This is a genomic window from Armatimonadia bacterium, from assembly GCA_039679385.1.
Lineage (GTDB): Bacteria > Armatimonadota > Zipacnadia > Zipacnadales > JABUFB01 > JAJFTQ01.
In genome coordinates this window covers 1-57,671 of record JBDKVB010000168.1, presented here as the reverse complement: position 1 = coordinate 57,671, position 57,671 = coordinate 1, and the positions used below count along the sequence as shown (strand labels likewise).

The window sequence follows — 57,671 nt, the reverse complement described above, 5'->3', positions numbered from 1 at the left end:
GGCCGCGGCTTCCACGGTCGGCAGGCAGTTGTACTCGCCCATGCTCACGCGGCCGCTCACAGCCTGCTTCTTCTCCAGGGCCCAGGCGTACCGGGGATCGCGGTAGTACCACGCCGCACCCATCAGGAAGGGCATCTCACTCCACCAACCGACATAGGCCCCTGTGTCGCCGTAGGTCACCGAGTACCCCAGGTTGTCCATGCACAGGATGCCGAAGTCGGCGCTGCGTCGCGCATTCCCGTTCTCAAAAAGCGTGAAGTCGGGTTTTGCCAGCGCGTAGGTCATCATGTGGTACAGCGTCAGCCACTGGTAGCCGTTGCAGTCCTCATTAGGCTTGCTCGCCTTGGCCTGGAACTGGAAGCAGCCATCGGCCAAGTCAAGCCAAGTCCGTGCCTCGGCCGCATCGTAGTAGCGCGTGAAGTACTGGCCGGCAAACAGACACCCGAGCGCGGGGTGGGTCCCGTGGTTGAAACGCACATTCTCGTTCTTGGCCGAGGGCGTCTCGACCGGACACACGTCCGAGATCCACCGGAACAGCACCTTGGTGACCTCAAGCCGGTCCTCGTCGCTCAGGGCCGGACTCTGCTCCGTCACTGCCCACAGCGGAATCACCTTGCTGGACGGGAAGTCCGAGTCCATACCCCAAGGTCCGCCATAGGTGCCCGGGTTCGTGTCGTGGTACTCAGCAGCACGCTTGGCCAGCCAGGCGAACAGCGTGGCATAGCCGTCCTTGTGGGTCTGCGCATACAGGCTGCCCACCGAGGCAATCTGGCTGAACAGCCCCGTGTGCCCACCTTCAGCCAGCGCCTTCTCCGCCGCCGCCTGCTGGCTCTTGATGTACGCCGCATCCGGCTCGCGCGTCAGGACACTCCCGAAGCGCTCCTTGGCGATGCCAGTCAGCTTGACTTTGAACACCGGGCCAACGGTCCCCGTGGTCGGGATCGCCGCCAGCAACTCGGTCATCCCTTCGCGAGCTCCGGCCGGGGTACTCGCGCCGATCAGAAGAACATTGTTGCGGGTGCCCCAGGGATCATGAATCGACTGCACCACGTAGCCCTCCGGCCCGGGGTACAGGTCGTCGGCATAGGTCTGCAGGTGCGAGTACAGCGGCAGAACCCGCCGGTTGTTGACAACCGTCCCAAGGAGGATTGCGTTGGTCTTCGTGAGGTCCTCGTCAGACAGTTCCTCCGCACTCTTCACAGCGAAGGACACACCGAGCTTCTTGGTCAGCGCCGACTGCAACTCCCCGGCGACGGTGCGCCAGGCGGGTTCACTCGGACAGACGATTGCGGCGGAGGCTTGGCCGTCGCGGACCAGCGCCGTCTCAGGGCAGCGCGGTCGCGCCTTGTTGACATCCATAAAAGACTTCACCTCGCACGGGATGACCCGCACGTTGTCCAGATACGCGCCATACGGCACGCTACGGTCCGACACGCCAAAGATGATCTCGATCCGGCTGATGGTCTCCCGGTCCGGGCTTACTGCCATGGACGGCTCCCACATGTAGCCGCCCAGCGACATACCCGGGATGAGCTGCACCTCCGTCTTCTTCCCAACCGCGCCGCCCCAGTTCCACGTTTGCCAGCTCAGTGCGCATTTGTTCGCGGCATCAAAGCCTCGCACGTAGAGAGCCTTCATCTTCCCGGGCTCTGCAGTCCACACGTCGAGAACCAGCGCCCGCCCCTTGAGGCTCACCGCTTTGTTCAGCTTGAAGGTCACACCAACATAGGAGTTCCCGGTGGCGTCCTTCGGCGACGCGCTCTGCATCAGCAGGCTGCTCTTACCCTCGGACACGTACGCCGGGTCCACGTTCAGGCTCAGTTTGCTGTCGGGCAACTTTGCATCGAAGGTCATGGACAGCCCGGCAGTAGTCTCAAAGCCGTTCAGTAGCATGGGAGGCTCTTCCGCCCATGCCACGCCCAGGCTCATAGCCGCCAGTACCACAAGGCTCACGACACGCATCGTCATCATCCTTTGCGATCACCTGCGTCTGGAGACGCCCGGTTCACGAAGTACCCATGGACCTCCGCACCCACTCACCTGCGCCATCGGCCCCACGGGGAACGACCAGCTTTTCCGCCCACTCCCACCAAAGACCTCCCACCTGTTCCGCAACCGTGGTAACACTATCAGAACCCGACCCGCACTAACTCCTCGGGCTCCTCAGCGAAGGGCTTCACCTTCCCGGCAGCCACCTCATATAGCCGCTCGTGAGTCTCTCGGGCTGCAGCAACCATCGCCTCGTAGGGCCGCCAGCAGATGTCCACCAGGCCAATCTGGAAGTTCTCTCCATCAAACCGCCCCAGGACTGGCTGGTCGTTCATCTGGAAGTAGTGCGCACCGACCAGCTCCGGAATCGCGGCGCCCTGCTCCACATAATACCGGTAGGCCTTCCCGCGGTCCGCCTGACTCGCGACGGCCCGCAGACCCGTGGAGGGTAGTCCCACATCCCGGGCGCCCCAGTGGTACTCGCCGATCATTACCGGCTTGCCCGAGGCCTTCGAGGCCCGCTCAATCATCGCTCGGTCCGGCGCCATCTGGTACATGTTCAGCGAGAACACATCGAACACGTCCGACCCGGCGAGCAGGTCTTCCGAGGCGATCCAGGCCCAGCGCATGCCCAGGTTCAGGTGCTGCGGGTCGACCAGCCGGCACGCTTCACTGGGCACTCGGACGTACCGCTCAACCATCCTGCGCGAGAACTCGCTCAGGTCACGCCGTGCCCGGTCCGTGAGCCAGTCTGCCGAGGGGAACACCACCTGCTCGAGCTCATCGAAGGTCGCGACGGCTCCACCCCACTCCCGGCAGAACCGCTCGGCGCTGCCGCGGTACTTCAAGGCCAGCGTCTGCGCAAGCACCTGACGACAGCCTGGTGCGCGGTGAGCCTCATGACACAGCAGCTCCTCCGCGATCCGGAACTGCCCGAAGCCCCACAGTGGTTCGTTGCGCAGGAAGTACCCGATCAGATAGGGGTCCTCTCGGTACGCTACAAGCTGGTCCGCGAACTGCTGAGCGGCGCGGGTGTAGGCGGGCGAGAAGACATCGGGGAAATCGCGGAACACCGTGTGCTCCGTCCTCGGGAAGTTGGGCAAGGGCAGCACATAGGGCAAGCGACTGCGCCGCGCGAAGCTCTCCTCCGACCAGTTCGCCACCGTGTTGAAGCCCCAGTTCACCAGCGACTTGCGTGCCAGGTCCTCCCAGGCCTCGCGCCATCCCCGGCCAAACACACGGATCAGGTTCGCGATGGACCAGTTGAACCGGCTCTCGCCACCCCAGGCGTCAGCGAACTCTCCCTCCCGCGGTGGCAGGAAGGCACACAGGTTCTCGTTGCCTTCGACGAAGCACTCCATCTCGGGCCGCACGCAGTCCACCCCGGCGCTCCAGAACGCCCCACCTTCCGGATCCACAAGCCACCAGCGCTTTCCGTCATGCTGCGTCCGGAAGAACCCCGTCGCCTCAAACCGGATCTCCGAGCTGCCACCGTAAGTCGTCCGTCCCGGCACGGGTGTCTCAGGCGCTGCCTTCGCCGCAAGCAGGCGCTCCCGCAGTTCGTCCTCACTGGGCGTCTTCCCCGGCCACGTCTTGGCGGTCCACTGCCCGAGTTCATCGACCACTGGCTCGCCCTCAGGGGCAACTACCTCAAGGTCGTCGAGAAGCTGCAGGTCCGCGAACTCGACCCAGCCACCTTCCCCGATGGCACCGATTCCCACACCGACCCAGACAATCGCGTCGGGATGCGAAGGCCTCCCACCGACCACCATCTTCAGCCGCCCCGGAGTCCGCGGCACGAACACCGTCTCGCCCTTCAGCGCCGACAGCGGGAACATCACCCGTGTCCTGACCTGGGGCAGAACTCCTGCGGTGGCCTGGATGACCGCCGGTTCGTCCTCCCGCTCTCCGAAAGCGAACCGAACCGGCAGCGTCAGGGGCATCTCGTGATACACCTCCACCGAGACCATGCCCTTGGTCGGCCAGTACTCCTTGGTCACTACCGGCCCGGCAAAGCGCAGCATCCCGCCTGAGGGGCCTACCCGGATCCGAGCCGTCCCCTCACCGCTCTCCTCGATTCGCACCCCTTCGCCCTGAAGAGCTGCCCCGGCTAGGTCGAACCGCCTGATGGTCGCCATGGTGACCCTCCTCCGATTCCCGGCCTTCGGTCAACCTCTTGCCCGCTCACCCTCTACTGCCACAGCGCCTTGTCCTCATAGCACTGACGGTGGTTCCGCAACTCGTACCCACACTCGCGGGCCGTCTCCGCAAGCCGCACGACATGCCCCAGTTCCTTGTCCGGCCCATGCAGCCATGCCACCCAGTCGTGCAGGATCGGTGCGAAGTTGCGTCCCGTCGCCGCTGCTTCCTTCGTCAGGCCGCAGATGAGGGCTACAGGGTCTTCGACCGGCTTCCCGCCATACTCGCGCCGGTACATCCAGCCCGTGTCACCAGGCCCGCTCGCAAAGCCCATGACTTCCGGGTGCCCGATCGCTGCGTAGCTGGTGAACTCGCTGGCGCCGTCGTGCCCTGTCAGCTTCGTGTTGATGAACCGCACGCCCAGGTCGCACACCATATCCAGCTCAGCCCGCGACTTCTCCGTCGCGTCGAAGGGGATCGACTCGCCGTCTCTGCCACTGGTGCCGCACACCGAGATACCAATCGGGCGGACCCCGAACACCCGCTCATGGGAGGCGAAGGACCGCTCATAGTCGGCTCGCAGGACCGAGACCTCCTGGCCCCGGTTGTAGCCCAGGCCGATGTGCGTGTAGCTGTGGTCCTCGATGTCAAACAGCGGGTCGTCCCGCACTTCTGCATAGAAGTCGCGGAAGGCCTGTTCTCTCGCGTCGAGGGCTCCACCGGTGCAGAACAGCGTCACCGGGATCTGGTGCTGCCGATGGACGCGAACCACCGTCGCCAGAAACCCTTCCATCGATGCCGCGTCGTTTCGCTCAGTATCGTAACGAATAAGGCATAGCGGAGCGCGTGCTCCGGACTGGGAGTTGCCGCAGGCCATACTCAGAAAACACCTCAGTTCCTGGGCCGTCCTTCGCCCCTACCTCAAGACGGAGGGCGGCCACATCGATCGATAATGCTGGCTGCCGTAGTGGCGGAAGTCCTCGCGCAGCATGAACATGCCGCCACTGCGCAAGGGTCGCCCGGCCGCCAGATGGTCAAGCAGCGCACGCCGCAGGCTCGTATCCCGTGGCGCCGTCGCCACCTCAATCTCGTCCTGGCCAAACACGAAGTACAGGCCGTCTCGCCCGTTGGAGTACACCGGGAACAGATACAGCTCCCGCTGCCACTGCACCATGTTCCACGAGGGACCGCAGATGGTCTCCAGCTCCGGGTTCAGAATCCACGACGCGCAGCCAAAGGCCACAAAGGGGCGCTCTGGGAAGAACCGCGGGAAGAAGTACAACGCCCGCTGCATGCTCTCCCGGCAGCGCTCCGGCGTCATGTTCCCTCCGGCGGGAATGTGCGTCTCCAGGATCGGGTCGCCCGGCTGCAGCATGCACCGCCACGACGACCTTGGGAGCTTCACTTCGGCCTTGACCGCCGTCCCGGTCGGCGCAATCGGGAACCCTCGAACCACCTCCGGCTCCTCGATCAGGTGCGCCTTCCACGACGCCGGCTCCTCAGAGCTCACCGCGAAGCCCTGGGCATCGTAGTGGATTCCGTCGCAAGACAGCGCCAGAATCTCCCCCGTCTCGTCGTTCTGGAAGGCCTTCACTCGACCCCAGAAGGGTCGCACCATGTACTCAAACCGGCCCAGGCAGTAGAGTTCGCCGCCCGTATGGTTGCGCAGCCAATACAGCACCCGTGGCAGCACTCCCCAGCGGTCCCCGTGGTGCTCCTGGTAGATCCGCGTCGACTCCGTGAAGTGCGTGGTCGTCGCCCGCGTAACGTCATCCGGCACTCCGTGGGCGATGTGGTACGCCCTCATCCGTGGGACCGCCTCAAGGGCCACGATCAGGTAGAACAGGCCCGCCTGGTCCCCGAAGGTAGCCTCCAGGGTCGGCCAGCACCGTATCTGGGCCGGTGGATAGCTCCTATGTACATAAAGCAGCCGCGCACAGTGCCAGGCCAGTTGCGCCAGCGCCGGTGTCTCCCGCACCTGTCGGGCACACTCCAGCAGCCCCTCATCGACCTCCGCCGGCAGGCCTGCGTACTCGCGGTTGCGTGTGATCTCAAGGGGCTGCAGAAACCTCGGTCCCTGCTCAGGGATTGTCCGTTCCGAATCCTCCCAGTACGGCTCAAACAGCGCGGTGCTTCCCTCAAGCTGCAAGGCTTTCAGAGCTTCTTCGAGTCTCATGCGATCATCTCCTCAAACCGGTGTTGCCTCGCACGGTTACTGCAACTCCTGGGATGGTCCTTGCGGGCTGCTGTCTTCTACCTCCCTGGGCCCCTGCTGCACCTTCCCCCTGCTCGCTATTCTCCCTTTCGACCCTCGCGACCTTGGAGGCCCTTCGCCCACGGAGCGGGAAATGTCTGCCTGTACGGTGCCCCAGAGAGACTGCTGCCAATCCCTGGTCTCGGGGCACCCTTGCCAAAGGAGGAATCGTCTTGCTGCCACTCGGAGCCGATCTGCAGTACGTCTTTCCCTTCAGGGATCTCGCCGCTTGTACCGCCGTGCGCGAGCTCCCCAGAGACCAGATCACGCGTCGCGAGCCCCACCACCATCCCGACTTCCATATCAAGGTCATCGCAACAGCCGCAGAGCTGTACCAGTCCTTCGCGGAGGACATGCTTCAGTCTATCCAGGCGGCCGCTGCGGCAGGTCGGCCCTATGTCGGCATCTTTCCCGTCGGACCGGTCGCTCAGTATCCCCTGCTGGCCCGGCGCATCCTTGAGACCGGCACTCCCCTCGACCACTGCCGCCTCTTCTTCCTTGACGAGTATGCCTTCGAGGACGGTCGCACCATCGACAAGTCCTCGCCCTGGAGCTTCGAGTTCACGGTGCGCGGGCGTCTCTTCGATCCTCTGGAGGAGGCCGGCGTGAAGCCGGAGCAACTCCACTTCCCCGGTCCCGACAACATCGAGCGCTACGACGAGATGATCCTTGAGGCTTCCGACGGACGAGGTGCCGATGTTGTCTACGGTGGCGTCGGCTGGGCCGGCCACTTCGCCTTCTGGGATCCGCACCTGGCGGAGGAGTTTGCGACGGAGGAGGACTGGCGGAAGGGGCACTCCGCCCTGGTCCGGCTGCATCCCATGACGGTGCTGCAGAATTGCCTCCGTGGCGGCGGCGATTGGTCGCTCCTGCCCTCCTGTGCCTACACCGTTGGGCCAGCCGTCATCCTCGGCGCTCAGCGACGCTGCTTCTACCTCGACGCCCTCCTCGGACCGGGCATCAGTTGGCAGCGCTTCGTCGGACGCCTCGCAACCCACGGACCGGTGACGCCGCACATCCCGGCTTCCTATCTCCAGACCGCACCAGGCACCGTCACCTTCCTTGAGGACCTCACCGAGGAGATCGGCGCTCCCAGGTACGTCGACAAGCAGCCCGCAGGAGGTGCGCGACCCAATGCATCTTAGGCCTTCCCAGATCAGGAGCCACAGCGTCACGGTTCCCTGGCACATCTACCGGCACTACCCGGCCGACTTCTCCCGTTGGCGCGAGGCCGCTGCAGGGTTCCGTGGCTGGGACAGCGAGCTCCGTGAGCTGGACCTCGACCGCACCTGCCTCGCCCTGATGCACCTTCCGGCAACAGGTCTCACACCGCAGACCGAGTGGGGACCCGACTGCCCGAACCCGAATCACCTGGGCACCGTCGAGTGGGTACCGCGCACCATGGAGGTCGTCGCCTTCCGCATGCCCAGACTCGTCGAGGCGGCGCGAGAATCCGGCCTCCAGATCGTACACATCGACGGCGTCGACGGTACCGGCCCAGTCTGGGAGAAGTGCCTCAGCGAGGTCGGCGATCCGCCTCCGGCCGATCCTGACGTGCTTCCTGACAATCCCGAGCTCTTCGCTCGCCATCGCCGTGACGTCTTCGACCTGCCCCGCGACAACACGGCGCCGATGGCCCTTGAGCCGCCGGATCCGGGCTTCTCCCTGTCCGACAGCCTCCTGACCCCGGCGCCGGAAGACCTGGTCGTATCGCAGGCCTGGCAGCTCGCACGGCTGCTCAAGAACCGCGGCATCAACCACCTCCTCTACTGCGGCTGGGCGCTGAACTGGTGTCTGTGGTTCTCTACGGCGGGGATGTCCGACATGCAGCGGAAGGGGTTTCTGTGCTCGGCGGTTCGAGGTGGCTGCGTCGCCATTGAGAACCGCGAGTCGGCTGTCGGGGAGCTGAACCTGGAGTACGCCTATTGGAAGACCAGCACGATGTTCGGCTACATCTTCGACCTGCACGAGCTAACGACGGCCCTGCGGAAGGCAGCAGCGCCCGGATAACCTCCCCGGGCGCTCAGAACTCCATCTTCACCAGCACGGTCTCGAGCACCGACTGACAGTACCCGCAGCGATGGCAGCGCCGGTCGCAGGTCGAGGTCCGCTCGAACCAGTCCGCGGGGAAGGCCTCGTTGTCGATCACATAGGGCGCGAAGGCCGGGGCATAGCCGGGCTCACACAGGTCGAGCAGATTGCCCCGGTGACGCCCTTCCACGTAAGCCCGCACGACCGCCCGCGGCCGTGCATGCATCCTCGTCGCCAGCTTCACATAGGGGAACAGGTCCTCGTAGTGGTGGATATCCTCGGGGCGAATCCACGTGTTTTGCAGCACCGAGACCCAGTGCTCCGGGTTCTTCAGGTACGCCCAGCACACATGGGGCGTCCAGCCCTCGATGTTGTGGGTCTCGTCGATCTCCTGCTCATGGGCCACCATGTTGTCGTGGAAGCTCTGGCCCGAGCAGAAGCTCATGCAGCCGCTGTTTGCCAGCATGTAGAGCCGCTTGCCGGCGCCGTCGGCCCATTCCTTGAGTTCTCGCAGGTAAGCCAGGTCCCGGTTGTAGTCCCGCTGCACATGGTAGCCGTCGAAGAGCTCCGCCAGGTACTCCATCCCCTTGACGGTCCCGATCCGCATGTTCACCGAGGCCCGCACCTCGACCTCAGGGAAGTGCTTCTTCACCGTCCGCGCGACCGCCGGTGACGTCGTCGTGACCGTTTCCACTCCACCGACGATCTCTCCCAGGTGTTCCAGCACCGAGCCCACCTGGCACTCCAGGTACTCACTGACCGCGTACCGGCCGTAGCAGTTCGCGTTGAACAGCACGTCGAGGCGCACACCCATCCGGCGCAGCTCCCGCAGTTCCTCCTCCTGGCGTGCCTGTGCCGTCCAGTCGGTGTAGCCCCGCTGCTTGTTAAGCGCCGCTCGTCCCGAGGGCTGGTCGGCCCAGGGGAAGTACACCTCCGCGATATGGTCCCGGTAGTCCCGAACCAGGTTCACAAAGGGCTCTTCGTCCTCGCCTGCAAGCTGGTAACCGACAGCGAAACGCACGATGGCCGGCGTCCTTCCTCTGGCGACCCAAACGAACCCTGGGAGACCGGTCTCGGCCTCCCAGGGCGTGAGTGCGCTTAGTCCGCTTCCTTGACTTTGCCTTCCTTGAAGCCCTCTGCCGCATCGTCGGACCAGTCTACGAGCCAGGGCTTCTGTCGCCGGAAGGGCTTCTCGAACTTGTTCTGCAGCACGTCCCGGTTCTCGAGGCTGACCATGCAGGCCCGCAGGCATCCGCGGCCGCCACACACAGCCTGACCCGTGTTGTACAGATTCCGCGGCTTGCGGTAGAAGGGTGTGTAGGGGCTACGCGTGATGCGGTGCCCGTACATGTCCTCCGTGTACTGCGCCTCGTCGTCGCCCTCAGCGATCTGGCCGCCGCGGAAGGCGATGTCGCAAGCCGCACAGTCCAGTTCGCCCCACTCGACCTCATGCCCGGCCAGGGTCACCTTCACCGTCTTCTCGCCGCTGATCGCCTTCCCCGGGCACTCCTTCACGCAGGCCATGCAGCGGTTGCACAGCTTCGGACCCTCATAGATCGGATCGGGTTCGAGTTCGGCCTCGGTGAGCACGATACCGATTCGCTGACGCGGACCGAACTGAGGGGTCAGGAGCACCTTGCTGTACCCGATCTCGCCCAGACCCGCCAGGTACGCGGCGATCCGCAGATGCGTCATGACGTCCGGGCACGCACGACCGGGAGCTACCGGCCGACTGACGTTGCCGCGCAGGTTCCCTTCACCGTCAACCGCCCGCCACTCGTGCTGATGGCCAATCGGGATGGCCTCGTATCCTCTGTCCTCAATGTACTTTGACAAGTTCATGACCGTCAGCGGGATGTACAGGTAGGTCAGACCACCGTAGCCCATCGCCGCATAGTTGCTGAAGAACGTTCCTTCCTCAATCCCGCGCAGGCTCCCGCGCATCACCCGGAAGGCCATCGCAATCAGCGACTTGGCTTCCGGCATGATCTGGCGCGGATCCATCTGCAGCGGCGCACCTTCCCAGCGGTCCATCGAGGCGATCCCCACAACATCGGCACCCAGCGAGCGAGCGACCTGCTTCACTTCCGCAGCAGTAATCACGGATTCTCGTCTCCCAGGGCTCCTCGGCGAACCCCACCGACAGCCCTCAAGATGCCTGCCCACGCCGCACACCACGCGGAGCCCTTGGACTCCGGCGCCTATGGTAACTGCCCCGGTGGCCGGAGTCAAACCTCCAGCCCGCACACTACGAACTCCTGCTTTGCCGCCCGAGCGGTCACGAATCGCCATCCAGGAAGGTTTCTGTTCCTCGCTGGAGAACCTATCCCACCATGGGGAGATCACTGTTGCGTAGCGCCGCTGTGATGCTGGTGGGACTGATGGCTGCCACTGTCGCTTCGTGTCAGCCGCGTGAGGAGGGTACCCCGATGTTGGACCAGTTCGTACTCGTCCGCGCCAAGACCAAAGTCGACCAGCCCTGGAAGGAGTACCAGACACTCCCCCTGCAGGGCGTCGCCGGGCTCATTCCGGGCGCTGCCAAGATCCCTCTCAGCGAGTATGGCGGGCGGCTCGACCTGCGGCAGGAGGCGCGCGGCTTCACCTATGTGACGAAGCTCGGCGACCGCTGGTGGCTGGTTGACCCGGCAGGCTGCCCGCTGCTCCATATCGCAGTCGTTTCGGTGAGCCCCGGCCGGTCACGCGCGAACACCCTCGCCCTGCGCGAGCGTTTCGGCGATGAGACCAAATGGGCCGCAGCAACCACTCAGATGCTGCGCTCCCACGCCTTCAACGGAGCCGGGGCCTGGAGCAGCGCCGACCTGATCCGCAAGTCCCCAACTCCCGTGCTGTACACCTGCATCTGGAACTTCATGAGCGCCTTCGCGAAGTCCCGCAAGCTCACCCATGTCCAGCCCGGACACACGGGCTATGTGGACGACTGCATCCCGGTGTTCCATCCCCAGTTCGAGGCTTTCTGCAACGACCTCGCCCGTGGCCTGGCGGCCTACAAAGACGATCCCTGGTGCCTGGGGCACTTCTCCGACAACGAGATGCCCTTCCCCAGGGACCTCCTCGACCGCAACCTGAAGCTCGACCCCCGCAACCGTGACATGGCGCCGAACTGCCAGGCCGCGCGGGAGTGGCTTGCAAAGCGCAAGGGCTCCGACGACCCGACGATGCCCCTCACGGACGAGGACCGCGATGCCTTCCGGGGCTACGTGGCCGACCGCTACTTCGATATCACGACCCGTGCCATCCGCAGGTACGACCCCAATCACCTGTGCCTGGGATCGCGCTTCCATGGCGCCGAGAAGACAAGCCCCGCGGTATTCCAGGCGGCCGGCAAGTACCTCAACGTCGTCTCCGTCAACTACTACGGAGTCTGGACGCCTCTCGAGAAGGACCTCACGAACTGGGTGAACTGGTCCGGCAGGCCCGTGATCATCACCGAGTGGTACACCAAGGGTAACGACGTGCCCGGCCTCAAGAACACTACCGGCGCCGGCTGGATCGTGCCGACGCAGGAGGACCGCGGTCTCTTCTACCAAAACTACACGCTGGCTCTCCTGAGGTCGCGTGTCTGCGTAGGCTGGCACTGGTTCAAGTACATGGACAACGATCCCGAAGACCTCTCCACCGACCCCTCCAACCGGGACTCGAACAAAGGGATCGTGAATCTCCGCTACGAGGGCTATCCACCCTTGCTGGACTGCATGAAGGCGCTGAACACCAACGCCTATGCCCTTGCCGACCACTTCGACAGCCAGTCTGGACAGTAGCACCGCAGGGCCGCCGGCGGCGTGCTTCGCCGCTTGACCGGCAGCCTATAATCACCACGTACACTATGAACTGCATGGCGTCGTGCAGCGCACACGCCCGGATGGGTGATCCAATGACGCTACAAGAGCTTGTCAAGCATGGCCCGGTTATCGGTACCATCGTCGAGGGCACGGGCTGGCAACTGGAGGAGAAGATCGAGGCGGTTGTGGCTGAGGGGGACTCGGATCTGCTTTCGCGTCTCCTAGTATCGGCCGCGGAGATCTCCGCCCGCCAACTGGCCAAGCAGCTTGTCCAGAAGGAGATGTACGAGCCCCTGGCTGTGGCCGCCTGTCTGCGCCGCCAGCCTCGACGGCCCGGAGAGGGCGCAACCGGCGGCGGCGGCGTGTCGCGACGTATCTTCCGCGATGTGGACTCCGAGGAAGGCGCCAGAGGTGTGCCCGACTACATCCTCTCCGACATCGAGGAAATGTCCAAGTCGGCCGACATGACCCGCGCCAGCGCAATGGGTCGTGAGGCCGCCATGGACCGCGACCCCATCCGTCAGTACATCGTCGACAACATCGCCGCGAAGATGCCGACCTCTGAGGCAGCCGCCAATGCCATGGTCGCCATCGCCCGCTCCTCAGCTTGGGAAGAGACGCGTCGCACAGCAGCCCTCAAGGTAGCCAACGAGCCCATCACCGTCGCGCGACTCGTTCGGGCCTTGCGCACCGAGGACATCATCGAAGTCTGTCACATGGCGCTGCTTACCCAGGTCGCCGAGACCTTCGCCCGCGAGATGGGACGCAACTTCCAGGCCTTCGCCGACGCCAGGGATGTCAAGGCCATCCAGTTCATGGCCGACAAGCATCCTGACGAACGCTTCCGCGACACGGCCGCCCAGTGGGTCACGGCACTCAAGGCTCAGGCCGAATAGCAGCAACGGCCCGACACAGCGCGCGATTCCCCCTCCGCGCGAAGGCTGTCGGGCCGCTGTCGTTCTCCCTGACCTATAAGTCGTAGGCTAGGTCTATGACGACCTCGTTGATGCCGCGAATGAGACGCACAGAGTCCGCCACCTTGCGCACCTCTTCCTTCACGTTGACGCCCCTCGCAATCGCGCCGCGAAGCGGGGAGACGCGCCCGCTGAAGGTGCACACTCCGTTGATGACGCTCACCACCAACAGGCTGTAGTCAATAGGATGCTTCGAGATCTCGCGCTCCACCAACCGACGGGTTGCTTTGTCCTCCAGCGGCATACAGATCACCTCTGTTGGCGTTGTACGGCCCGCACGTTGTTGAAACAGGCTGTTCCCTGAGACCCTCCCGTCCTATGCTCCGACTACGAGGCGCGCCGACATCATCGCCGGCAGACCCGCTCTGATGATCTCCTCCTGTGCTGCTCGGATGTTGTACGGCACGCGATGTAGTCTGATCGTCGCCGCTTCCGTGTCCCAGACCGCATAGGCAGCCATCGAGTTCCCGTCTCTCGGCTGCCCCACTGCCCCCGGGTTCACGACATACCCTTTCCCCGGTTCCATGACCAGGGTCCCGCCCGACGACGCCGGGAAAAGCACCGGACGCGTGCCCCCAGCGCCAGCCGTGTACCACTCAGCACAATGCGTATGCCCGACGAACACCAGGCGCCTCTCACTTGCCTCAAGCGCCATCTCGGCATCCGCCTCCGTCAGTACGTAGTAGTCCGGATCAAAGGGCGCGCCATGACAAAGCTGTGCCCCGTCAGCCTCAAGAGTGTCCGGCAGCCCGCTCAGATAGTCGTGTACCTGTGGCTGTAACTGCTCCCTTGTCCACAGGATACACCGACGTGCCCCCTCAGTAAACCACTGCTCCTTGCCGCTCTCCACCGCTGCCACATCGTGATTCCCGCGGACAGCGATAGCCTGATGCTCGATCAGCAGCGCCACGCATTCATTTGGTTGCGCGCCATACCCCACGCAATCTCCAAGGCACAGGAGCCCGTCGGGCCTTTCAGCCTCCAGGCGTGCCAGCACCGCCTCCAGCGCCGGCAGGTTCGCATGAACATCCGAGAGCACTGCGTATCTCACAGTCGGTCTCGATCTGTCCGCAGGATTCCCTTGCCCAGACCCTCACGCAGCCCCTCTCCCTTTTGGCACTGACCCCTCGGTAGCGGCCTCGCCCTCAGCGACCCCGCAACATGGCTTCGTCGCGCCGGCGCTCATGGCCTCTCGACCGGCGACTGCTATACCCCTCCGGTCTGCTAGCCTGTCCCTCTGCCTTCCTCAACGCCCGAGCCAACCTGCTCTGGTGCCTCCTCCCGCACACTCGCTGCGATCGGGCACTCTGAACAGACCCCCCGGCCGTTGCGGCATACTCGCTCCAAGACCTCCCAGCACTCCAGGCGACGCTCCCGCGCCGCCGTGCAGGACTGATAGACCTCCCGTGGGCACCCCCGCAGCTCCCAGCAAGGCACGAATTCGAGCAGCTTGGGGATCGCATTCAGGCTGTACCCGTCCTCGTGAAGCAGTTGCCGCAGGCAGTTGAGCCAGACCACGTCATTTCGGCTGTACTGCCGCTGCCCGCGCTTCCGAGCCGGCGCCACTAGCCCGCGCTCCTCATAGAGCCGAAGCGTCCGAGCATGCACGTGCAGTATCTCCGCAACGGCGCCGATGCGCAGTATGGGCCGATCGCTCTCAAGCAGAATCTCGGGCACTGTCCACCTCTGTTGTGCCCCCCGGGGAAACAGACGGCTCTCTCCTCAAAGACCCGACTGGAGCTCCTTCCCCACGCGGGTGCTGAGCTGGCCGTCGGCGGCCACACACTCCGACGCCGCCAGGGCCTCAAGAACGGTGCGTCACGGACTGATCGTGTGCGTGCTTCGTGCGGCGGCCATCCGTTCCAGGTTGACCAGTTGCGACAACTCAATCCCCGCCTCACGCATCAGCGTCCTACAGTAGTGGAGGCATCCCACAGCTCCCGCCGAATGCGCGTCACTGCCCACCATGAACTTGACGCCCTCTCGCGCGAAGAGCCGCAGCAACCGGGCGTACTCACGGGTGAACTCCGCCACCGTCATCTGCGGGTACCACCAGTACGCCTGGTTCATGATCTCAAAGGCCACATTGCTCTCGGCCATCACCCGGGCGACCTCTCGCAGACCCTCACGAGACAGTTGATCCGGCGTCAGCACCGCATCGAACCGCCCCAGGTTGAAGGGGTGCGCGATCGCGTCCACCACCGGGTTCAGCGCCGCGTTCGTCACTGCTGCCAGAACCTGCTGCTCGTAGCGTCGCGAGTTCGCCGGTGGGTCATAGCCAATGCCCCGAGTGTGGCGACTCAGGTCGACCAGCACCAGCTTCACCAGTGTGGCCTCCCGCGCGTCCACGCTCACAGTTCCCTCGGTATCGAGAATCGTCCCCTCGACGCCGGGCACCACCATGATCGAGCTCTCACCATCCAGCCGGCACGCCTCCGCCGCCCAAACTTCGAGGCGCTCATGGTTCGAGTCCGGCATCAGGTGATCGGTCACAGCCACGCAACGCAGCCCGGCCGCCTCCGCAGCGCGCACGTTCTCCTCGACCGTGTTCACTCCGTCCGAAAAGACCGTATGGGTGTGGGCGTCGTAGGGAAACTGTTCCACCGTTGTCAACCAAGCAGCCGGCGAAGCGCCTCGAGGCTACGTCGTGCGGCCCCCTCGGGGTCGTCCGCGATGTCAAACAGATCCACCGTGTAGTAGCCCGTGTAGCCGATCTCCTCCAGCGCCTTGTGCACTGCCACCAGGTCGAGGTCGCCCTCCCCCGGAACGAGATGTCGATGCACTCCTGCCGGCATCCCCTCCAGGTGTGTGTGAACGATCGAGCTGCCCAGCGACCGGATGCTCTCGGTCACTTCCTCGTCCGTCACAAAGGCGTGGCCCACGTCAAGGTTCACGCCCAGATTCGGATGCGACACCTCGGCCAGAAGCCTCCCCATGTCAGCCGACGAGTTGAGGAAGTGGCCAGGCTCAGGCTCCAGCGCCACGGTCACACCTTCCACCTCTGCCCGGGGTAGCAGCCCCTCCAGCGTCCGACGCAACCCATCCCACTGCGCCTGCTCCTCGCCGGGACGAGCCTTCCGCGCATTGAGAATGAGGACCTCCGCGCCCAGAGGACGAGTCAGACCGACAGCGCGAAGCTGGTTCTCCGAACGCGGCTCGTCTGGCTCCGCATCAGCATGGTAGCTGACGCTGGCAGTCTCAAGCCCCGCCTCCCGCGCAAGGCCCGCGAGAGCCTCGGCCGAAGCGACCGTCATCTTCTCCGGCCTGGCCTCGGGATGCTCCAGGCAGATCTCAACCCCACGATAGCCCACCCCAGCCAGGGACTCAAAGGCCTCCTGTAACGAACGGTTCCGGTACCCGGCGGTCCGGAACCCATACCGTGGCGCAGGTGCTGAAGACATAGGCGCTACCAACCTTCTCGACGCATTCTGGCTTCTGGCATGTCCAAGTACCTGGAAAAGGGCGGCCCTCGGAGGCAGCCCAACTAACTCAACAGGCCGCCCGCCAGCCCTTCTCGCCCACCAGCGGCACGAACACACAACCGATGCCGCGCTCTACCACCAACTCGCCCTCTCGCTTGACACCGACCATGCAGGTCTGAAGACCGCGGTCCCCGAGCGGGATCACCAGCCGGCCGCCTTCTACAAGCTGGCTGACCAGGGGCTCGGGTATGGCTGGCGCACCCGCCGCGACAACGATCCGATCGTAGGGCGCCTGCGCTGCGTATCCCAATGAACCGTCGCCCTGCACAATGTAGACGTTCGCGTAGCCCAGACGACTCACCGTCGCCTCGGCACGCAAGGCCAACTCACCCACGATCTCGATCGAATACACCTCGGAGGCAATCTGTCCGAGCAGCGCTGCCTGGTAACCTGAGCCCGCACCGACCTCCAGAACCTGATGGTGCGGCTCAACCGCCAGCATCTCCAGCATGTACGCAACCATGAAGGGCTGCGAGATCGTCTGGCCCCATCCGATCGGCAGCGCTCGGTCCTGATAGGCCACCGGCTCATCGCCGGGGACGACGAACTCATGCCGGGGTACGCTCCGAAACGCCGCCAAGACCTTCGGAGCTCGGATGCCCCGAGACTCAAGTTGCATCTCAACCATCGCCTGACGTTGGCGACGGTACACCAGAGGGTCCGACATTGTCAGCACCCCCGGTGACACAGGCTTGTTAACATGGCCCGAGAAAGGGTTCCGACGCTCGCGCGACGAAAGGACGTATGGACCCGCAGCACACCCGTCGCTCTCTTCGGACACTTTACAGAAGACCGAGACAGAGGGCGGTTCAACACGGACACCCGCGAATCCTTTCTGAACGGGAGGTGACCTTCTTGCGACAGCTCCGCTCCCAACGACCGACCGGCCTGCTTGACTGGGACGCAACCGACGAATCCGACATCGCGGTCGCTCTCGTCCGCACCGCCTTCATTCTCGCCTTCGCTCTCACGCCCTACGCACTTCGAGTGCCGCTCCAGGAGGCCACCTTCGTCCAGTTGATGCTGGTCGTAGCCGCCACCTTCAACCTTGCCCTGTTCGCCTTCTACCTGCGTGGCCGCCGTCTGCCCCTGAGACGTCAACTCGCCCTTCTTGTGGATCTGTCGCTAACGACCTCCGCCATCTCTTCCTTCGAGGACATACCCTACCAGCGCGACTGGATGGTGGCGATGTACTACCTGATCATCGTCGTGGCCGCCATCTGGTTCCGCCGCACCGGCGCCTTGATCACCGCCGTCATCGCCGCCGTCATGTACGGAGTCATCTGCGAGCACCTCACGTTTGGCCTCGAGCTGCTGATCGGCGGCCAGACCCCGGTGCTCATCCTGATGGCGGTCACAGCCTCCTACGTGGTCCTCGCCCGTGACCGCGAGCGCGCTTACTCTACCCGGCTTTCCCACGAAATGGCCCTGGCGCGCCATCTTCAGCAGTCCATGCTACCCGCCACGGTCCCAAGTCCTGACGGCTTCGAGATCGGCATCAGCTTCCATCCAGCCCGTGTGGTCGGCGGAGACCTCTATGATGTCGCCACCCTCCACAAGGACGCCGTGCTCGTGTGCATCGGCGACATGGCCGGCAAAAGCGTCTACGGGCTCTTCCACCTCTCCCTGGTCCACTCACATCTGCATGCCGCAAGTCGTACGGCCGCCGAGCCGGCCGAGATCGCTGAGCTCATCAACAGCAACGTCTACGACGCCCTGCAACCCGACGCCTACGCAGCCCTCTTCATCGGCGTCATCAACACGGCCGCACAGACCCTGACCTTCACCAACTGCGGCCACCTTCCGCCCTATCTCCTGCGCGCTGACGGCGAGACCATTGAGCTCTCCACCAAAGGCATTGTCATCGGCGCGAAGCGGCAGCCCCGCTACCAGCAGCGCATCGTCTCCTTCACCCCTGGCGATGTGCTCCTCTGCTACACCGACGGCATCGCTGAGGCTCGCGACCGTTCCGGCGAGGAGTTCGGCCCTGACCGCGTCGTCACTTGCACTCGCACCAAAGCCGCCAACTCCGCCCAGAGCATCGCCGACGACCTCATGGAGGCTTCCGCACGCTTCAGCCTGACCGCCGACGATGATGACCGCACCGTGCTCGTCGTCAAGCCCCTCGGTGAGGACCTGCCTGCTCCGGCCGACCTCCCTGGCTCCTAGATCCTGCGAATCACGCCCCGTACCCTACCAAGCAGCGCTACACGTTGAGCGAAGATCGGCTCCATCGTCGAGTTCGCCGGCCGCAACTCGATCTCGCCGTCGTGGCGGTAGAACCGCTTGACGGTCGCCTCATCGTCCAGCAGCGCGACCACGATCTCGCCATTCTGCGCCGTCTCCTGTCGTTGCACCACGACCAGGTCTCCGCTGAGGATGCCGTCCTCAATCATGCTTGTCCCCTTCACCTCAAGCACGAACAGTTCGCCATCCGGGAACAGCTCCGCCGGCAAGGTGAAGGTGTCCTCGATGTTCTCTGCAGCGAAGATCGGTTCCCCCGCTGCCACTCGACCAACCAGTGGAGCATAGCGAACCCCACGGGCCGGAAGCGTGGGCTGATCCGAGGACGTGTCTCGTGCCCGAATCGCCCTCGTCAGCGACCCGTCACGCTCGATGAGCCCCATCTTCTGCAATACGTTGAGGTGGAAATGCACCGTGGAGCTCGACTTGAGCCCAACCGCTTCGCCAATCTCACGCACCGTCGGCGGGTATCCTCGCTGTCGTGTCGTGGCAACGATGAAATCCAGAATCTCCCTGCGACGGCTGGACAGCTGCTTCTCGGCCATAGTTGGCACGGCCTCCCAGATCGGCTACTCGAGTCACTCTTGAGTTGCACCAGACTTTACCACATCTTGCCGCAACAGTCAAACGAAAGTTCGATAGCTTATCTGCGCGTCGACCTCGCTTCTCCCTCTCGCCTCACTTCCTGATACGGCCGCTTTGCGGCCTGATCTTGCGACTTCGCCCCGACTAGCCTATTCTTAGGGTCCGTGTGTATCCAGTCCGGCTCCCGAAGCCAGAGGTCCCACTCACTGAATGCGCAAATCAGAACTCGACAAGATGTACCAGTTGGAGGATACCTACTGGTGGTTCATCGGGCGCCGGCGGCTGGTCAAGGCACTTGTCCAGCGCTTCGGTCCTCCTGACCCGCAGATCGTCGACGTCGGCTGCGGTACCGGCGGCACCCTGGATGCCCTCCAGGACACCGGCCTCCTCACCGGTGCCGACATCTCGACGGACGCCCTGCAGCTCTGCCGCCAGCGCGGACATCAGCGACTCACCCAGTGTGTCGCCGAGGCGCTGCCCTTCCACGACGAAGCCTTCGACGTCGCCATCTGCTGCGACGTCTTTGAGCACCTTGAGGAAGACAGTGTGGGGTTCGCCGAGGTGGTGCGGGTCCTCAAGCCCGGGGGCATCGCGGTCATCTCCGTCCCCGCTCTCCAGTGGCTCTGGAGTGAGCACGATGTTGCCCTGTCGCATTTCCGCCGCTACGAGAAGCACCAGATTCGCGACCTGATGAAGGTGCATGGCCTTGAGATCACGAAACTCACCTATGGTGTCGGTCTCTTGTTCCCGGTAGTGGTTGCCTCGCGTCTGATGGGCCGGCTGGTGCCGCACCGACCGCGTGCACCTCACACCCAGGTCTCCAGGCTGCCGTGCATGCTCAACCAGCCGCTCCTGTGGATCCAGGACCTTGAGACCTTCCTTCTCCCACGCTGGGGCCTGCCGATCGGTGCCAGTCTGATCGCCGTCGGGCGCAAGCCCCTGCAGGCCGCTTCGGTCGCCCAGCCGGACGCGTAGTGACTCGGTTCGTACGCCTCGGCCCCTGAGGCCAACAGACCGTTCCAGGGAAGGGCATCCCATGAACGTCGGCATCTCCGTCACAGGCGGCGTCGGCGCTCTCAAGACCGTAGACACCGGACTGCTCAACCGTCTGGGCTTCGGCGCGGTCTTCGTTGCCTGCTATGAGGACGAGCTCCGCTGGCAGGTCGATGACGTAGCCGCCTTCATGCGACGAGCCCGCAATGACGGCCTGGTCACCTATGCCATGCCCTGGGGCTATGGCCGCTTCCTCGACCCCGATCCCTCTGTCGACAGTCTCTTCGTGCACACCCATCCGGACACTTGCCAGATCGACTCGCGGGGGCGGCGCCTGCGCAAGGCTTGCCCCAATCACCCACGCTTCCTCGAGTGGTTCTCCTCGAGCATGCGCACTCTTGCCTGGCTGCTGGAGTGCCGGGGCTTCGTCTGGGATGAGCCCGCCTTCTATCACACCCGTGGCGTCTGGGGCTGTCGCTGCCAGTACTGCACTCGGCTCTTCCGCGCCAGCTATGGCCGCGAGATGCCTCACGAACTCACTGACGAGGTCCTCGAGTTCCGCCGCAATGCCGTCCTGATCTTCCTGCTGGCCGCCGCTGCCGCCGTGCAGTCTGTGGATCGCAAGCTGCAGTCGCTGGTCATGCCCACTCTGCATACCTCTCGCGAACAGCGCTACACCGGCACTGAGGACGCCGCTCCTCTCACCGCTTGCTCCGGCGTGGATGGACTCTGTGTCGCCATCCCCTGGCAGGAGATGGGCTGGGATATGGAGTTCGGTGTCCGCGAGGCCAACCGTTCCCTGGGCGGGATCGCACGCAACTACGGCAAGCAGTGCGCCCTGTGGCTCAACACCTCCCCAAACGCCAGGGACCGTGCCGTCGATACCGTCCACTTCGCAGCTCGGGCCGGCGCCGATGCTCTGGTCCTCTCCGACTACTCCACCCTCATCGACGATCCGGCCTTCTCGGACCTCATGCACCCCTTGCGCGACGCTGTCTGCAACGTCGCACTGGTCTAGACTCCCGCTGACTGTTCTGTGCAGAGCGAAACTGGGGCAGGTCTCCTCTACAGGTCCGTCGAACCAGCCCTGTTCATTCTGCTACGCACCCAAGGGAGGAGAACGATGGGAGACTTCCCCGTTCTTGACGGACAGTTGTTCTTGTTTCAGGGCGATAGCATCACCGACTGTGGCCGCCGTGCCGCTTCTGCACCCTTCGGCGGCGGCTACCCGTCGATCTTCATCGAGCGCATGACCGCAGCCTTCCCCGAGCGCAAGGTCCGCTACCTCAACAAGGGCATCAGCGGCGACCGCGTCACCGGTCTGCGCGACCGCTGGGAAGACGACGTGATCCGCCATCAGCCAGACTGGGTCTCGATCCTCATCGGCATCAACGACCTCCACGGGTTCCTACGTGATCCGGCCAATGGCGTATCCGTCGAGACCTACCGCGAGCGCTACGATTCCATCCTCGCGACCACCCGCGAGAAGACCGGCGCCAACCTGCTCCTGCTGGACCCCTTCTACATCAGCCTCGACCGCGAGACCGGTCAGAGCTTCCGCAGCACGGTGCTGGACCTCATCCCCCAGTACATCGCCGTGGTCCATGAGATGGCAGCCAAGTACAACGCCTACCACCTCAAGACCCAGGAGCTGTTCCAGCAGCACCTTCAGTACCGCGAGGCCGAGGCTTTCTGCCCGGAGCCGGTTCACCCGAATCACACCGGACACATGGTCATCGCCGACGCCATGATGAGGGCTCTCACCGGCTAGCAGCCAGAGCCCCCTGGTCCACGAGTCGTTCCTGACGATCTGCAGGAGAGCACTCACGAGGTGAGCTGCGATGAAGCATGTGGTGCTTGGTGATGGCAAAGCATGGCTGGAGGACGCACCGGACCCGACCCCCGAAGGCGAGTGGGTGGTCGTCAAGGTCACTGCCTCGCCAATCTGCGGCAGTGACATGCACTCCTACCGGCACGAGGGTCGTCACGCCGGAGGTGGCCACGAAGGCGTCGGCGAGGTGGTCGCCGTGGACGCTGCCCGACACCTGCGCGTTGGCGACCGTGTGCTGCTGAACCCGGCGTCCGGCTGCGGGGAGTGCTGGCTATGCCGGCAGGGCGACTACATCCACTGCCCCAACAAGCCGGCTGGCAGTGGCGGGCACTTCGCCCAGTACGTGCGCAAGCAGGAATGGCTGTGCCCCAGGCTGCCCGACGATCTCGACGACGACCTGTGCTCCCTCATGGGCTGCGGCTTGTCTCCCGCCTTCCAGGCCCTCACACGCCTCGGCGTCACTGCCTTCCACACCGTGCTCATCAACGGCCTGGGCCCGGTCGGTCTCGGAGCTGTTGCCCTGGCCAGGTTCCTCGGTGCGCAGGTAATCGGCGTCGAGCCCAATCCCTGGCGGCGCGATCTCGCTGAACAACTTGGCGCCGACCTGACTCTCGACCCGACTGCCTCCGATGCTCTCACCCTTATCCGCGAACGAACCTACGGCGAGGGCGTCCACCGCGCGATCGATGCTTCAGGACGTCCCGAGGGCGAGCGTCTCTGCATCGACGCCCTGCGTTGCCTCGGCAAGGTCGCCTTCATCGGCGAGAACCAGGGCACCATCGACTTCAGCCCCAGCCGCGATGGGATCCGCCGCGGCATCGAGATCATCACCTGCTGGCACCAGAACCTGAACTCCTTCGATGACCTCGTGACCTTCCTGCGCCGCTTCTCTGGCGCCCGCAAGACCATCAGCCACACCTTCGGCTTCACACAAGTCGGGCAGGCCTTCAGCACCTTCGCTTCAGCGCAGGCGGCCAAGGTCGTCCTGCATCCCTGGGAATAGCACTGGATGCCTCGACCACTCCCAGACCATGACTCTGCTGCGACGTCTGACTCTCCCTCAACCGGACTCCCCTTCGGGCGGTCAGGCGTCGCAGCCCTTCTGCTTCTGTGCGTCCTAGCTGCCTATGCTCCTGCCCTCAGGCTGGGCTTTCGCGTAGATGACTTCAACTGGCTGCTCGTGGCCCGTCTCTGGCTCAGTGACCCGCAGGTCTGGCGCGCAGTCCTGGTGGGCCACAATGGTTGCACGCCCCTCTTCAATCTCGTCTTCCTGAGCCTGTACCACCTCGGCGGCGCGACCAACCCGGTCCCCTACTACTGCTATCTGCTGCTCGCTCACTTCCTGGTCTCCCTGGCCGTATACTGGCTGGGCGCCACGCTCCTCAATCGCCGAGCCGCCTTGCTGGGCGCTGTTGGCTTCGCCCTCTTCTGGGGCAACCACCAGGCCGTCACCTGGATTGGAGCGGGCCATCGACCCCTCTGCAGCTTCCTGGTGATCTGCTCTATCGTCCTGTTCCTCCGCTTCCGCAGGGAGGGCCGTCGCAGCTTCCTCGCCTGGGCGGCAGTTCTCGGGTTCCTCGCCATGCTCAGCAAGGAGGACGCGATCGTCCTCCTCCCTCTGGTCTTCCTCGCTGACTGTCTCGCCCTGCAGCGTTGGCCCTGGAAGGGTCGCAACTGGGCCGCCTATCTACCTCTGGCCGCAGCCTGCCTCCTGTACGCCCTGATCCAGCCCCTCACTCGTGGGACCGGCACGAGCTTCTCCGGCCTCACCGAGGGATTCTACTGGTTCGGACCGCATATGTTCCGCAACCTGCTGGACATCGTGCCGCAGCTCCTCGTACCCGACATCGCTCGCGGCGGGTTCCGTGAGGCGCTGCAGGGGGCCTTGACCGTTCGCCTTGCCGACCTCGTCGGTCCCTGCGGACACTTGATGCGCCTCGTCTTCACACTTGCCGCCCTGGATCTCCTGATACGCGGCACGGACCCGGTGCGCTATCTGGTCGCAGGAATGTACGTTGCCTTCCTGCCCTTCACGGCCTTCACCTATGAGTACGCCGTGGCAGCCCGCTACCGTTATCTCTCCGCAGCCGGCTTTGCGCTCCTCCTCGGCTACGGGGTCTGCGTCCTGAGTACCCGACTGGCCCAGCGCTCCTGGCCAAGAGCCCTGCTGTGGGGGCTAACCGGACTCGTGCTGCTGGCCAACCTTGGCCTTCTGTGGCGCCTTGAGGCTCACCTTCAGCGCGACGCCGAAGCGCGCCAGGCCGTCCTCACCGAGGTCCAGCGTGTGCTTCCTGAGGTTCCGCCGCGGACCGTCTTCCGCTTCGAGGGTCTGCCCGGGAACGTGGAGGATACCGTCATGGCGGTGAGCTTGCTCTACGACGTGCCCACCTGGGGCGTGCGACCCCGAGATGCCGGGGATGCTACCTGCGTGGTCCACTTCGAGGGTCTACACATCAGCGGGGTTCAGCACCTCTCCCGACCTCAGCCACCTGCGCCTCCCTTCCCCGCCGCTGCACGCTGGTGGGACAGCCGATAGGGTATCAGCCCGAACCCAGTCCGTCTCCTCCCTCGCGTACCTGCGGCGCCCTGGCCGGAAGGACAAAGCTGAAGGTCGTCAGCACATGGGGCGTGCTCTCCAGCGAGATCGTGCCGCTCTGGGCCTCGATGGCCAGTCGGCAGAAGGTGAGCCCGAGCCCTGTACCCACTGCTGCCCCTCCCTGCCGAGCCCGCACTTGATGGAACCGGTCGAACACTCGACTGACATACTCACGAGGCACGCCCGGACCCTGGTCCGAGACACTGAACCGCACCTTGCCGTCACCACAACTGCGAACAGTGATCTCCACCGGGGCTCGTGGGGGGCTGTGCTTGATCGCGTTACTGACGAGGTTGACCAGCACTCTGGAAGTCAGGTCGGCATCGGCGTATACCAGCAGCGCGTCAGGCTCGATGTCAACCCTTAGGGGTATCCGCAAGTCATCTGCCCACAGGGAGACCTGGTCCAGTGAGACCTTCAGCATCTCCATGACCCCGCGCGTGCGCAGTTGCACGGGCATCCTCCGGTGCTCCAGCCGCGCCAGGTCGAGAAGCGAGTTGATCAGCGTCATCATCCGGTTCGCCGAGATGGTCGCAATGTCCAGCAACCGGACATGACGCTCACCGAAGCCACCAAGGGCGGCGCCCCGCAGGGCCTTCAGGCCCACCATCTGCGTAATCAGCGGCGACCGCAGGTCATGCACGATGAACTCCGTGAGCTGGACCTGCATCTGTCGAGAGGCCCGCAGTCCCGAAAGCGCGTACGCCACGATTACGTAAAAGATCAGGTTCATGACCGCGTTGTGGTACGCGAGCAGAGGGCGGTCGGGCGATGGCGAGCTCGCCGCGTCGATGGTCAGCCACGTAAGAGTGCTGAGCACCGCCATGAGCATTCCGGACCGACGACTCCGGTACCAGGAGGCCACGGCAATCGGTATCAGGTAGAAGTCGGAGAACATCAACTCCGGCCCGGTGGCGTAGTCCGCAAGTCCTACCACGAGGACCAGAACCGAACAGAGCGCCAGCAGCGCACTACGCGGCATTCGTACCAGCGCATCACCAATGCGCATCTGCGCCGACCCCTCCGTCACTAGGGTGCTGTGCAGGTATCCCCGGTCCGCTGGAGGAATTCAACATCCCATCGTCACTTTCCTGTGAGGCAACGAAAACATGCGTGTCTTCGCGGTGATATCGGCAATGTTGCTAACCGGCACTTGCGCCCTGGCGCAGACCCAGAACGTGTTCGCACCCTGGCTTGAAGACAAGAGCCCCCAGATCGCCGAGACACTCTCGGTCGATCAGCGCGAGGGCGTCGAGGTTACCCGCCTGCGCTTTCTGTCACGCGTCCTCCCTGAGACCGGCGAGAAAGTCCTCATCTACGGTGTCCTCGCCCGCCCGCTCGCACCCGGCAAGCATCCCGCTCTCCTGGTGTGCCATGGCGGATCAGCTTCGGCCGACATGGTCGCCTCGCAGACCGAGGCCTGGGCTCAGCGCGGCTATGTCGCCTTCTGTCAGGACGAGCCCGGCATCTGCGACTACACCAAAACCAACTCCCTTGGCCCCTGGGTCCGCGACGGCTGGTCGACCTTCACCCCCAAGATCGCGGGGCGCATCGACACCTGCTCCCTCTTTGACGGTGTCGTCGCCGCGCTCAACGGTCTCGCCCTGCTCCGCAGTCGGCCCGAGGTCGACACTTCCCGCGTCGGCGTCTGGGGTGGCTCCTGGGGCGGGTACATGACCACCATGATCAGCGGCCTCGCCGGTGACCGTGTTCGCGCCGCCTTCGCGGTCTACGGCTGCGGCTTCTACGAGCTGGCCTCCACCTGGCGCGCCGCCCTCGACCGCATGCCCGACGCCGACCGCAACCTGTGGCTCGGGAACCTCGACGCCGGGAGACGTGCCACCGGAGTCCGCTGCGCCTACTTCAACTGCGCAGCCTCCAATGACTGGTTCTTCTGGCCCGAGGCCGTCACCAAGACTCTCGCCCAGATGCCGGGCTACACCAACCGGGTCTTCTCGCCCAACGACAGCCACGTCATCACGGTCCCCGGAGGCACCGCCGGCCCACCCAAGGTCGACTCGCGACGCAACCGCACTCACATGGAGACCGTCTGGTTCGCCCACTACCTCGACGGCACCGAGAAGCCCTTCCCGAAGCTGACTGCTACCGACCAGGCCCGCGCCACCGACACGGGCATCGAGGTCAACTGGACGGCCGAGGCGCCGGTGCCCTTCGCCAACGTCTGGGCCGTCTATTCGCCCGCCGATGTCCCGGCTCGCTTCCGACTCTGGAAACCAGTGACCGCTGAGAAGGTCGCCGAGAACCACTACCGGGCCGTCCTCCCCGTCGAGGACTCAGACGTCCCGATCCTCTGGTACGGCCTGGCCACTGACGAACGCAACGTCACGGTGAGCACCCTCATCGGCACCGTCGACCCGCGGGCTCTCGCCTTCAACGCAAGCCAGGCGACGCCCGACCTTCTTTCCGAGACCTTCGAGGGTCCCTTCGCAAAGATGCGCTGGCGCCGGCCGCACGTCGATCGCAGTACAGGCCGTGGAGTCATCGAAAGCGCCGCCGCGCGGACCGGGAGCAAGGGCCTGCACCTCACCGGGCCTGCTCGCTGGGAGATGAACGGCGTCCGAGGCGAGATGCTGCGCAAGAGCGCCGCCAGGGGCGTCACCCTCTACGTGCGCAGTGCCAACGAGAAGACCGTCACAGGCCTGAAGCTGGTCCTTGTCGGCGAGGACGAGCACGGCAACCGAATCGAGTTCATCTGCAGCCGGACCGCGACGATCCCACTCGGCCCGAACTGGCAGCAGGTCAATGCGCTCTGGACGGACTTCACCGTCAAGGACACCCCGCCCATCGAGATGCTTGGGCCGCGAGTCGGTGTGCTGCGCCTTGATGTGCCGGAGGGCGTCGATCTCTTCGTGGACGACCTCGCCCTGATGCCCTGACGCGACTCACACAGACGGCCCGGAGCACCCTCAGTCTCCGGGCCGTCTTCTTTGCCCCAGGTTTGCCGATGCCTCGTCCCTCTCCCTATCCCTCCGCTGGTCCCGGCATCTCAATCAGCTTGTCCGCCACCTCATCGTACTCGTGACTGCACGTGAACAGGATCACCTGGTGCGTGCCAGCCGCTGCCTGCAGTGCCCTTAGCGCCGACTTGCGACGTCCGGGATCGAAGTTCACCAGCGGGTCATCCAGCAGCAGCGGCGGACCGCCCTGCGGCCAGAGCATCTCCACCAGGGCCAACCGCGCCGCCAGAAACACCTGCTCCCGCGTGGCGCAGCTCAGCCCGGCCTCCTGCTGCTCACTACCCACTGCCACCTCTGCCCCAGTCTCCGGAGCCATCACGGACGGCCGAAGCTGGCTGTCCAGCGCCACCGTGCTATACCGCCCGTCCGTCAGCATTGCCAGGTACTCGCCCATCCGCGGCCCGATCCGGTCGGTCACGGTCGCCAGGGTCTCGTCTCGCGCCTGACCGATCACTTCCCGGGCCAGTGTCCACACGGCGAGCCGGTCCTGAAGCAGCTCCTGCTCAAGTTGCGTCTGCTCGAGATCGCCCTCCAGCGCCTTCACACTGTCGGAGTCATTGCGAGCAGCCGCCACGGTCTTCTCCGCCTCACGCAGCCTGCCTTCCTCCTCCACCAGCGAGGTCCGCAGGCTCCCCAGACGCGAGGTCAGCTTCTGGTACTCCTCCGGCGAGATCCGCGCCATCAACATCTCGGGGCTGCGCAGTTGCTCGTCCAGACCGCTCCACCGCAAAGATAGCTCCCGTCGCTTCGCCGCGAGCTCCTCCAGGGTCTGCGACCCGAGTGCGCCTTCCCGCTTCTTGCGATTCGCCTCCAGCAGACGCTCGGCTCCAGCCCGTGCCTCCACCCGTTCGACCAGCGCCTCGATGCTGTCGAACCCGGCCTCCGCCACCGCCTGCTTGATCTTCAGCCGCAGTGCCCGGATCACGTCCTCCTGCTGGCCGACGTGCTTGCGAGCCTCCCCCAGGTTCACGTGGCAGTTCTCCAGCCTCGCCTTCGCCTCGATCGAGGCTGCCTGTCGAGTCGCGACCTCACCGGCCAGCGCTTCCATGGTCTCAGACCGGTTCACCGACAGCAGATGCGCAAGCTGGTCCGTCGCCCGTTGCACTCTCTGGCGTGCCTCTTCAGCCGCTTTCCCTGCCTCGGCACGCTGGGCCGGCCAGCTCTCCCATCCTTCCGGCGGTCGCAGTGACCAGCCCCATCCTGCCAGCACCACCCCAACTGCCGCCACCGCATACAGCGGCGCCGAGACCGCCAGCCCCAGGGCCACGCCGGCAACGAATACCACCACACCCGCGATCAGCAAGGGCCGCCGAGGCGCCAGACGTCGCTCCCCTGCCTCGATCTGCGCAGCCAATTCCTCCTTGCGCCGTCGGTGCTCCTCCTGCTCGCTCTGGGCCGCCTGCAGCTCAACCTGCAACCCACGTCCACGCTCCAGCTCCGCCGATAGCCCTTCGGTATCCTTCTGCCTTCGGTGCACTTGCGCTTCCAGGTCCCGCCGCTGCTCCTCCAGTTCGGCCACCTTGCCGCGTGCTTCCTCGAGGTCCTGCTCGCGCTCCACAGACCTGTCCCGCCAGGTCGTTACGTCCGCCGCAACCTGGGGATCCGCCGCCGGGCCCTGCGCCAATCCTCCCTCAATCACTGAAATGTCGCTCTCTAGCTTCTGCACCGTCTCGACGGTCGCACTGATACCGTCCAGATGCTCCCGCAGTTCACCAGATTCCCGCTCCAGCTTCAGGTACTGCTCGACACGCTTGGCAAGCCCTTCTGCCTCAGCTAGTTCGCCCTGGATCCCGGCAATCTGCGCCTGCGATGCCTCCACCTGCAGCCGGGCCTCTTCCGCCGTCATGGCCTCTCCTCGGGCAGTGGCCAACTGCGCCCCAAGTTCCTCCGTCCGCTGACTCGCCACCGCCAGCGGGCCCGGGTTCTTGGCCGGGTGTCCGCGCGTGCCCTTTTCCAGCTCTGTGATCGCCCTGTCCAGCTTGCGCAGCAAGTCCTGAGCCGCCGTGCCCTCTGCTCCGCCTGTCACCGATTGCTGCAGCAGCTCCTGCATCTGCGTCCCGGCAGTCACCTTCGCCCATTGCTGCTGGAGCAGGCACCCGGTCGCCGTGTACACGTCCGGGCTCTCCACTCCCAGCACTTCCGTGAGGCGTTCGGCGATCTTGCCCCGGTCACCCAGTGCCCTTCCATCCTCCAGGGTCAACTGCGCACGCTTGCGCTCGAAGTCCTTGGTCAGCCTCCAGACCTTCTCTTCGCCCTTGCTAGAGCCGTCCGAGTTGTTCGGAGCCAGCTCCCCTTCGAGCACCGGCAAGGTCTCCGCACCCCAGGACCTCATCGCCTCGATCTCGCGGTTCTTCTTGCCCGGATCACCAAACAGCAAGGCCACGATGGAGCCCTGCAAGGTGCTCTTGCCGGCCTCGTTGGGTCCCTTCACCACATTGAGCCCGTGGACGAACTCGATGCTGAGATCGCGCAGTGACCGAAAGCCCTGCACATGAAGGCGCCGCAGGATCATCTCAGCACCTCCTTGCCGGCGAACAGCGCCACGGAGAGCTGCAGGGCCCGTGTCGCGATCCGCTCGGCCTCAGGGTCCTGGGCCTGGCGTGCCTGGTTGATCCGCTCCTGGAAAGCCGAAATCGCTCGCGCAGCAATGAGCTGCTGGGCGACACCCGACTTCTGAGCCTCCGACAGCGGCGGCACACTCTCGTCTGTGATTCGCAGTCGGAAGAAGCTCGGCGCGAGTTCCTCCTGCAGCCGTGCGACGTCCAGCGTGAACCCCTCCGGCGCCATTCCCGAGACCTTCACCTCAAGGATCAGATCAGGATGCGCCTGCAGGCGAACGGCCTCCGCAATCGCCGCCTCATCCGGGTACGTCTCAGGCGACAGCTCCAGAGCATCGCACCGCAGCGTTCCCGTCGTGACCCGCTCCAGCGTCGTCCCGGTTTCCGAGATCGTCACCAGGTTGGCGCCACCACTGCCCCGTTGGGTAACGAGAACCACTTCGGGCGACCCGCTGTAGGCAGCTTTCACGCCGCCGTAGGAGTAGTCGCTCAGGTCATGCCAGTGTCCCAGCGCGACGTAATCCATCCCACTCGCCGCGATCTCCTCCGGGGCGATGATCGCGCTGTCTTCGTCAGTGATCCCCTGGAGCGCCACCGAACCATGAGCCACAGCGACGTTCGCCGCCGCCGTCGGATCGGGTCGCAGACCGGCCAGTGGATGGTACTGGCTCCTCCCAACTCCCTGCGGGTTGCCATGAACTGCCAGGCGCCCGTCGGCGGTGCGAAAGGTCGCCGGTCCCGACTCTGCCCACACGTGCAGCCCCGGAAGTCGGAACTCCGGACGACGATACACGCTTTGCGCATCGAGGCAGTCATGGGTGCCGGGGAGCAGGAAACACTCGATCGGGGGGGCGACTTCCGCAAGACGTCGTAGCTGCTGCACGCAAAACTGCAGCACACGCTCACTGGGTCGGCGAGCGTCGAACAGGTCGCCCGCAATGCAAACCGCGTCGACGCGCTCCCGCAGGGCCACGTCGATGCAGCGGGCGAAAGCCTCCTGAAGCTTCCGCTGATGGTCGCGAACACGCTTGCCGAAGGCCGGTCCTGACCCGCCCAGGTGAACGTCCGCAAGATGCAAGAGACGTATCATACTCATACTTTTGTACTTCGCGGCTCACGACCCCTTCTCCTCCGCCAGTGCCAGGAGGCTCGGTCCGTCGCCCTTCCTCTCAGCAGCTAACCCTCACGAAAACGCGCGGACCCCGGGAGGAAGACCTGCTCCCTCGGGAGTCCGCGCGCAGGTGAGCAACTCACCGCAGACACCCTGCGGCCCTAGGACATCTCGATCTTCACGTCATCGGCGACGCCGCCCAGGATCGTGTAGTCGGTCGGCACGGTCTGCAGCACGGAGCCCGGAACGAACCGGGTCGGCTTCACATGAGCGGCCAGACGTGCGATGAAGCGCTGCCACGACATCGTCGTGCCCGCTCCGCACATCCCGTCCAGCCAGAAGCTGCGATGTCTTGCTGCCAGGATATCCCGCGGGCCGATGCTGCAGGCCATCGGCGGCACCCAGCTCCAGTCCGCTCCGAAGGAGTGCAGCGCGTTTTGCATGATCGTCATCGGCGTGAGCTCGACGATCCGGGCACACGCCTTCTTCCACTCTGCGTCCGACTTGTACTCGGCGCCCAGGCTTGCCTCCCAGAACGCGATGTGGCCGCACCAGCCGATGCCGCCGTAGCAGCAGTCGGCCTCCCCGGCGTCCGCAATCATCTTCGAGTAGTCCTTGATGTTCGCGCTGCTCGGGAAGTGGATGTTCTCCGGTTTCGGCCGCAGCTTCTTCTCGATCCGCGCGAAGAAGTTGGCCTGCATCGCAGTGGCAAAGCTGCCTTCCCACTCTGCCGGTGCCGACTGGCCGTTCTCATCGGCATACTCGTCCATGTTGAAGGTGACCAGGTGCGAGCAGTCGATCTTCAGCGCGTTGATGATCCGCGTGGCGATGGCGTACTGCGGAACCGGCCCCACCGGTAGGATGAAGGTGCACTGGCGGCCTTCCTCTCGAGCCTGAACGATGCGCTTCACAATGTCCAGGGCGAAGGCCGCGTAGAACTCCTCTGTGCCCTCGATCACTTGGATCTTGAAGTCCTTGTGTGCCCAGGGCTGCGTCTTGGTGATCTGACTGCGCTTGATCGCCCGTACCCGGGCGCATTCCTTCGGATCCTGAAAGTCGATGAACTTGGCCAGAGCAGGCGTGAACGGCATGGTGAGACCTCCTGGGCAGGTGCTGGTAAGGCGGTGTGCGCAGGCTCCTTCGCCGCCTTCAGCGGCATGTCCTTCCTTGGCTGCGACCGGTGCCCTCTAGATCAGCGGCTGGCCGAAGAGCCGTGCCGCATTGTTGTGCAGGATGTTGTTCAGTGCCTTTTCACCGGAGCTGAAGCGCTCCAGCGCCGGCACCGACTCCGCCGCGAAGCACATGTTGTTCGGCCAACCAGTGCCCTTCCCGTCGATGCACGGGCAGTCGGTGGCGAACAGCAGCTTGCGCTCGTGGCGGTCGAGGAACCCGGGAGTGAAGTCCGGGTCGCGCGTCAGCGCATTCAGACCCGAGCCGGCCGAGAGATCACCATACAGGTTCGGGTAGTCCCGCAGCCAGTGGTCAACCAGGCCGCCCGGTGTCACCTTGCCCTGCGGGTAGTAGTCGCCCTCCGGCACCTTTCCGCTGAGGTTCGCCCACCACGTCTGCGCATGGCCGATGAACACGGTGTTCGGGCAGGTGTTCAGCACTTCCTCGAAGGCGCCGAAATCCGTGTTGTAGTTGTGCTCCTCGAAGTGCAGGGTCACAGGCATCCCCAGCTCGGCGCACAGCTTGAAAATGGCAACCGAACGCGGATCGTTGCACGCCAGGCCAACCTTCAGCTCCCCGAAGCCCACGCAGCCTTGCTCATGGTACTTTCGAACCCGCTCCAGGGCGTTCTCGTCCCGCGGGTCCACACAGCAGCCCGGCAGAACCCTGGCGGGGAAGTCCTTGGCCAGCGCCAGCACGGCCTCGGTGGGATGGCCCGGCAGGCGGTCGCGATCCTCTACCGCCATCACGTAAGCGCAGCACGCGCCGATACCGTCCATATGGTTGATCGTGTCCTGCGGCGAGCGCTCGAAGTGCCCAATGTGCAAGTGACAGTCGATCATCTTGACTCGCAGCTCCTCAGCCCAGATATGGTGCGACTGCTCCGCTTCCCCGGCAAAGACCCTTGCACTACTGCCCCGGCGGCGGCGTGGTGAAGATCACCGTGTCCGCGCCCAGGGACGGAATCTCCACCGTTGCCTTGCCTTCCTTGACGACCGGCGGCTTGCCCTTCAGACACGGACCGCACCCCATGGACCTGCCAGGGTCGACCGTGACCGAGATGCTCTTGTCGGTGGGGTTCACCAGCAACACATACACTCGGTCAGCAAGCTCCCGGGCCAGCCATTGCACGCCCGGCTTGCTGGTCTCCACCTTCACCCCCGGAACCTCTCTGCCCTCCATGATCGGCGTCGCCAGTTGCGCCGTCTCCGCATTGAGGTCGGCGAACCGATCCCACAGCGCCGTCTTCGACAGGTCCCAGCCAGGATCCGAATAGGAGTACCAGAAGATGCCCTTCGCACCCTTCACCAGCGCCAGATACAGCATCACCCGCGCCTGCGCATAGCTCGGCTGGTTACTTGGGTCGGCGATCCAGCCCGCCTGCAGCACCGCCGTCAGATTCTGCCACGGTGCCATGTGCTTCTTCACGCCCGCCACGCAGTCCGACACCAGCGTCAGCGGCTTGCTGGGAATCGGATACGGGTCGACCTGGACGATGTCGGCGAAGCTCACCCAGTACGAATACTGGTCGGGCTGGCACAGGGTCAGCAACAGCGGGTGGTCGGGGTCAACGGACTTCAGCGTCTGGTAGACCCCCGGCACCTCATCCATGATCTCCGGCCGGATCTCCGGCTCGTCAATGATCTTCCAGTTCAGCACCGCCGCATGTCTCCGGTACTGGTTGAGCTTCCGCAGCGAGCCCTGCAGATTCCGCGCAACCTGGCCCCCGGCATACAGCGGCACATCCATCATGATCCGCGACTTCTGAGCGGCATCCAGACCCTTCCCGAAGATCTCCAGGTCCATCGAGGAGACCCCCTGGACGCAGTTGAAGCCCCGACGTGCAAGCTCCGGATACTGGGAGGTCCCCACGTGGTAGATGCCGATCGGGAAGAACGGCTTGCCGTCGACCAGGATCGTGCCGGTGTCGGTGAGGAACCGCGGCTGCCGCTTCTCCACGGGCACGAACACCCGCACACTGCCACGATCCTCTCCGAGCGCACACTCGACCTGGTAGGCCCCGGACACCATGGTCGGCATCTTCGCCACTGCCTCGAAGGTCCGCCCATCAACCCGCTTCAGTGCTGCCTCCGGCTGATAGGGTGTGCCGTCCGGAGGAGTGAGAACAGTGAACTTGAGCGCAGGCAACCCATCGCCTTCCACCGGCTTGGCGAGCCGCACCGTCAACGGTATCTCCCGGTCCTTCCCGGCCGGAATCACCTGACGCTCCGGCGACAGCGTCACCTTCGGCGCCAGCGCTACCATCTGGCACTGCACGTCATCGAACCATACCCGCCCGACGCCGAACAGCCGCAGCAGCAGGCTCGCCCGCACCGTGTCCGGATCCGCCTTCGCCCGGACTTCCAGCGGCACCCACTGCCCATCGGTCGGCAGCGACAGCCGCGTGTAGTACCCCGAGGTGTTCTGGCCCGCCGCGTTGTAGTACTCGATCTTCACGGCCGCCACGTTCCCCCTGACCGTCGGGTCACACTTCGCCCAAGTTCGGAAGGCATAGGTCGCGCTTCCCTGAAGGTCCTTCGCACCGGTGCCGACAAAGGGGTTCTCCGAGCCGCGTTCGCTGCTGATCCGCAGTGACGCATGCCCGCCATGCGCCACCTGATTGTCCAGCGCAACCAGCTTCGGCCACTTGGTGAAGGCCGAGTCCGACCAGCCCTTCTTCCCCTCCTCAAAGCCCGGATTGGTGAGCTCCACGTCCTGCGGAAGCTTCGGAGGCTGAGCGAGACTCGGCACCGCGCAGGCCAGGAGCACCATCAGTACGCACACCCCTCCCGCAAGAGAGTGTCTTCGGCTTCTCCGCCTGTCCTTCGCGTCTTGGTTCATGCTTTCCCTCTTCGTTCCCGCAGCCATTGCTGCAGCCTTGGTAGCTTCCACGTATTGATCACCGTCTCTGGTCGTATCCAGCCCCGGCGGGCCGTCATGACTCCATACTGCATGAAATCCAGGTGCGAGACCCGGTGCGCATCCGTGTTGATCGTGATCAGCGCCCCACGTTCCTGCGCGAGGCGAGCGTGAGCATCGTTCAGGTCGAGGCGCTGCGGCGAGGCGTTGATCTCCAGCGCGATCCGGTGATGCACGGCCGCCTCAATCACCGGCTCGAGATGGATCCCGTAGGCCTCGCGTCCCAAGAGAAGCCTTCCCGTCGGGTGCGCGAAGACATCCATCTGACCGCTCTCCATGGCGGTGAGAACCCGGCCCGTGATCCTGTCCGCGTCCGCCGAGAACCCTTGATGAATGGAGCCGAGTACGATATCCAGCTCCTCGTACAGCCCGGCGGGGATGTCCAGCCGGCCGTCTCCCAGGATGTCCGCCTCAAGCCCCGCGAGAACCCTGAACTCGTGCCCCTCCTCGGCCAGGCGCTCATTGAGCTTGTGCAGCTCTTCCACCTGTGCCCGCAACTGATCCCCGCTCTGACCACCGGCAACACCCAGTGCTGGAGAGTGGTCCGTCACCGCCATGTACTGGTAGCCCCGCTCCATGCACGCTCGGGCCATCTCCTCCAGCGAGTTCCGCCCATCCGAACCAGTCGTGTGCATCTGCAGGTCGGCCCGCACTTGCCCCAGTTTCAGTAACTCGGGTAAGCTCCCCTTCTCGGCCGCTTCTATCTCACCACGCGACTCCCTCAGCTCCGGCGGAATCCAGGCCAGCCCCAGGGCAGCATAGATCTCCTCCTCACTACGCCCGGCCACGAGCCGGCCCTTCTCACCCTCCGTCTCCTCGAACAGCCCGTACTCGTTCAGCGTCAGGCCCCGCTTCTGGGCCCGCTCGCGCAGGTCGATGTTGTGCTGCTTTGAGCCGGTGAAGTACAACAGCGCCGCGCCATAGCTCTCCGGTGGCACGCAGCGCAGGTCGGCCTTGATCCCCGACGACATGGCCACCGAGACCTTCGTATCCCCCGCCACGATCACGTCCTTGCCCTTCGCGAAGGCCGCGCACACCGTCGCCGCAGTCTCCGAGGTCGCCAGCAGGTCCAGGTCGCCGATGGTCTCGCGCCGGCGCCTCACACTGCCCGCCATCTCCGCCGCAATCACTTCCGGCTGAGACCGCAACTCCTCCACCAGCACCTCGGCCAGCGGCAGCGCCACACCCAGCAAGGTCCGCGTAAGCCCCTCGCGGTACAGAGCAATCCCCTTCAGGATGTTCTCCTCCGACTTCGCTCCCATCCCCTTCAGGTCACGCAGGCGGTGCGCACGGGCGGCCTGCTCTAGCTCCTCAACGCTGCCAATCCCCAGCTCCCGGTACACCAGGCCCACCTTCTTGGGGCCGAAGCCCGGGATCCGCAGCAGCGTCAGAATCGTCTCCGGGAACCGTGCCTGCAGCGCCCGGCGGTAGCTGATCTCGCCCGTCTCCAGGTACTCGGCGATCCTCTCGGCCAGCGACTTCCCGATCCCCGGCACCGTCTCCAGCTCTCCCCTGGCGTGAATTCCCGCCAGGTCCTCTCCCAGGCCCTTGATCGTCTCAGCCGCACGGCGGTAGCTGCGCACCTTGAAGCTGTTATCGTCCGCGAGCTCCAACAGGTCCGCCATTTCCTCGAGAATCGCAGCTACGTCCTCGTTGGTCATGCCTTGCTCCTCTCAAAGCCCCTGTGACCTCAGGGCAGCAGGTCCTCGGCGCTCACGTAGGTGTACCCGCCGAGCTGCTCGATCCTCTGCGTCACTTCGCTCCTTCGCCGAGCCTCCTCACGGGACGACGAACTCGAGAGGTCTCGTCCTGACAGGCCGCAGTACCGGAACCCCGGGGTCTCCTAGAAGCTATCGACCCCGCTCCAGAACACGTAGTCATTCTCACGCAGGAAGCGTAGGAGGGTGTTCGTATCGCGAACCGCGGGGAACACTCCGCCTCCCGGCCCGATGTACGTCCACAGTCCCTTGTACCTCTCCATCAGCCGGATACTGCTCTGTCGCACTCCCCAGGCATCAAAGGACGGCGCCCAGACGAAGGGCTTCAGCGCAGCCAGCAGCTCCGGCGTGTACAGGCTGAAGTGCACTTCCTCGAGCTCCGGCCAATGCGCCAGGATGGCTCCCACAACCCTTGCGGGCAACTGGCCGTCTCCCCGCTTCCAGGCGAGCTCCGGCACCTGCCCCGGCGTGGCGCCTCGGAAGTACCCCACCGGCGTGCCCTTGTCTTCGACCACCCGGAACTCCACGGACCGGTCATGGAAGTAGCCCCCGGTCACACGCTTCTCCCAGTACTCCCGCGACCGAGCAAAGGGGCCTGTCAGGGGAGCATTGAACTCGTCGTACAGAGCCGCCAGCACGGAGATGTCCGCTGGGAACTGGGCCGGACGTACCTTCAGCCCACCGGCCTCCTGTGGAGCGCGCACCTGTGCCGCTATCTCCAGGGCGGTCAAGAGCGACCAGCCGCTACGGCCGTAGACCTGGTAGTTGCCGAACAGGAAGCTGAAGTCGAACCCGCTGCTGTGCATCCACCGAAGCGACTCCGCCAGCACCTCGCGCGCATACCCCTTGCGGCGGTGATCGGGATGCGTAGCCACGCTGCCAATCGCCCCAACCTTCGCCACCCGCCCGGCGCAGTACATCGGCCGCTCGTAGTTGCTCACGCTGGCAACCATGCGCCCGTCCACCAACAGGACACGCGTCTGCTCAGGGCGGTAGTACGGGTCGCGACGTACGTTGGTCAGCCACCAGTCCGGAGCGGCCAGGAACCCCCGGCCCTGGGTGATGAACTCCTCGTAGGACTTGTGGAGCAGTTCGGCGTGCTCCTCAAGCTCGTCTTCGCGCAGTCCACGGATCTCAAAGCTCATGGGCGTGATCCCTCCACCATCTATCAAAGGTATACTTCGGCTGCCAGCCGAGCACTTCCCTCGTCTTCGCCAGATCGTAGATCACCCGCACCGGCCCTACCTTCACACCACGCTCCTCGAACCACGCCGGCACTCCGGGCCAGTAGCGCTCCAGGACTTCCCGCGGATTCGTGCGCAGGCCGGCCGCATCGGCGGCCGTGTAGGGCTGCGACCCGGTCGCCCAGAAAGCCTCGTACTTCGAGGGCATGGCTGCGCTTACCGCGCACACATGGGCGCCGACCACGTCGCTCACGTCTGCCCACATTCCCAGTAGACCCGCGCCACGCTGCAGTTCCGGCTTCGGCATGAAGGCCGGCGGCCGGATGCACACCGTCTCCAGGTCGCTGCGCTTGGAGAAGCTCTGGCAGAACACCTCGCCGAACCACTTCGTGCACCCATACAGGTCGTCGGGACGAGGTGCAGCGTCCTCTCGAAGGGGCAGCTCCTCCACGGCCGGCCCGTAGCCCGTCGCCGCGATGCTGCTGGTGTAGACCACCCGACGCACACTCTTCGCGATGGCTGCCTTCAGCACGTGGTGGACCGGCTTGGTGTTGTTGTCCAGGTACTGATTGTCCGTGTACGACTTCCACGGGTGGATGGCCGCCGTGTGTACGATCACCTCGATGCCTTCCAGAAGACCCTCGACAGCCCCCTCCACCGTCAGGTCGACCACACAGTCCTTCTCTCGCGGCGTCTCGAACAGGTCGGCTCCCGTAACGTCGTGCCCTTCAGCCTCCAGGGCCGTAATCACATGGGAGCCAAGGTACCCTGCGCAGCCCGTAACGAGAACTTTCACAAGCCATGTCTCCTTGGTGCCGATAACCGGAATCGACCGCTCTTTCGTCCCGAGCCACCGGCTTCGGCAGCTCGAGACACTTTCTGGGATCACTTCCACGACTCGTCTGTTCTTTCCTTTAGTTCATGTAGACCGGAGGGGCCGTAGCCTTGACGTGGCCTTGGGGGCTGGTTATAATCACCGGAGCCGGTTGGGAGCGCAGTTCCTCACGGGCGGGACGCGGAGAGGGCGAACCGCACGGGACACAGATCGCGGCACAACGTCGCACCCCCTTTGTACGGAGCTGCCGATCGAGGTGCTGTAGGGTAATGTTCATTCTGAACGTGCTGTTGGCCTGCACGGGTGCGGTTGCTCTCGTGTGGTGGGCCTGTTACGCGACGCGACGTTCCGTTGTCCCGGTTCGCTTCCGTGACGACGACAACGCCGCATGGTGCGCCAGGGACATGCACAGCATGTCTGAACCACGCTAGCTATCCACGGGAGCCAAGAATGTGGCTCCCGTGTTTTGTTTGCGGCGGAGGTCGTACGTGCCCTACACGCTGGAGCAAGTCGACCTGGTTCGTGAACGTATGCGTGTGGGGTATGCCGAGGCCAAAGAGGCGCTCGAAGCAGCCGACGGCGACGTCATCTCTGCTCTCGCCTCACTCGACGTATCACAGCATAAACAGACTTCTGACGAGAGCTTTGAGACGGCCATTTCCCAAATTGCCGAGGAGGTGAAGGGACTACTTCGTGGTGGCGAGATCAGGGGTATCAGGCTGAGGTTAGGGGACCAGATCGTGAAAGAGGTGCCCGTAGCACTGGTCGGAGTGGGAGCAGCTTTGGTTGCCTTTGTCAGTGCCGTCCTGGCTCATGCCAGTGTCGAACTGATAGCAAGCAGCAGCGACGATACCGACGACACCCAGTGTGTCTAACCACCATCCAACCGTCCACGTTCGAGGTGAAAAATGGTCAATGCCGCTGAGTATTTTCGTGCGGCCGCCGCGGGGAACCGGCGCCCCGAATGCTCACCAATCTCGGATGAGGAACTGGTCAGACGGGCTCAGGAAGACAACGACAGGGAAGCCTGCGAATACCTGCTTTACAAGTACCGAAATCTCGTACGCGCGAAGGTTAAGTCTTACTTCTTGGTTGGCGCGGAGCGCGAGGACCTCCTCCAGATCGGCATGATCGGTCTCTGGGAGGCCGTCACCGACTTCAAAGCCGACCGCCATACCTCCTTCGCCTGTTTCGCCAAGGTCTGCATTCAGCGCCAGATGATCTCAGCCATCAAGGCTGCGACCCGTCAGAAGCAAGCGCCTCTGAACTCCTCAATGTCCCTCGAGGCGCCGCCCAGCGCAGATGACGACGACCGGACGCTCCAGGATGTGCTGACCTCAAAACCCGAAGTTGACCCAGAGAACATCGTCCTCGGACTTGAGGGCGAGAGGCTTCTCCAGCATTCCCTACGGTGCGAACTCTCCCCCTTCGAGTGGGAGGTGCTCACCGAGTACCGCACTGGCAAGTCTTACAAAGAGATGGCCTCGGAACTCGGATGCAAGATCAAGTCCATTGACAACGCACTGTCTCGCATCCGGCGCAAGCTGCCTGCAGTAGCTCCGGAGCAGGCCGAGAAGGTCCGGGCCTTGCTCTAGATCGCCCGCAACATCCCCCATACTTCGCACTCAACACGGCGACCGGAAACGGTCGCCGTTTCTTTTGCCTTTTGGCCTGCGAACCTCCATCGCACCACACTCCACAACGTCCTCGCAGTCCCGAAACACCCCTGACACACAACTGGTTCACAATGCACGAAGGCCTTTTGCCGCTTACCCACTTCCTGCTCAGGGGGCGAGGCCAGGGCCGGCGACCATCACCGAGCCGGTGCCCACGGGTGCCGCGAGGCCGACCTGCCTTTGCCTTTGCCTCTGGCCCTTGGCTTTGGCCCTTGGCCTCTGCCTTTGGCCGCTCCCCCTCTCTCCACCGCGTGGAGAGAGGGCCGGGGAGTGAGGTGCCGTTGCCGTGGCCCTCTGCTTCTGTCGTTGCCTCTCCACCGGTCGTGACGAGGCAGGGGGTGAGGTGCCGTTGCCCTTCTCCCTCTCCCCTCGGGAGAGGGTTGGGGTGAGGGCCTTCGCCTTCCAGCATGGCACCGGGCAGGAGCCAAACGAAGAACCATATTGCGCGCCGCGAGGCCGAGGACTATGATTCGCGGATTACCTGAGGTGATCGCCCATGATTGCGGTACTCCGGCGGCTCCTGATTGGCCGCCCTCTAGAAACGGCCCGCATGGAGCATGAGAAGGTCGGGCAGTTCGGCGGCCTTGCGGTCTTCGCCGCGGACGCCATGTCCTCCGTTGCCTACGGTCCGGAAGAAGTCCTCCTGGTCCTCATGTTGGCCGGTTCGGCCGGGCTGGCCTACGGCGTTCCCGTCGGCATCGCGCTGGCTATCCTCATCGCCATCGTAGCGACCTCCTACCGCCAGACGGTCCAGGAGTACCCTTCCGGTGGCGGCGCCTATGTCGTGGCCCACGCGAATCTGGGCGTCCTCCCCGCACACATCGCCGGCGGAGCACTCCTCACCGACTATGTTCTCACCGTCGCCGTCAGCGTCGCCTCCGGAGTGGCGGCCATCACTTCCGCCTGGCCCGGTCTCCACGAGCACCGTGTCGCCCTCGCCGTGTGCTTCATCGTCCTCATCATGCTCGTCAATCTGCGCGGGGTCCGCGAGTCCGCAGGCATCTTCTCCCTCCCTGTCTACGGTTTCATCTTCTGCTGCCTTGCGACCATCCTGGCCGGTTTCGCGAAGCTGATGGCGGGTCACCTGGAGCCCGGTCTTCCTTCTCAGCTCCCCGTGGCACTTCAGGGCGTCACGGCCTTCCTGGTCCTTCGAGCCTTCTCTTCCGGATGCGCCAGCTTGACGGGCATCGAGGCCGTGGCCAACGGCGTCCAGGCCTTCAAGGAGCCGCGGGGCAAGACCGCCGCCGCCGTCATGGTCTGGCTTGCGCTCATCCTGGCCACCACCGTCATCGGCGTGTCTGTCCTGGCTCACTGGCTCGGCATCGCGCCGGCCGAGAAGGTCACTGTCCTCTCGCAGATCGGTGAGAAGGTCTTTGGCCGCGGAACCATGTACTATCTGCTCCAGACCACAACCGCACTCATCCTCATCTTCGCTGCCAACACCAGCTTCGCGGACTTCCCACGTCTCTCTGCCTTCATGGCCCGCGATGGCTACATGCCCCGGCAGATGGCCAACCTCGGTGACCGCCTCGTCTTCGCTAACGGGATCATCATGCTGGCAGGTCTCGCCATCGCCCTCATCGTGGGCTTCGAGGGTGACGTCAGCCGACTGATTCCGCTGTACGCCGTCGGCGTCTTCACCGCCTTCACCACCTCGCAGGCGGGCATGGTCATCCACTGGATCCGCAAGGGTGGACCACACTGGCACTACAAGGTCATCGTCAACGGTCTCGGCGCCCTCTGTACCGGCGTCGTCCTCATCGTCATTGCCGTCACCAAGTTCGCCTACGGCGCCTGGATCGTCTGCCTCATCATCCCAGTGCTGGTGATGATCTTCCGCAGTATCGGAAAGCACTATCGCTACGTGGCCTCGCGCCTCAGCCTCGACAACGCCTCCGCTGTCCAGCCGCACCACAACCTCACGGTTCTGCTCGTAGGCGGCATGCATCGCGGTACTCTCGAGGCCCTGCAGTATGTCAAAGCCCTCTCTCACGATGTGCGAGCGGTTCACGTCGAGGCCGAGGGCGCCCAGGACCCGCGCATCAGGCGGCTCTGGGATGCCTGGGAGCATGACATCCCGCTGACCGTCATCGAGTCGCCCTACCGCAATCTCGCCGGTCCCCTGCTGGAGTACTGCGCCAAGCTGAAGCAGCAGGAGGGCTATGACATCGTCACCATCGTCATCCCGGAGTTCGTCGTGGACGACGTCTGGCAGTCCCTTCTGCACAACCACACCGCCTTGTGGCTGCAGGTCTCACTCCGCACCGTCACCGACGTGGCCGTGGTCAACCTGCGTTACCGCCTCTAGCCGCCGGCCCAGATCAGTCCAGGCCGCTTCCCAGGGCCCCGTGACCATCGGTTGCGGGGCCTTTGCGCCGATTTCCCTTACTGACCACCGTACCACAACCGCACGCAACACCCGCCGTGCGACCGCCGGGCACAAACAGCGACGCCGTCGGATTCCGGTAATCCGACGGCGTCGAGCGTACCTGGAGGGGCCACAAGATCGGCATACGGGTCCCGCGAGGAGGACACTACGACCTCACCTTGCCCCTCCACAAACCCACATCTCCCCCTGCAGTCTGTCCTCCCAGCCACGCCGCCTTCCCCGCGCGAACCTAGAGCTTCGGCATGTAGGTGTCGATCTCGTACTGGTCGACGACCTTGCGGTAGCTGTCCCACTCGATGTACTTGTTCTCAACGAGGCTGGCGTGGACTGCTTCGCCGAGGCACTCGCGCAGCAGTTCGCTCTTCTCGGCCGCGATGATCGCCTCGTGCAGGCTGCCCGGGAGACTGGTGATCCCGCGATCCTCCCGCTCGCTCTCGCTCATCTTGTACACGTTCTCCTCAACGGCTGGGCCGCAGTCCAGCTTCTCCTCGACACCCTTGAGGCCGGCAGCCAGCATCGCCGCGAAGGCCAGATACGGGTTGCACGCCGGGTCCGGAGCGCGGAACTCGATGCGCGTTGCCTTCTCCTTGCCGGGCTTGTACTCAGGCACCCGGATCATGTCGGAGCGGTTGCGCCGAGCCCAGGAGATGTACACCGGAGCCTCGAAGCCCGGAACCAGACGCTTGTAAGAGTTGACCCACTGGTTGGTCACCAGGCAGATCTCCGGCGCGTACCTCATGATACCGCCGATGTAGTAGCGCGCGATCTGCGAGAGGTGCATCTCGTCCTTCGGGTCGAAGAACGCGTTGTGGTCGCCCTCGAACAGCGACTGGTGGGTATGCATCCCACTACCATTCTGATCGGAAAGCGGCTTCGGCATGAAAGTCGCGTAGCAGTCGTTCATGCGCGCGATCTCTTTCACGATCAGCCGGTAGGTCATGGCGCTGTCGGCCATGGTCAGAGCATCGGTGTAGCGCAGGTCGATCTCGTGCTGACTGGGGGCTACTTCGTGGTGGCTGTACTCAACAGCGATGCCCATCGCCTCGAGCGCAAACACGGTCTGGCGGCGAAGGTCGACGCCCAGGTCTGCCGGCACCATGTCGAAGTACCCGGCCTGGTCCAGCACCTCCGGTGACTTGTCCGAGGCGAAGTAGAAGTACTCAAGTTCCGGGCCAACGTAGTAGGTGTAGCCCATTGCCTCGGCCTTCGCCAGCATCTTCCGCAGCACATAGCGCGGGTCCTTGACGTAGGGCTCGCCGGTTGGAAGCTGGATGTCGCAGAACATTCGGGCCACTGCGCCGCCCTCGGTCGGTCGGAAGGGGATGAGCTGGAAGGTGCTCGGGTCGGGCATTGCAATCATGTCACTCTCGTCGATCCGGGCGAAGCCCTCAATCGACGAACCGTCAAACCCCATCCCGGTCTCAAGGGCTCCTTCCAGTTCTTCAAAGGTGATCGCAAAGCTCTTCAGGTACCCGAGGATGTCAGTGAACCACAGCTTGATGAACTTCACGTTCTGTTCGCGTGCCGTCTCCAACACATACTTCTGCGCGCCGTCCATGGAGTGTCCTCCTCAAGGCCTCGCAGGGCCTGTCTGCGTGATCTCTCGCGGGTGCTGCCGCCGTTGGTCGAAAGGTTACCGGAGTCATGTTTCCAGCATGTTTCGCAGTGAGACACAACGCGGAACCTCCTCTACCCCGGCCCTGGAGGCCTCAGAGAGGACCGCGGCGAATACCCCGTCTGCCCTGCCCTTCAAGCCCCTGTGTCCGCTAGCTTACCGACCCATGACCGCCTCCGGCGAGAGAGCTTCGGATGATCGACACGGCGCCTACGTCCCCAACCTCACCAGAGCTTGGCCCGAGCACGGCACCTCACCGCTCGGTCGTCACGGTCCGCGCACTGCTCATCGCCGCCGTCGTCACCATCGCCATCAATGCCTGGGTGGAGTATAGCGAGCTCGTCACACCCACCAGCCAGATGAGCGAGAGCACGCCGCCGATCCCCGCGATTCTCTCCCTGGCCCTCGTCGCCTTTCTCGCTGTGCTGTGGAGCCGTGTCGCGGCTGCGCTGGCCTCCTCGCACCTGCCCGTACTTTCTGCCCTTGGCAAGCTCGCTCAGCGCCGCGCTCTCACTCGCGACGAGATCCTGGCTATCTACCTCTTCCTCATGGTCGCTGCGGCCATGCCCTCCGTCGGCATCGTCCGCCTGGTTTTGCCCTGCATCATGGAGTTGCAGTACTTCGGTGAGCCCCAGAACCACTTCACCGAGATGGCCCGCTATCTTCCGGCTCACTGGGCGCCACTCGAGCCTGAGGCAGTGCGCACCTTCTGGGAGGGCGCGGACAAGACGATCCCCACCAGCTTCCTTGTCAACGTGCCTGTCGTCGGCGGCATGCTCGAGAGCATCTGGCAGTTCTTCGCCCAGAGCACCGTCGTCCCATGGCGACTCTGGGCCGCTCCCTTCGCCGTCTGGACCGGCTATCTGGTTGTCTACTTTGTCAGCTCCTTCTGCCTGGTTACCCTCTTCCGCAAGCAGTGGGCCGAAGACGACCATCTCACCTTTCCTCTCGCCACCATGTCCATCGAGATGGTCCGCACCGGCAGCACCTTCGGCACCGGCGTTCCCTTCCTCAAGGACCCCGTGATGTGGGTCGGCTTCTCCCTTGCGGTCCTTTACGACGGCCTCAACATGCTCAAGGTCTTCAGCCCCGGCCTTCCGGCCATGGGCATGTGGTACCCCATCGGCAAGCTCTTCACCGAGTCCCCCTGGAACACCATGTCCGGCCTCATGGTCTGGTACAAGCCCGAGATCCTCGGCCTGGGCTACCTGGTCCCTTCCGAGATCCTGCTATCCATCTTCGTCTTCTCCATGGTCCACTGGGTCACACGACCAGCCGCCCGCATCCTGGGCGTGCAGACTCCCGGCCTGCCCTTCTCCAATGAGCAGGCCACCGGCGCCATGATCATCCTTGGCCTGTACTTCCTTTGGCAGGCTCGTCACCGCATCTCCCAGGTCGCCCGCAAGGCCCTGACCGGAGACCCCAACATCGACGACTCCCGCGAGCCCCTTTCCCATCGCACGGCCTTCTTCGGCGCGGTCCTTGGGATTCTCGCTCTCGTCTTGTTCCCGATTCTGCACGGCGTCGACTGGTGGCAGTTCTGCGGCTACTTCGGCGTCGGCACCCTCTTCCTCATCGCCTACGCCCGCAACCGTGCAGAGACGGGACTGCCGATCGTCTGGGGCTACCCGCTGCTCAAGCAGAAGTCGGTCCTGACCGATTTCCTCGGTTCAACGCCCTTCATCCGTGCCGGGCGCCTCCAGTCCTTCTCCCTACTCTCGGTCTTTGTGTTCCTGGAGCGCGGCACCTACTACGCCATCACCAGCCTGAAGCAGGAGGCCTGCATCGTTGGTGAGACCATGGGCATCGGAGCCCGACGCACAGCTCGCCTGGTGATCGGCGCAGCCGTCTTCGGCCTCCTCGTCGCCATGTGGATGTACATCGCCTCCTACCACACCTGGGGCGGCAATGTGATGGAGACCGTCGGCGGCACCCAGGGCGGCCAGCGGGCCGGGATCGCCCTGCACGAGTTCCAGTATGCCTCCGACGCCATCGACTTCCCCCAGCCGCCGAGCACGCCCAGGATCACAGCCACCGTCGTCGGCGCGGTCATGACGCTCGGGCTCATCCTCGCTCGCCGCGAGTGGGTGGCCTTCCCCCTGCACGCCGTCGGCTTCGCCCTCGCGAGTTGCCACGAGAACTACATGTGGTTCGTCGCCATCGTGCTCTTCCTGACCAAGTCGGCGGTCCTGCGCCTTGGTGGTGCACGCCTGTACCGTCGCCTCGCTCCCGGTTTCATCGCCTTCACCCTGGGCCATTTCGTCTCCATTGGCCTCTGGAGTTTCGCGGGGCTCTACGGCGGCGACATGATCCAGCGCTACCGTGTCTGGTTCCTCTGACCGCACCCCGGTACTGACTCACTCTTGGCGAGCGCACCGGAACCCAGGCCGTCGAGATTGGGGGCGGCAAGGTTGGGGGCGGCAGGGCTGGGGACGTCAGAACTGAGGGCGACGACTAGCCCTTGGTCGACACCCACCGCCTCTTCTGGCGTGAGGTGCCCTGCCCTTGCCTTTCGCCGTTGCCTTTCCCCCTCGCCACTGCGTGGAGATGAGGCAGGGTGTGAGGTGCCGTTGCCGTACGCGGAGATGAGGCAGGGCGTGAGGTGCCGTTCCCTTTCCCCGGTTGCGAAGCCTTCGCGCGTCGCGTATCATGGAAGGGCGACACCACTCCAGCTCCCGTCTGCGCTTCCACCACCCATGCCTTCCTACACCGCAACCGGCATCACTCTCCTGGCCCGCAAGTACAAGGGGACCGAGCGCATCGCAACCTTCCTCACCCGCGAGCGGGGCAAGGTCGAGGCGGCCGTCAGTGGTGTTGGCAAGCCTGGGAGCAAACTGGCGCCGGCCGTCGAGCCTTTCACCCTCTCCCGTCTCCAGCTCTCCGAGGGCCGCAACCTCGACCGCCTGACCCAGTGCGAGGTAGTCGAGGCCTACTACCCGCTCCGCACAGACCTGCACCGGCTTGCCCTGGCCTCCTACGCAGCGGAGTTGGTCCTTCAGACCACTGAACCAGGCCGCCCGGAGCCGGAGGCCTTCGATCTCCTCCAGGCTACCTTGTCCGCCCTCGTCGACTGCCATCAGCCGGAGCTGGTGACCTGGGCCTTCGCCCTGCGCTACCTGTGCCTGAGCGGAATCGGAGCCGTCGTCGACTGCTGCGTAGGCTGCGGCAACGAACTCCAGGGCACCTCCTCCTATCTGGCGCCCCTCGGAGGTTGTGTCTGCCGGGACTGCGCAGGTCCTGCCCCCGGAGGCGTCGAGGTTTCCGCCCAGTCTCGGGCTGCCATGAAGACGATGCAGTCGCTGAAACCGGCCAGGCTTGACCGTCTCAGACTCTCCCCCGGAACGCTGGGCGAGGTCCGCCGCCTCCTGCGTCGCCACATCCGCTATCACCTGGGAGTCGACCTCAAGAGCGAGACCTTCCTCGAGAAGATGGGACGTGCCGAGGCCAGGGCTTCCCGCTCCGACAACGGCAACGGCACGATCCCTTGACGCCCGCTGTCCCCTCACCAGGCCCCGGCAGCTTCCCGCTGGCCGGGGCCTTTCCGTTCTCGTTTCCGGCACAATCGCCGCAAACCACGGAGGGTGACTGGTGCCCTGACGTCGAAGAACCCTGGGGACGGGGTGGCGGTTGGCCACCACAAGAGCCGCAACACGCGACGGGGGGGGAAGGTCTGCCAAAGGAGGCGGTCGCTGTGCGCAAAGGGTGGACGGTAGTGGTCCTGGGGTTCGCACTGCTCTGTGGTTTGTACGGACAAGGGAGTGCCGACGTGTTCAAGGGCCCTGGAGGGGCGTTCTCCATCGAACTGGAGGGTACGTGGACGGCTCAGGAGCCCGAGCCGAAGTGCCTGGTGATTGTGCCGCAGCAAGGAGCGCTGCCCGGCGCCTCGGCGATCCTCTTCGTTCCAGCCGAGATCGATCCTACCAAGCCGGTAGCCGAGCAACTGACTGCCGAGATCAAGGGTGACCCTGAGAACTTCCCAAATCCCCGCGACTTCATGGAGATGGAGTTGCGGGTGCTCGACCAGGACTGCCAGGGGCTGGCCGTCACCTTCGATGACCCCGACGGCAAGGCCGTGCTGGGCATCGCCACGGTCTTCCCTGCCGGCAACGCCTGGCACCTCGTTGCGGTCATCGGAGAGGTATCACCGGAGACGATGGGCTTCGCACGCACAGCTCTCCTCTCCATCGGTCCGCCACGCGGTGCGACCAAAGCACTGTCATGCTCCGCGCCGCCCAATCAGGCGGCCGGGGTCCGTGGTGATCTCCCCGAGGGCTGGCTGATGCGCTCCACTGACGACGGCCGCGCAGTTCAGGTGTTCGAGCAGCAGCAACCCGGCGCGCTGGGCGAGCTCTGCCTGCTGCCACGTGAGAGCCGTGGCTCCCAGGCGGTCCTTCAGCAGGCCTTCTACGCCCCGCTGGCCCAGAGTGTACTCCCCGAGAGCGTCGAGGCCGACCCGCAGGACACCATGGCTCACATGACCTATCACCGAGACGTGGAAGGCATCAGTCTGCGCGGCGAGGTGATGGTCGCGGTCGCTGAGGAGGATGCCTTGCTGGCTCATATCTGTGCCCCGGCTGACCAGTACGCGGCCAAGGAGGGCCAGGTCAAGCAGCTTCTCAACAAGCTCATACAGTCCCGAACTGCCGCACCCGCGGCGACGACACCTACAGCCACCACGACGACCGGGCAGCCGACCACAACCGGCACCACTACCAGACAACCCGCGCCGGAGCGCCTCGACCCGGCCCGCTTCAACCTCACACCGAAGATGAATCAGGATGGCTCCGTCGTGATCTCCGTCCCGCCTGGATGGACCGTCACCGGCACCGACGGGATGATCGTCGCCTCGGGACCTGAGGGCTACGTCGCCTGTGGCATCCCCTTGAGCGTGGTCGATCCGACTTCGGCCATGCTACCCGCAGGTGTCCCTCTGCCTCCGCAGGTTCTCGCCTCGCCTTACCTTCCGCCGGACAAGGCCACACCGCTATGCCTCAGCCACATGGTGCGCATCAGCGGTGGCAGCCTCACCGACCTCCGAGTGAACTCCGTCCAGCCTCTGCCCCAGGGACCCAACTGGGCCGCCCTGGACATGACCTGGAACGAGGTCAGCCCGACCCGCAACTGGGGCCCCATGCGTGCACTCGTCTTCGCGGGCAGCATACCGGGCATGGGCAGTTGGCTCTTCTACGCCAGCATCTCGGCCGCGCCCGCAGACAAGTTCGACCAGGTGGCTGACCTTCTCGCTGCCATCGTCCAGTCTCGACAGGTCCTGCGCAGACAGACCGTCAGCACACGTAGCGGAAGCTACGCGGACACCTCGGTCTCGGACATCATCGACGAGGTGATCCGCAACCGCAACGAGTCCGAAGACATCAACTCCCGCAAGTGGTCGGCCTACATGCGCGACGAATCCCCGACCATCGACGACACCACAGGGCGCGCGAGGATGCTCGGGAATGTCTCCGACCTCAACCGTTGGATGCAGGACGACCCGAATTTGCGTCTCGACAACCTGCGCCCCATGGACATGGACGACTGGCACAGGGCCGAGTTTGAGTGAGGAAGGCATCGAGGAGGTAACACAAAAACCGCCGGGGATCTCGGTCGCTGCTCCTCTCTCAGGAGAGCTTCCCTTCCCCGGCGGCTGTGTCTCGTCAGTCGCTTCGCAGTAGCCTGGACTCAGAAGTCCTGCGGCGCCGGTACGGACGGTCCCCTGCTCTGGCGCTGCATGAAGATGTCCGAGGCTTCCTCGGGCACCGGTAGGTCGAGCTTCCGTGCCATCTCCGCCACCCGTGCCCGGGCATGGAAGTCGAGCTTCGACAGGTTCGCCGCCACTTGCCACGTCGCCATGGCATCCCGGTACCGCAGGGCCCGCTCGTAGATGTGCGCCTTCATGTGGATCGCCAGGATGTTGTTCGGCTGGATGGCGATGACCTGATTGATCTCATCGATGGCCGCGTCGTACTGGCCCTGCTCCATCTTGCGCCAGGCGTGCAGGTAGCGCTCGCGAATGGTCAGCGTCGCACCATAGGCCGTTCCGTCACTGGGGTCGCGCTTGATGCAGAAATCGTACCAGTCCAGGGCCTTCGGCATGTCCGGCAGCCGTTCCCAGCCGTGCGCGATCAGGCGCTCGATGTACTCCGGATGCTCGAACTGGATGGCCGCTCCCAGCCACTTTGCAGCCTGCGGGTAGTCGCGAATCTTGTCGAAGTAGGTCCAGCCCAGCTCAAAGTACAGATCGTACAGATTGGGGTTCCACGAGATCCCCTCTTTGAGCACGTTCACGCCCAGCCGCAGATACTCCGCCTTCTGCTTCTCATCCTTCGTCTCAACATACAGGTTGTAGCACAGGTGCCAGCCGGTTACCTTCCAGGGCTCCAGCCAGTGCGGATCAAGAAGCGTAACGCTTCGCATCAGGCTCAGGGCCTTGATCCCCGCCGACTCGCCACTGTCCCACATCTCATGCGTCTTCATCCAGAGCATCGAAGCAGCGATCTCCCGGAAGCCGCCGAGGATGGCCCCCGCAATGACCCCGGTGATCGCAGTCGGGTCGAACTCAACGATCTTGGTCAAAGGTGTCGGCCGGCGCAGCCCCATGATGAGCCGGTCGTAGTAGACGCTATCGCTCAGCGGCTGCAGCATCACGACCAGCATGACCACCGCCAGCCAGCCGATCACCTTCTGGGATGTGCGCATCTTCATAGCTTATGCCTCATGGGTTGCCCCGGTGTCCTCGTGTTGATGACGAACCTACACCAGGCCTTCTCCTGTGCCTCAGCCGTCCCCCTGGACGGTACCCCACCGGCCTTCTAGACCTCGCGCTCGTTGAAGAACAGGTAACCAATGAGCAGAATGATCACAACATACAGCAGCCCCTGCAGGCCGTGCTTGGTTAGGGTGTCCCAGGGCACCAGCTCGTCCTTGAGGATCTTCTCGCGGATGTCGAAGATCTCAAAGTGCGGCAGGACGCGGTAGATGGTCCCTAACAGTATCTGCGCAGCCTTGCTCGCTCCCTGCCCCGGGTCCGACAACTGGCGGAAAAAGTCGCTCATCTGTCCCACGAAGTACACGAAGAACGAGAAGATCGAGGCCAGGATCCACGAGAAGACTGTCGACGCCGTGACCGCCAGCGCCACCAGTACCATCTGCTCCACCAGAATCAGACCGATGGCCTTGACGATGTTGCCGTACATGAACTCCATGTGCAACGTCGTGTCCAGCGTCTCGGAACTGAGCTTATGGAACTGTGGCGCCTTGATGAGGAACACGATGTAGAAAGCAAGGCCCATTACCGCGACGTTGGCGAATACAGTGGCGTAGCCGCCGAGGAACTTGCCGAACAGGAACTGGGACCGCGTCACAGGCTTCGCCAGCAAGGTGTAGATCGTCCGCCGCTCCATCTCGTCGGCGATCAGACGCGTACCGAGGAACACGGCGATGAGCAGGCCGAAGAACCGGCAGGCGCCTAGGCCGATGTCGATGAGCATCTTCAGCTCAGCACCCGGCGACAGATACGCCAGGGTCCACGACGATAGGATGATCAGGAGCGCGAAGACCAGAATGCTGTTGAGGAACCGGCGACGCCAGGACTCGTGAAAAGTGGCTCGCGCGACGCGCCACACCGGCGGCATCAGCTTGCTGAAGAACCGCGTCGGGAAGTTGACCGCAATCGCCACCACCATCCCCAGACCCAGCACGATCCACGTCGCCACTACGACCTGGGACTGTGTCTCCGCAAAGGCCAGCGTTATCAGCAGGCCGACGACTCCCAGCAACAGGAGCCACTTGAAATCAGACAGCAGGTTGCGACGTGCCATGCCTACTGTTCTCCTTTGACGGCCTCGATGAAGACTTCCTCGAGGGTCCTGCGGTCGGGGCCGATGTGAGTCACGGTCAGACCTGCGTTAGTCAAGAGCTGTGCAGCCTCTACCGCCGCCTTCTGATCCGGGAACTTAGCCTCCAGCAACCCACCGCTGTTGACCAGGTGCGTAGCCGTGGCCTTGAGCTGACTCTCCACCTCTCCCGACACGTGCTCGGCTTCCAGCCGGAACAGCGAGCCCTGGCTTGAGAGCACCTCTTCCATGCTGCCCGAGCTCACCAGCTTGCCGCGGTTCAGGATGCAGATGTTGTCGCACAGCGGCTCCATCTCCTTGAGCAGGTGCGAGCACAGAAACACCGTCTTGCTCCGCTGGCGGAGCGTCAGGATGATGTCCCGAATCTGCATCTGCGCCGGTGGATCGAGGCCCGCCGTCGGCTCGTCCATGAAGATCAGGTCGGGGTCATTCAGCAGAGCCTGGGCCAGGCCAATGCGCTGCAGCATTCCGCGGGAGTAGTTGCGAACACGGATATCGCGCCGCGTCCACATCCCCACGAGCTCCAGCAACTCCTGGATACGGCCCTCCAGCGCCTTCCCATGCAGACCGAAGAGACCGCCGTAGAACTCCAGCAGCTCCACGGCGTTCAGGTGGTCATAGAAGTACGGACCCTCAGGGACGAACCCGATCCGCTCCTTGTACTCCATGGAACCAACAGGCATTCCCAGGACGCTGGCGCTGCCTGACGTCGGGAAGATCAAGCCAAGCAGGAGCTTCAGCGTGGTGGTCTTGCCCGATCCATTGGGGCCGACAAGCCCGTAGATCTGCCCTTCCTCCACCTTAAGCGAAAGCCCGAGCAGACCGACCGCCTTGCCGTCGGAATCGACTCCGTACGTCTTCGTCAGTTCGTTGGTCTCGATGGCGAGTGCTATCTTCAAGCACCTCCCAGGTCACGGAAGCGCGAACACGACGACGCCTACGCAGCATATGCCGCACGGGGTAACGCTCCGGAAACGCTGTCGGTTCCCAGAGGTGACAGGCTGCCTTGACCCCCAGTTTGCCTGTTCCAGTCTTCTCTTGTCAACGCCCAGAGCCCTTCCCACGGACAGACAGTGCGGTCCGCCCGGCCTCCATCCCCCGGCTATCAGGCAGTAAGGCAAACCTTCGGGCGAAAGCGTCAACCTTGTGGGCCTGATTTGGGCCGTACCTCGGCGAGGCACCCCGCTACTCCGGCACCTCAACCACCGAGTTCTCCGTCCCCTGATTGTTGGGCACCCGCGGCGACGTCGGGCAGCACCTCCAGACGTCGTCCGCCACATACTTGTACTCGTAGACCCCCGGCTCCAGGTCCAGCACCGCCACGAAGAGGTCCTCTCCCTTGCGCACCCGTTTCATCTGCCGCGCCGTGGCATCCCAGTCGTTGAAATCGCCCGCGATGTAGACCTTGCGCACCTCGGGCAAGCTCACCTCAAAGCGTACCTTGCTCATCTCTAGCCCCCTTCAGCCAGGCGAACGAAGGACCTTGCTGCCTCTCTAGTTCCTCTCAACCCCGTCGCTCTCCAGTTGGTTCCGCAAAGCGGTTGCCCGACCCTTAAGCGGGTGCTAAACTTGGCCCGTTGGGCACGCGGCTTCCCCTTCGGTGCCCAAGAGGAGCAGCGGCAACCGCTCGGCCATCTTGTAATGATAGCACCGGCTTTGCCTTCGCCGCAACCCACTGAGCCTGTCCGAACCGAAGGTGTGACAATCCTATGTTACCCAGACGTGTCCTCGGACGTACCGGTCTCTCCCTGGGCCTGCTCTCAATGGGCGGGCTCTTCGTCTCCAGAGCGGGTGGCGATGATCGCCACCGGGCCTGCCAGGCGGTTCACAGGGCCCTGGAGCTCGGCGTGAACTACGTCGACACCGCGCCGGGATACCTCGACAGTGAAGAGGTCCTCGGCGAGGCCCTGGAGGGCGTAGCTGCTCCCTACTTCCTCTCGACCAAGCTCGGTGGCCGTCCGCAGCCCTTCGAGCCTCGCAACCTTGACCACCTGAAGCGCTCTTTCGACGAGAGCCTGCGGCTGCTCAAGCGCGATCAGGTCGATATCCTCATGGTCCACGAACCCGACCGGCCCGGCCAGTACGACTGGTGGACTGACTGGGAGCGCTTCACCGGGCCCGTCACGGAGTTCATCGCAGACCTCAAGGCTCAGGGCCTCGTCCGCTTCACCGGCCTCGGCGGCACAACACCCTACCTTCTGGCTCGCATCTGTGCCACCGGCCAGTACGACGTGGTCCTCACCGCCTTCAACTACAGCCTCCTCTGGCGCGAGGCCGAAGTCGCCTTGATCCCCGAGGCGCACCGGCAGCGAATGGGCATCGTCATCGGCTCGCCGCTACAACAGGGGTGGCTCGCCCGGCGCTACGACGAAGAGGTGGCCGCTAATCCGGCCTGGCTCAGCCCTCAGCGACGTGCGCAGTTCCTGGCCCTCTACGACTTCCTCGACGAGCTGCACATGCCCATCACCGACCTTGCCCTGCGCTGGGTGATCTCAAACCCCGACGTCCACACGACCCTCATGGGGGCCCGCTCGGTGCAGGAGGTAGAACAGAACGTAGCTGCGGTCACCGCCGGCCCTCTGCCGGAGACCGTGCTGGAGCGTCTCGATCAGATCGCAGACCTGTGCCCTCTGAGGCCCTTCGGCGAACCCTTCGGATGTGGGTTCCGCCCCGGCTATCGCGGCCCAGGCCTTGCATCCTAACTCGTCGTCTCATCCAACCACGGGAGGTTGTCTCATGGACAAGCTGCGAATCGGCGTCATCGGCGTTACCGGGCGCGGAGGAATTGCAAACCACTGGCGCGACAGCAAACGCGCACTCGTCGTCGCAGGCGCAGACGTAGTGCCCGCATACCTGGAAGACTTCAAGCAGCGGATGGGAGAGCAGGTCTTCCTCACCGACGACTACCGCCGTCTGCTCGAGCGTGATGACGTCGATGCCGTCGCCGTCACTTCCCCCGACTTCATGCACGAGGAGCATGCCTGCGCCGCTCTTGAGGCCGGAAAGCACGTCTTCTGCGAGAAGCCTCTTGCCATCACCACCGAGGGCTGCGACCGCATCCTGCGCACCTGGAAGGCCTCCGGCAAGCACCTCATGGTCGGCTTCAACATGCGCTACATGAACATCTTCCGCACCATGAAGGAGATCATCGACTCCGGGGCCATCGGCGAGCCGAAGGCTTGCTGGGTACGCCACTTCGTCGGTCACGGTGGCACCTTCTACTACCACGACTGGCACGCCACCAAGAAGAACTGCACCAGCCTGCTCCTTCAGAAGGGTAGCCACGACATCGACATGACCCACTGGCTATGCGGGAGCTACACCAAGCGTGTGGCCGCCTTTGGCTCTCTGGACTTCTTCGGCGGCGACAAGCCCAATGACCTGCGTTGCCCCGACTGCCCGGAGGCCGACACCTGCTGGGAGTTCGACAACACCCGCCGGAACCAGTGCTGCTTCCGCCAGGAGGTCGACATCGAGGACAGCAACGTGATGGTGATGCAGCTCGAGAACGGCATGAAGGCCTCGTACCTGCAGTGCCACTTCACCCCCGACTACCACCGCAACTACACCATCATCGGCACCGAGGGCCGGGTCGAGAACTCTGAGCCGGAGATGAAGGTCTGGGTGAAGATGCGTCGCGCCCACACCTGGAAGGACCTCGCTGACCGCGAGTACACCATCAAGCCGGCACGCGGCGGCCATGGCGGCGCTGATCCCGTCATCTGCGAGGACTTCCTCGACATGGTCCTCGAGGGCAAGCAGCCACTGGCAACCCCGGAGGCGGGACGCATGAGCGTGGCCACCGGTTGCGCCGGCGCGGACTCCATGCGCAACGGTGGAACGCCTGTCGAGATCGCTCCCATCGCCTGGTAGCAAGGCCCCGTTCCCCACAGGTCACAGCAAAGCCGGGAAGCCCTCAAGGCCTCCCGGCTTTCCCTTGCCATCCTGACCTGCCGAATCAGTCTCGCTTACTGTGGTCGTACTTCCAGCCGGGTGCCGTCGGACTGGAAGGTCCGCAGCGTCTCCCCTTTCGCCCCAAGTCGCACTACGGCCAGCGTCGCATCGGTGTCCAGCGGCCCTTCAGCCTGAACCGCCTTCCCACCCGGACGCCGCAGGAGCAGGTCTCGCGACCCGTCGGCCAGGACCATCGTCGCCCGCAGTCCACCGTCTCCGAGTGTCTCACCCTTGGTCTGCTTCACCGACCAGTCGGCTCCTGCGTCCTTCGGAATCATCACGAATCCCACGGTGCTGCGCCCCTTGGCCTTCCATCGATAGGCAACCGTGGGGATCGGCCGCAGCTTGTTGTGCTCGCCCGTCGGCAGCCATCCCTGCACCACCGGGGTCGTCTGCCCCTTGATCACCTGCACCTCAACCGCCTCCGGGCACAGCGGCACGATCCGGAACGCAGCACCGCCATACTCCACAGTGGCCGACCGCGTCGCCGGGTCGATCACCGCCTCCTCGGCGTCGAGGTGGAACAACGCCTCGTAGGTGTGCCCCTCCGCATCGGCGGGCGTCATCGTGTCGAGCACAACCCAGTAGTCAGGCTTGGCGAAGAGAACCTGCCGCGTGTGCGTGGCGATCTTCTTGCCCTCCACTCCATAGCCGTCCTCATAGCTGCCCTCGGCGAAGTCCCACTCCGCGTTCGTCATCCATCGCGGCGCCTTCGGTTCCCAGACGGTATGGGTGTCTCGCGCCACACGTCGATTCTGCTCCTGACCATCCACGAGCACCGTATTGTGAGACC

General features: G+C 64.3%; 48 protein-coding genes (1 of these 48 running past the window's edge). 20 read left to right on the top strand and 28 right to left on the bottom strand.

The window, feature by feature from the left end:
• From ABFE16_19625 to ABFE16_19610, 4 genes are all read right to left on the bottom strand, one after another.
• A protein-coding gene (locus tag ABFE16_19625) for a PQQ-binding-like beta-propeller repeat protein (GenBank protein ID MEN6347512.1) crosses the window boundary here: on the bottom strand, window positions 1–1,971 show its 5' end (the start). It extends 2,832 nt beyond the left edge of the window; only the first 1,971 of its 4,803 coding nucleotides appear in the window; it begins with the start codon at window positions 1,969–1,971; its stop codon lies beyond the left edge, outside the window.
• Window positions 1,972–2,129: 158 nt separating this feature from the next.
• On the bottom strand, window positions 2,130–4,127 hold the full coding sequence (locus ABFE16_19620; protein ID MEN6347511.1) for a hypothetical protein: 1,998 nt from the start codon (window positions 4,125–4,127) through the stop codon (window positions 2,130–2,132).
• A gap of 53 nt (window positions 4,128–4,180) precedes the next feature.
• Entirely contained in the window at window positions 4,181–4,921 is a 741-nt protein-coding gene (locus ABFE16_19615) for a hypothetical protein (protein MEN6347510.1), read from the bottom strand.
• 123 nt (window positions 4,922–5,044) lie between these two features.
• Window positions 5,045–6,304, bottom strand: coding sequence for an acyltransferase domain-containing protein (locus tag ABFE16_19610; protein MEN6347509.1), 1,260 nt, complete (start codon window positions 6,302–6,304; stop codon window positions 5,045–5,047).
• A 251-nt stretch (window positions 6,305–6,555) separates the two neighbouring features.
• On the opposite strand from ABFE16_19610, the gene ABFE16_19605 reads away from it, so the two are divergent.
• Entirely contained in the window at window positions 6,556–7,527 is a 972-nt protein-coding gene (locus tag ABFE16_19605; GenBank protein MEN6347508.1) for a hypothetical protein, read from the top strand.
• Window positions 7,517–8,392 (top strand): hypothetical protein, encoded by an 876-nt coding sequence (locus ABFE16_19600; GenBank protein MEN6347507.1) that lies wholly within the window; start codon window positions 7,517–7,519, stop codon window positions 8,390–8,392. The genes ABFE16_19605 and ABFE16_19600 overlap by 11 nt, the downstream gene beginning before the upstream one ends.
• A 13-nt stretch (window positions 8,393–8,405) precedes the next feature.
• Here the strand turns inward: ABFE16_19600 and ABFE16_19595 are convergent, their stop codons facing one another.
• Both ABFE16_19595 and ABFE16_19590 read right to left on the bottom strand, forming a co-directional pair.
• On the bottom strand, window positions 8,406–9,434 hold the full coding sequence (locus ABFE16_19595; GenBank protein MEN6347506.1) for a hypothetical protein: 1,029 nt from the start codon (window positions 9,432–9,434) through the stop codon (window positions 8,406–8,408).
• Between the two features lie 77 nt (window positions 9,435–9,511).
• Complete coding sequence (locus ABFE16_19590) at window positions 9,512–10,516, bottom strand: hypothetical protein (GenBank protein MEN6347505.1); 1,005 nt, start codon at window positions 10,514–10,516, stop codon at window positions 9,512–9,514.
• Between the two features lie 230 nt (window positions 10,517–10,746).
• Here ABFE16_19590 and ABFE16_19585 point away from each other — a divergent pair, with 230 nt between their 5' ends.
• Together ABFE16_19585 and ABFE16_19580 are read left to right on the top strand one after the other, a co-directional pair.
• Window positions 10,747–12,192, top strand: a complete 1,446-nt coding sequence (locus ABFE16_19585; GenBank protein MEN6347504.1) for a hypothetical protein — start codon at window positions 10,747–10,749, stop codon at window positions 12,190–12,192.
• A gap of 113 nt (window positions 12,193–12,305) precedes the next feature.
• The gene (locus ABFE16_19580) at window positions 12,306–13,109 is read left to right on the top strand and encodes a hypothetical protein (protein MEN6347503.1); all 804 of its coding nucleotides are present in this window, start codon (window positions 12,306–12,308) and stop codon (window positions 13,107–13,109) included.
• Between the two features lie 73 nt (window positions 13,110–13,182).
• Here ABFE16_19580 and ABFE16_19575 read toward each other — a convergent pair whose 3' ends face one another.
• From ABFE16_19575 to ABFE16_19550, 6 genes are all read right to left on the bottom strand, one after another.
• Window positions 13,183–13,431: a hypothetical protein gene (locus tag ABFE16_19575; GenBank protein ID MEN6347502.1), complete on the bottom strand. Its 249-nt coding sequence runs from the start codon at window positions 13,429–13,431 to the stop codon at window positions 13,183–13,185.
• A 72-nt stretch (window positions 13,432–13,503) separates the two neighbouring features.
• Window positions 13,504–14,238 (bottom strand): metallophosphoesterase family protein, encoded by a 735-nt coding sequence (locus tag ABFE16_19570; GenBank protein ID MEN6347501.1) that lies wholly within the window; start codon window positions 14,236–14,238, stop codon window positions 13,504–13,506.
• Between the two features lie 173 nt (window positions 14,239–14,411).
• Window positions 14,412–14,864, bottom strand: a complete 453-nt coding sequence (locus tag ABFE16_19565) for a MerR family transcriptional regulator (protein MEN6347500.1) — start codon at window positions 14,862–14,864, stop codon at window positions 14,412–14,414.
• A gap of 141 nt (window positions 14,865–15,005) precedes the next feature.
• Window positions 15,006–15,791 carry a PHP domain-containing protein gene (locus tag ABFE16_19560; protein MEN6347499.1) on the bottom strand — a complete coding sequence of 262 codons (786 nt, stop codon included), beginning with the start codon at window positions 15,789–15,791 and terminating at the stop codon, window positions 15,006–15,008.
• Window positions 15,792–15,796: 5 nt separating this feature from the next.
• Window positions 15,797–16,588 (bottom strand): sugar phosphate isomerase/epimerase, encoded by a 792-nt coding sequence (locus ABFE16_19555; protein ID MEN6347498.1) that lies wholly within the window; start codon window positions 16,586–16,588, stop codon window positions 15,797–15,799.
• An 88-nt stretch (window positions 16,589–16,676) separates the two neighbouring features.
• Window positions 16,677–17,336, bottom strand: a complete 660-nt coding sequence (locus ABFE16_19550) for a protein-L-isoaspartate(D-aspartate) O-methyltransferase (GenBank protein ID MEN6347497.1) — start codon at window positions 17,334–17,336, stop codon at window positions 16,677–16,679.
• Window positions 17,337–17,524: 188 nt separating this feature from the next.
• On the opposite strand from ABFE16_19550, the gene ABFE16_19545 reads away from it, so the two are divergent.
• Window positions 17,525–18,838 (top strand): PP2C family protein-serine/threonine phosphatase, encoded by a 1,314-nt coding sequence (locus ABFE16_19545; protein ID MEN6347496.1) that lies wholly within the window; start codon window positions 17,525–17,527, stop codon window positions 18,836–18,838.
• Here ABFE16_19545 and lexA read toward each other — a convergent pair.
• Complete coding sequence (lexA, locus tag ABFE16_19540; GenBank protein ID MEN6347495.1) at window positions 18,835–19,458, bottom strand: transcriptional repressor LexA; 624 nt, start codon at window positions 19,456–19,458, stop codon at window positions 18,835–18,837. The two genes, ABFE16_19545 and lexA, sit on opposite strands and share 4 nt — an antisense overlap.
• Before the next feature lie 250 nt (window positions 19,459–19,708).
• Between lexA and ABFE16_19535 the strand changes: the two genes are divergently transcribed.
• The 5 genes from ABFE16_19535 (at window position 19,709) to ABFE16_19515 (ending at window position 24,858) form a co-directional block, all read left to right on the top strand.
• Window positions 19,709–20,473: a class I SAM-dependent methyltransferase gene (locus ABFE16_19535; protein ID MEN6347494.1), complete on the top strand. Its 765-nt coding sequence runs from the start codon at window positions 19,709–19,711 to the stop codon at window positions 20,471–20,473.
• 61 nt (window positions 20,474–20,534) lie between these two features.
• Window positions 20,535–21,509: a hypothetical protein gene (locus tag ABFE16_19530; protein MEN6347493.1), complete on the top strand. Its 975-nt coding sequence runs from the start codon at window positions 20,535–20,537 to the stop codon at window positions 21,507–21,509.
• Between the two features lie 105 nt (window positions 21,510–21,614).
• On the top strand, window positions 21,615–22,262 hold the full coding sequence (locus ABFE16_19525) for an SGNH/GDSL hydrolase family protein (protein ID MEN6347492.1): 648 nt from the start codon (window positions 21,615–21,617) through the stop codon (window positions 22,260–22,262).
• Window positions 22,263–22,332: 70 nt separating this feature from the next.
• The gene (locus ABFE16_19520) at window positions 22,333–23,325 is read left to right on the top strand and encodes a zinc-binding dehydrogenase (protein MEN6347491.1); all 993 of its coding nucleotides are present in this window, start codon (window positions 22,333–22,335) and stop codon (window positions 23,323–23,325) included.
• Window positions 23,326–23,331: 6 nt separating this feature from the next.
• Window positions 23,332–24,858 (top strand): hypothetical protein, encoded by a 1,527-nt coding sequence (locus ABFE16_19515; protein MEN6347490.1) that lies wholly within the window; start codon window positions 23,332–23,334, stop codon window positions 24,856–24,858.
• A 4-nt stretch (window positions 24,859–24,862) separates the two neighbouring features.
• Here the strand turns inward: ABFE16_19515 and ABFE16_19510 are convergent, their stop codons facing one another.
• The gene (locus ABFE16_19510; protein ID MEN6347489.1) at window positions 24,863–25,927 is read right to left on the bottom strand and encodes a HAMP domain-containing sensor histidine kinase; all 1,065 of its coding nucleotides are present in this window, start codon (window positions 25,925–25,927) and stop codon (window positions 24,863–24,865) included.
• 100 nt (window positions 25,928–26,027) lie between these two features.
• Here ABFE16_19510 and ABFE16_19505 point away from each other — a divergent pair, with 100 nt between their 5' ends.
• Window positions 26,028–27,815, top strand: a complete 1,788-nt coding sequence (locus tag ABFE16_19505) for a prolyl oligopeptidase family serine peptidase (protein MEN6347488.1) — start codon at window positions 26,028–26,030, stop codon at window positions 27,813–27,815.
• Window positions 27,816–27,900: 85 nt separating this feature from the next.
• Here the strand turns inward: ABFE16_19505 and ABFE16_19500 are convergent, their stop codons facing one another.
• The 8 genes from ABFE16_19500 to ABFE16_19465 form a co-directional block, all read right to left on the bottom strand.
• Window positions 27,901–30,408, bottom strand: a complete 2,508-nt coding sequence (locus ABFE16_19500; protein ID MEN6347487.1) for an AAA family ATPase — start codon at window positions 30,406–30,408, stop codon at window positions 27,901–27,903.
• On the bottom strand, window positions 30,405–31,550 hold the full coding sequence (locus tag ABFE16_19495) for a DNA repair exonuclease (protein ID MEN6347486.1): 1,146 nt from the start codon (window positions 31,548–31,550) through the stop codon (window positions 30,405–30,407). The genes ABFE16_19500 and ABFE16_19495 overlap by 4 nt, the downstream gene beginning before the upstream one ends.
• A gap of 176 nt (window positions 31,551–31,726) precedes the next feature.
• On the bottom strand, window positions 31,727–32,656 hold the full coding sequence (locus ABFE16_19490; protein MEN6347485.1) for a hypothetical protein: 930 nt from the start codon (window positions 32,654–32,656) through the stop codon (window positions 31,727–31,729).
• 96 nt (window positions 32,657–32,752) lie between these two features.
• The gene (locus tag ABFE16_19485; GenBank protein MEN6347484.1) at window positions 32,753–33,577 is read right to left on the bottom strand and encodes an amidohydrolase family protein; all 825 of its coding nucleotides are present in this window, start codon (window positions 33,575–33,577) and stop codon (window positions 32,753–32,755) included.
• Window positions 33,578–33,644: 67 nt separating this feature from the next.
• Window positions 33,645–35,507, bottom strand: a complete 1,863-nt coding sequence (locus ABFE16_19480; GenBank protein MEN6347483.1) for a hypothetical protein — start codon at window positions 35,505–35,507, stop codon at window positions 33,645–33,647.
• 65 nt (window positions 35,508–35,572) lie between these two features.
• Window positions 35,573–37,315, bottom strand: coding sequence for a DNA polymerase/3'-5' exonuclease PolX (gene polX, locus ABFE16_19475; GenBank protein MEN6347482.1), 1,743 nt, complete (start codon window positions 37,313–37,315; stop codon window positions 35,573–35,575).
• A 182-nt stretch (window positions 37,316–37,497) separates the two neighbouring features.
• A complete protein-coding gene (locus ABFE16_19470) occupies window positions 37,498–38,517 on the bottom strand; it encodes a GNAT family N-acetyltransferase (protein ID MEN6347481.1) in 1,020 nt (339 codons plus the stop codon).
• Window positions 38,507–39,352 (bottom strand): NAD(P)-dependent oxidoreductase, encoded by an 846-nt coding sequence (locus ABFE16_19465; protein ID MEN6347480.1) that lies wholly within the window; start codon window positions 39,350–39,352, stop codon window positions 38,507–38,509. Before ABFE16_19465 ends, ABFE16_19470 begins: the two co-directional genes overlap by 11 nt.
• Window positions 39,353–39,660: 308 nt before the next feature.
• Here ABFE16_19465 and ABFE16_19460 point away from each other — a divergent pair, with 308 nt between their 5' ends.
• From ABFE16_19460 to ABFE16_19445, 4 genes are all read left to right on the top strand, one after another.
• Window positions 39,661–39,822, top strand: coding sequence for a hypothetical protein (locus ABFE16_19460; protein ID MEN6347479.1), 162 nt, complete (start codon window positions 39,661–39,663; stop codon window positions 39,820–39,822).
• 57 nt (window positions 39,823–39,879) lie between these two features.
• Window positions 39,880–40,266, top strand: a complete 387-nt coding sequence (locus ABFE16_19455; protein MEN6347478.1) for a DUF4342 domain-containing protein — start codon at window positions 39,880–39,882, stop codon at window positions 40,264–40,266.
• Between the two features lie 33 nt (window positions 40,267–40,299).
• Window positions 40,300–40,986, top strand: a complete 687-nt coding sequence (sigH, locus tag ABFE16_19450) for an RNA polymerase sporulation sigma factor SigH (GenBank protein ID MEN6347477.1) — start codon at window positions 40,300–40,302, stop codon at window positions 40,984–40,986.
• A gap of 577 nt (window positions 40,987–41,563) precedes the next feature.
• Complete coding sequence (locus tag ABFE16_19445; protein ID MEN6347476.1) at window positions 41,564–43,375, top strand: APC family permease; 1,812 nt, start codon at window positions 41,564–41,566, stop codon at window positions 43,373–43,375.
• A gap of 310 nt (window positions 43,376–43,685) precedes the next feature.
• On the opposite strand, the gene ABFE16_19440 is transcribed toward ABFE16_19445, so the two are convergent.
• Entirely contained in the window at window positions 43,686–45,014 is a 1,329-nt protein-coding gene (locus ABFE16_19440) for a glutamine synthetase family protein (protein ID MEN6347475.1), read from the bottom strand.
• Between the two features lie 251 nt (window positions 45,015–45,265).
• Between ABFE16_19440 and ABFE16_19435 the strand changes: the two genes are divergently transcribed.
• From ABFE16_19435 to ABFE16_19425, 3 genes are all read left to right on the top strand, one after another.
• Window positions 45,266–47,410, top strand: a complete 2,145-nt coding sequence (locus tag ABFE16_19435; GenBank protein MEN6347474.1) for a DUF6785 family protein — start codon at window positions 45,266–45,268, stop codon at window positions 47,408–47,410.
• A 357-nt stretch (window positions 47,411–47,767) separates the two neighbouring features.
• A complete protein-coding gene (gene recO, locus ABFE16_19430; protein MEN6347473.1) occupies window positions 47,768–48,559 on the top strand; it encodes a DNA repair protein RecO in 792 nt (263 codons plus the stop codon).
• Between the two features lie 203 nt (window positions 48,560–48,762).
• Complete coding sequence (locus ABFE16_19425) at window positions 48,763–50,631, top strand: hypothetical protein (GenBank protein ID MEN6347472.1); 1,869 nt, start codon at window positions 48,763–48,765, stop codon at window positions 50,629–50,631.
• Window positions 50,632–50,750: 119 nt separating this feature from the next.
• Here ABFE16_19425 and ABFE16_19420 read toward each other — a convergent pair whose 3' ends face one another.
• From ABFE16_19420 to ABFE16_19405, 4 genes are all read right to left on the bottom strand, one after another.
• Entirely contained in the window at window positions 50,751–51,773 is a 1,023-nt protein-coding gene (locus ABFE16_19420; GenBank protein ID MEN6347471.1) for a tetratricopeptide repeat protein, read from the bottom strand.
• 107 nt (window positions 51,774–51,880) lie between these two features.
• Window positions 51,881–52,888 carry an ABC transporter permease subunit gene (locus ABFE16_19415; protein ID MEN6347470.1) on the bottom strand — a complete coding sequence of 336 codons (1,008 nt, stop codon included), beginning with the start codon at window positions 52,886–52,888 and terminating at the stop codon, window positions 51,881–51,883.
• Between the two features lie 2 nt (window positions 52,889–52,890).
• Complete coding sequence (locus ABFE16_19410) at window positions 52,891–53,823, bottom strand: ABC transporter ATP-binding protein (protein ID MEN6347469.1); 933 nt, start codon at window positions 53,821–53,823, stop codon at window positions 52,891–52,893.
• A 286-nt stretch (window positions 53,824–54,109) separates the two neighbouring features.
• Window positions 54,110–54,373 carry a glycogen-binding domain-containing protein gene (locus ABFE16_19405; protein ID MEN6347468.1) on the bottom strand — a complete coding sequence of 88 codons (264 nt, stop codon included), beginning with the start codon at window positions 54,371–54,373 and terminating at the stop codon, window positions 54,110–54,112.
• A gap of 260 nt (window positions 54,374–54,633) precedes the next feature.
• On the opposite strand from ABFE16_19405, the gene ABFE16_19400 reads away from it, so the two are divergent.
• Both ABFE16_19400 and ABFE16_19395 read left to right on the top strand, forming a co-directional pair.
• Complete coding sequence (locus ABFE16_19400; GenBank protein MEN6347467.1) at window positions 54,634–55,626, top strand: aldo/keto reductase; 993 nt, start codon at window positions 54,634–54,636, stop codon at window positions 55,624–55,626.
• 34 nt (window positions 55,627–55,660) lie between these two features.
• On the top strand, window positions 55,661–56,797 hold the full coding sequence (locus ABFE16_19395; protein MEN6347466.1) for a Gfo/Idh/MocA family oxidoreductase: 1,137 nt from the start codon (window positions 55,661–55,663) through the stop codon (window positions 56,795–56,797).
• Between the two features lie 95 nt (window positions 56,798–56,892).
• Here the strand turns inward: ABFE16_19395 and ABFE16_19390 are convergent.
• A partial coding sequence (locus tag ABFE16_19390; GenBank protein MEN6347465.1) for a heparinase II/III family protein occupies window positions 56,893–57,671 on the bottom strand: 779 nt, incomplete at its 5' end.

Bases quoted from the DNA above. Each gene is read 5' to 3' on its own strand.
- ABFE16_19620 (MEN6347511.1), bottom strand. From the start codon at position 4,127: ATGGCGACCATCAGGCGGTTCGACCTAGCCGGGGCAGCTCTTCAGGGC.
- ABFE16_19615 (MEN6347510.1), bottom strand. From the start codon at position 4,921: ATGGAAGGGTTTCTGGCGACGGTGGTTCGCGTCCATCGGCAGCACCAG.
- ABFE16_19610 (MEN6347509.1), bottom strand. From the start codon at position 6,304: ATGAGACTCGAAGAAGCTCTGAAAGCCTTGCAGCTTGAGGGAAGCACC.
- ABFE16_19600 (MEN6347507.1), top strand. From the start codon at position 7,517: ATGCATCTTAGGCCTTCCCAGATCAGGAGCCACAGCGTCACGGTTCCC.
- ABFE16_19585 (MEN6347504.1), top strand. From the start codon at position 10,747: ATGGGGAGATCACTGTTGCGTAGCGCCGCTGTGATGCTGGTGGGACTG.
- ABFE16_19580 (MEN6347503.1), top strand. From the start codon at position 12,306: ATGACGCTACAAGAGCTTGTCAAGCATGGCCCGGTTATCGGTACCATC.
- ABFE16_19575 (MEN6347502.1), bottom strand. From the start codon at position 13,431: ATGCCGCTGGAGGACAAAGCAACCCGTCGGTTGGTGGAGCGCGAGATC.
- ABFE16_19555 (MEN6347498.1), bottom strand. From the start codon at position 16,588: ATGTCTTCAGCACCTGCGCCACGGTATGGGTTCCGGACCGCCGGGTAC.
- ABFE16_19550 (MEN6347497.1), bottom strand. From the start codon at position 17,336: ATGTCGGACCCTCTGGTGTACCGTCGCCAACGTCAGGCGATGGTTGAG.
- lexA (MEN6347495.1), bottom strand. From the start codon at position 19,458: ATGGCCGAGAAGCAGCTGTCCAGCCGTCGCAGGGAGATTCTGGATTTC.
- ABFE16_19535 (MEN6347494.1), top strand. From the start codon at position 19,709: ATGCGCAAATCAGAACTCGACAAGATGTACCAGTTGGAGGATACCTAC.
- ABFE16_19530 (MEN6347493.1), top strand. From the start codon at position 20,535: ATGAACGTCGGCATCTCCGTCACAGGCGGCGTCGGCGCTCTCAAGACC.
- ABFE16_19525 (MEN6347492.1), top strand. From the start codon at position 21,615: ATGGGAGACTTCCCCGTTCTTGACGGACAGTTGTTCTTGTTTCAGGGC.
- ABFE16_19520 (MEN6347491.1), top strand. From the start codon at position 22,333: ATGAAGCATGTGGTGCTTGGTGATGGCAAAGCATGGCTGGAGGACGCA.
- ABFE16_19515 (MEN6347490.1), top strand. From the start codon at position 23,332: ATGCCTCGACCACTCCCAGACCATGACTCTGCTGCGACGTCTGACTCT.
- ABFE16_19510 (MEN6347489.1), bottom strand. From the start codon at position 25,927: ATGCGCATTGGTGATGCGCTGGTACGAATGCCGCGTAGTGCGCTGCTG.
- ABFE16_19505 (MEN6347488.1), top strand. From the start codon at position 26,028: ATGCGTGTCTTCGCGGTGATATCGGCAATGTTGCTAACCGGCACTTGC.
- ABFE16_19500 (MEN6347487.1), bottom strand. From the start codon at position 30,408: ATGATCCTGCGGCGCCTTCATGTGCAGGGCTTTCGGTCACTGCGCGAT.
- ABFE16_19495 (MEN6347486.1), bottom strand. From the start codon at position 31,550: ATGAGTATGATACGTCTCTTGCATCTTGCGGACGTTCACCTGGGCGGG.
- ABFE16_19490 (MEN6347485.1), bottom strand. From the start codon at position 32,656: ATGCCGTTCACGCCTGCTCTGGCCAAGTTCATCGACTTTCAGGATCCG.
- ABFE16_19485 (MEN6347484.1), bottom strand. From the start codon at position 33,577: ATGATCGACTGTCACTTGCACATTGGGCACTTCGAGCGCTCGCCGCAG.
- ABFE16_19480 (MEN6347483.1), bottom strand. From the start codon at position 35,507: ATGGTGCTCCTGGCCTGCGCGGTGCCGAGTCTCGCTCAGCCTCCGAAG.
- polX (MEN6347482.1), bottom strand. From the start codon at position 37,315: ATGACCAACGAGGACGTAGCTGCGATTCTCGAGGAAATGGCGGACCTG.
- ABFE16_19470 (MEN6347481.1), bottom strand. From the start codon at position 38,517: ATGAGCTTTGAGATCCGTGGACTGCGCGAAGACGAGCTTGAGGAGCAC.
- ABFE16_19460 (MEN6347479.1), top strand. From the start codon at position 39,661: ATGTTCATTCTGAACGTGCTGTTGGCCTGCACGGGTGCGGTTGCTCTC.
- sigH (MEN6347477.1), top strand. From the start codon at position 40,300: ATGGTCAATGCCGCTGAGTATTTTCGTGCGGCCGCCGCGGGGAACCGG.
- ABFE16_19445 (MEN6347476.1), top strand. From the start codon at position 41,564: ATGATTGCGGTACTCCGGCGGCTCCTGATTGGCCGCCCTCTAGAAACG.
- ABFE16_19440 (MEN6347475.1), bottom strand. From the start codon at position 45,014: ATGGACGGCGCGCAGAAGTATGTGTTGGAGACGGCACGCGAACAGAAC.
- ABFE16_19435 (MEN6347474.1), top strand. From the start codon at position 45,266: ATGATCGACACGGCGCCTACGTCCCCAACCTCACCAGAGCTTGGCCCG.
- recO (MEN6347473.1), top strand. From the start codon at position 47,768: ATGCCTTCCTACACCGCAACCGGCATCACTCTCCTGGCCCGCAAGTAC.
- ABFE16_19420 (MEN6347471.1), bottom strand. From the start codon at position 51,773: ATGAAGATGCGCACATCCCAGAAGGTGATCGGCTGGCTGGCGGTGGTC.
- ABFE16_19415 (MEN6347470.1), bottom strand. From the start codon at position 52,888: ATGGCACGTCGCAACCTGCTGTCTGATTTCAAGTGGCTCCTGTTGCTG.
- ABFE16_19405 (MEN6347468.1), bottom strand. From the start codon at position 54,373: ATGAGCAAGGTACGCTTTGAGGTGAGCTTGCCCGAGGTGCGCAAGGTC.
- ABFE16_19400 (MEN6347467.1), top strand. From the start codon at position 54,634: ATGTTACCCAGACGTGTCCTCGGACGTACCGGTCTCTCCCTGGGCCTG.
- ABFE16_19395 (MEN6347466.1), top strand. From the start codon at position 55,661: ATGGACAAGCTGCGAATCGGCGTCATCGGCGTTACCGGGCGCGGAGGA.